This is a genomic window from Curtobacterium sp. MEB011 (assembly GCF_030209655.1).
Classification (GTDB): Bacteria; Actinomycetota; Actinomycetes; order Actinomycetales; family Microbacteriaceae; genus Curtobacterium; species Curtobacterium poinsettiae.
Window position 1 is genome coordinate 1 of sequence record NZ_JARVRN010000005.1, and the last position, 57671, is coordinate 57671.

Consider the following 57671-nt stretch of genomic DNA (forward strand, 5'->3'; position numbering starts at 1 on the left):
GTCGGCCGCTGCGGCGCCAGCCGACAGGTGGTGACCACCCGGCGGACGTGAGCGGGGTGTCGTGACCGCGCGCGGACCGCGAACCCGCAGCCCGCCGCTGCTACTGCATGGTGGCGTACGAGACGCAGGCGTCGCGGAACATGTCGAGGGTCTCGTCGGTGGTCGACGGGAACACCGACACGCGCGCGACCCCGAGCCGCGTGGTCGCGGTGACGCCGTGGTTGTGCATCGCCGCGGACAGGGCGGTCACTCGCCCCTGCGTCGGCCGGAGCACCACGATGCCGGCGCGCTCTGCCGGGTCGCGGCTGGACTCGACCTCGAGCCCGAACTCGTCGGCGATCGCGAAGACGCGCTCGACGCGGTCGGCGACTCGCTCCTGCACGGCGGCGACACCGACGGCGGTGAGGCGCTCGAGCGACACCGCGAGCCGGGCCTGCGCGACCGGGTCGATGCGGGACATCTGGAAGCCTGCGGCTGCTGGACGGACGGCGGGGACCTCGGTCGGCCAGCCGGACGTGCCGTGCGGACCGGACAGCGCCGGACGGATCCGGTTCAGGGCGCGGTCGCTGAACGCAACGAAGCCGGTGCCCCACCCGGCGTGCAACCACTTCTGCCCGCCGGTGGCGACCACGTCGGCGACCTCGTACGGGGCGTCGACGACACCGAAACCCTGGATGGCGTCGACGATGAGCAGGCGGTCGCCGATGACCTCGCGGATGGCGGCGAGGTCGGTCAGGTAGCCGGTGCGCCAGTCGACCAGCGACACCGCGACGGCGGTCACCTCGTCGGTCAGGCGCTCACGGATCAGCTCCGGTGTCACCCAGCCGGCACCCGACTCGATGACGACGGGCTGCACCCGTCCTCCGGTGGCCGACGCGGCGCTGGCCAGTGCGAGCGGCAGCGACGGGTACTCGTCGGCGGACACGAGCACACCCCCGGTCAGGCCGAAGGCGGTGTGCAGCAGGCCGGGGGTCGTGGCGGCCTGCGAGACGACCTGGTCCTCGCGGCGGCCGACCAGCCGCGCGGCGACGGCGCGGACGCGGGCGTCCTGCTCGTCGAGGGTCTCCATCGCGCCGAACCGCATGTGAGCCTGGATCGTGCCGAGCACACGCTGCTCCTCGAGCACGGCGGTCTGCACGGGGCCGAACGCAGCGTGGTCGAGGTAACCGGGGTCTTCGGAGAAGCCGGCGGCGTACTCGTCGATGTTCACAGGTGGTGCACCTTTCACAGGGTTGAACCCTGAGAGCCTACTGGGACGTGACTCCGCCGACGAACCCGGTGCGGCAGGTGGCTGGTGGCTGGTGGCTGGGCGACCAGCCGCACCCGACCGCACTCAGCCGCCGAAGCGACGCTCAGCCGCCGAAGCGACGCGAGCGGAGCCCGAAGTCGCGGACCGCACGGAGGAAGTCGACCTCGCGCAGGTCCGGGTAGAACGCCTCGACGAAGTAGAACTCGCTGTGCGCGCTCTGCCACAGCATGAAGTCGGACAGCCGCTGCTCGCCCGAGGTCCGGATCACCAGGTCGGGGTCCGGCTGGCCCTGCGTGTACAGGTGGTCGCCGATGAGCTCCGGCGTCAGCACCTCGGCCAGGGTGTCGATGGTGCCGCCACCCGCGCCGTGCGACTGCACGATGCTGCGCATGGCGTCCGCGATCTCGCGACGGCCCCCGTACCCGACGGCCAGGTTGACGTGCAGCCCCGTGCGTCCGGCGGTGCGCTGCTCGGCCCGTTCGAGCGCGGTCACCAGGTTGTCCGGCAGCCCCTCGTTCGAGCCGACGTGCTGCACGCGCCAGTCACGGTTGTCGGCCAGCACCCCGGCGAGGTCGGCGATGATCCCGACGAGTTCCTCGAGCTCTTCGCCGCCACGACCCGTCAGGTTGTCGGCGGACAGCAGGTAGAGCGTCACGACCTCGATGCCGAGGTCGTCGCACCAGGTCAGGAACTCCGGGATCTTCGCGGCGCCGGCGCGGTGGCCGTGTGCGGCGGACTCGAGCCCGAGCTGCTTCGCCCAGCGGCGGTTGCCGTCCACGATCATGGCGACGTGCTTGGGCTTCGCGGCCCCTTCGAGCTGGCGGCGGATCCGGCGCTGGTAGGCGCGGTAGAGGATCCCCCGCCCTGTCCATCCCGCCGTCCCGGTCACGCACCGAGCGTAGTGCACCACCTGGACGAGAGCCCTGGGGGTGCCCGCTCTGCGGACACGTGGCGGTCGTTCGGGATCAGGCCCTATGGTCGGGTCCATGCAGGACGAGCACGAGACCGGCACCCTCCCCCACGTCCCGTTCACGGAAGAGGCGACGGCCCCCACGTTGGAGCCCCGTCCCGCCTGGCGCGGCTGGATCCACCTCGGCGCGTTCCCGTTCGCGATCGCGATGGGGGTCGTCCTGATCACCCTCGCCGACAGCACCGCGGCGAAGGTCGGCAGTGCCGTGTTCATGGCGACGTCGCTGGCGATGTTCGGCGTCTCGGCGACCTACCACCGGTTCCCGTGGGGGCCGAAGGTGAAGGCCGTGCTGAAGCGCATCGACCACACGAACATCCTGCTGCTCATCGCCGGCACCTACACGCCCATCGCGATCTGCGCCCTGCCGCACACGCTGATGGTCGTCGTGCTGTGGGTGATGTGGTCGGGCGCAGCGCTCGGCATCGCGTTCCGCGTGCTCTGGATCAACGCGCCCCGCTGGCTGTACGTGCCGATCTACCTGGTGCTCGGGTGCGCTGCCCTGGCGCTGCTGCCGCAGTTCTTCGCCGCGAGCGTCCCGATGACCGTGCTCATCCTGTCCGGCGGCGTCGCGTACATCATCGGGGCGCTGGTCTACGGCTTCAAGCGGCCGAACCCGGTGCCGACGCAGTTCGGGTTCCACGAGGTGTTCCACGCCCTGACCGTCGTGGCCTTCGGTGCGCAGTGGGTCGGCGTGCTCATCGTGGCGCTGGACCCGGTGCGCTGACCGTCGCACGTTCCTGGTGCGCCCGCGCCCGGTTCCGGTCGGCGCGCGCACAAGGCGGACGGGAGGCCCGTGGCGATGCCGCCACGGGCCTCCAGTCCCTACCCGGCCGCGTCAGCCGCGCTCGGTGTCGTCGCCGACGTCGGCCCGGCCGTCCTCGGCCGCACGCCGCTCCGGCTCGTCCGTCGCGGTGCCGTCACCCGCGGTGCCGTTCGCCTCGGCCTCGAGCCGCTCCCGCACCTCGGCGCGGTAGCGGGTCCGGCGGATGCGCCGGGTCATGTCGACGACGAGCAGGATCGTCACGATGGCGACGAGCGCGATCGCGATGAACCCGACGACACCCGGGGTGACGTCGACGTCGGGGACGACCGAGGGGCTGGGACTGGGGGTGGCGGCGAGTGCCGCCGCGATGGTGCTCACGAGGTCGGTTCCTTGTCGGCTGGGATCCCGGCGAACAGGTCGGTCTCCGGGAGCTCGGTCGGCACGCGTGCCTCCACGAGCTGGTAGTCCTCGGTCGGCCACACCGTCGCGAGGAGGTCGTTCGGCCAGTAGAAGAAGGCGCTGTCCGGGGCGACCTGGCTGGCGTGCGCGCGGAGTGCGGCGTCGCGCTGGTCGAAGTACTCGTGCACGTCCACGTGGGTGGTGGCGAGGTCGGGCCGGTCGGCGAACCGCTCGACCCACTCGCGCAGCTGCTCGACCGCGGGGCTGTCCGGGTCGCGCTCCTGCAGGGCTTCGAAGATCGTGCTGAAGCGGCGGGGGTTCATCGTGCGCTCGTAGTAGAGCTTCGCGATCGACCAGGGTGCACCGGCGGTCGGGTACGCCGACGGGTCTGCGGCGGCGGACCACGCGGCCATCGACACCTCGTGCGTGCGGATGTGGTCGGGGTGCGGGTAGCCGCCGTTCTCGTCGTAAGTGACGAGCACGTGGGGGCGGAACCGGCGGATCACGCGGACCAGCGCCTCGGTGCTGTACTCGAGCGGGACCGTCGAGAACGTGCCCGGCCGCACCGTCTCGCCCTTCTCGGCGTCGGGCAACCCCGAGTCGTGGTACCCGAGCCACAGGTGGTCGATGCCGAGTGCCTGCTGCGCCGCGGCCATCTCGGTGCGGCGGTACCCGGCCATGTCGCGGTGCGCACGGCTCGTCGCCGGCTCGCCGAGCTGGTCGTTCAGGATGTCGCCGGCCTCGCCGCCGGTGCAGGACACGACGAGCACCTGGTGCCCGTCGGCCACGTACTTCGCGGCGGTCGCGGCACCCTTGCTCGACTCGTCGTCGGGGTGGGCGTGGACTGCCAGCAGGCGGTAGGGCACGTGGGGTTCCTCACTGCGGGTGAGCGGCGTCGGACGCGGGCAGCGCACAGCATCGCGTGAACTACCCTGGGATCAGGATATCCACCCCGGGAGCCCCGAACTGTCCGAACAGCACCAGACCGCCACGCTCGACGAGCGCTACGGCCGCACCCCGGCCCGCAAGCGCCGCAGCCGCCTCTTCGCGATCGTCGCGGCCATCGCGGTCGTCGTGGTCTTCGGGGCGTGGGTGATCTGGGCGGGGCTCGACCAGTCCGATCGTGGCCTCGACCAGGACGTCATCGGGTACGAGGTCCTGTCCGAGCACAGCACCGTCGTCCACTCGCAGGTGTCCGTCGATCCGGGCGTCGAGGCGAAGTGCGCCGTCCAGGTGCTCGACAAGAGCTACTCGATCGTGGGCTGGAAGGAGATCATCGTGCCGGCGTCCGAACAGCGCAGTCGGAGCATCTCCACGCAGGTCACCACGACGACGCGGGGCGTGACCGGGTTGATCCACGACTGCTGGATTCCCTAGACTGTCCTGATTCGCCTCTCGAGACCGACCACTCGGCCGGTCTCGTTTTTTCATGGTCGAAGGGACAGAACATGAGCAACGACACGCAGGTCACCTGGCTGACCCAGGAGGCGCACGACCGTCTCAAGGCGGAGCTCGACGAGCTGAGCGGCGAGGGCCGTGCCGAGATCGCGCGCCGCATCGAGGCCGCTCGCGAAGAGGGCGACCTCAAGGAGAACGGCGGCTACCACGCCGCCAAGGACGAGCAGGGCAAGATCGAGGCCCGCATCCGCGTCCTCACCGAGCTCCTCAAGCACGCCACCGTCAGCGAAGCCGAGTTCGACGGCACCGTCGAGCCGGGCACCGTCGTCACGGCGGTCATCGCCGGCGACGAGTCCACCTTCCTGGTCGGCAGCCGCGAGATCGTGGCCGAGGGCTCGGACCTGACGGTCTACAGCCCGGTCAGCCCCGTCGGCGCGGCCATCGTCGGCCTCAAGGCCGGCGACAAGGCCACCTACACGGCGCCGAACGGCAAGGAGATCGCCGTCGAGGTCGTCAAGATCGAGCGCTACGAGCCGTAGACCCGGCCCACTGCAGACAGGAGGCCCGTGGCGACACCGCCACGGGCCTCCTGTCTGTCCGCTGGTCGCGCCCAGGGCGCGGGGCGGACGCGGAACGACATGAACGCTGTCGCACGACAGCGACATCGTCGCGTCAGCCCGTCGCGGACTAGTGCTCCAGGAGCTCGGGGCGGAACCCGACCTCGTGCAGACGCTGGATGACCTCTTGCGCGTGCTCGGGGCCGCGGGCCTCGATCGACAGGTCGAGCGCGACCTCGTTGATGACCAGGCCCTGCCCGTGGCGGGTGTGCAGCACCTCGACCACGTTCGCGCCGGCGTCCGAGATGACCTGGGCGACGCGGGACAGCTGGCCCGGGCGGTCCGGCAGCATGATGCGGATCCCGATGTACCGGGACGCTGCCACGAGACCGCGGGTGATCACGCGCTCCATCATCAGCGGGTCGATGTTGCCGCCGCTCAGCAGCACCACGGTGCGGCCGGTGTCGCGGACGGCGCCGGACATGATCGCGGCGACGCCGACGGCCCCCGCGGCCTCGACCACGAGCTTGGCGCGCTCGAGCAGGACGAGCAGGGCGCGGGCGGTGTCGTCGTCCGAGACGGTGACGATGTCGTCGACCAGGTCGCGGATGATCGGGAAGTTCAGGTCGCCGGGCCGCGCCACCGCGATGCCGTCGGAGATGGTCGGCTTCGTGGTGATCGTGACGGGTTCACCGGCGCGGATCGACGACGGGTAGGCAGCGGCGTTCTCGGCCTGCACGCCGATCACCCGGATCGGCCGACCGAGCCGTTCGGCCATGCCCTTGACCGCGAGTGCGATGCCGGAGATGACACCGCCGCCACCGATCGGCACCACCACGGTGTCGACGTCCGGCACCTGATCGATGATCTCGAGGCCGAGCGTGCCCTGCCCCGCGATGACGGCCGGGTGGTCGAACGGCGGGATGAACACGGCACCGGTGTGGGCGGCGAAGTCCTTCGCGGCGCTCAACGCCTCTTCCACGGAGTGGCCCCGCAGCACGACGTCGGCGCCGTAGTGGCGGGTGGCCTGCAGCTTCGGCAGGGCGACCCCGACCGGCGTGAAGATCGTCGCGGGGATCCCGAGCTCGCGCGCAGCGAGCGCGACGCCCTGCGCGTGGTTGCCGGCACTGGCGGCGACGACGCCCTTGGCGCGCTGTTCGGCGGACAGGGTGGAGAGCCGGTTGTAGGCACCGCGCACCTTGTACGCACCGGTGCGCTGCAGGTTCTCGCACTTCAGGTGCACCGGGGACCCGAGCAGTTCGGCGAGGAACTGCGACGTCTCCATCGGGGTGACTCGCGCGACGCCCTTGATGGTCTCGCGCGCCGCCTCGATGTCCGCGAGGGTCGGGATCGCGGTGAGCGTGTGCGGGGATGCGCTGGTGTCGGTCACTCCCCCATCATCGTCGTTCCGAGCCGCGGCGGCGAACTCGTGTGACGCTCAGTTGGTGCTGGCGGTGCCTTCTTCGGCCGAGGGACCAGCGTCGACACCCGGGGCCGGGACGTCGTCGCCGACCTTGTGCCGGCGCCGCCGGAGCAACTGGATCTGGCCGTGCTGCCCGCGCTTCGGCGTCGCTTCGAGCACGTGGTCGGAGTCGAGCCGGCGCCAGCGGCCGCTCGCGATGGTGGTGACCATGGCGTTCAGCGTCGCGATCAGCGGCACGGCGAAGAACGCTCCGGCGATGCCGGCGAGACCCGACGCCGCGGTGACGCCGAGGACGACCGCGAGCGGGTGGACCTTGACCGCGTTGCCCATGACGAGGGGCTGCAGGATGTGCCCCTCGATCTGCTGCACGAGGAGCACGACGCCGAGGACCAGGACGGCGGCGAGGGGGCCGTTGAAGATCAGTGCGACGAACACCGCCAAGAAGCCCGTGACGATGGCGCCGACGACCGGGATAAAGGCACCGAGGAAGACGAAGGCCGCGATCGGGATCACGAGCGGCATGCCACCGAAGAAGAGCCCGACGATGAAGGACCCCAGGCCGATGCCGACCGCGTCGACGAAGGCGACGAAGATCTGCACCCGGATGAAGCTCGTCAGGGTGATCCAGCCGGCGACACCGGCGCCGTCGACCGCTGCGCGCGCCTTCTTCGGGAACAGCCGGACGGACCAGCGCCAGACGTTCTTGCCGTCGATCAGCAGGAAGATCGTGGTGAACAGGGTGATGAAGAGCGCTGCGAACGCATGGGTTGCACCCGACCCGGCACTGGCGACACCGGACAGGATCGACGCGGAGTTGTCCTGCAGCCACTTCGTGCCGTCGTCGAGCCAGCCGTTGACGTCGGTCTGGCTGATGCCGAACCCGGAGTTCAGGACGAAGTCCTTGATGTTGGCGTACTGGTCGATCGTCCGGTCACGCAGGGACGGGTACGACGCGATCACCTGGTCGACGACGAGCCAGACCAGGGCACCCAGGGCCGCGACGCCGCCGAGCAGGCTCATGACGACCGCGAGCCACTTCGGCACGTGGTGGCGCTGCAGCCAGTTCGAGATCGGCACCAGGAGCGCCGAGACGACGATCCCGACCAGGAAGGGGATGAGGATCTCGCTGAAGACCGTGACCAGCCAGATGAAGACGGCGATCACACCCACGACGACGAGCGCTCGCCACGACCACGCACCGGCGATGCGGACGCCGATCGGGACCGATTCCTCGACCACGGGGTCGGGATGAGTCTGCTTGCTTCCCCATGCCATGGCCTGATTGTACCGACGTGCTTCCGGTCAGGTGCCAGATGCGGCATACGTGCATGGATCCTCGTGTCGGCGGCCTTCGGTAGCGTCGCCGCATGCCCAGGTCGACGCTCTCCGCCGCCGAGGCCCGTCGGGTCGCACTCGCCGCACAGGGGTTCGGACGACCACCCGCCGACGCGGTGTCGACACGTGCGGTGAACGCCGCGTTCGGGCGGCTCGGGCTGCTGCAGATCGACTCCGTCAACGTGTTCGAACGCAGCCACTACCTGCCGCTCTTCGCCCGGCTCGGCACCTACGACCGGTCGACGCTCGACCGGCTGACGCTCGGGCGGTCCGGCCCGTACACCGAGTACTGGGCGCACGAGGCCGCGTTCATCCCACGCGACGACCTGCGGCTGTTCCGGTGGCGGATGGACGCCCTGCGGGAGCGCGACGCCGGACCGACCCGGATCGACGGGGTCACCCGGACCGCTGCCGTCCGCCGCGAGCTGCACGCCCTGCTGCGGGCCGAGGGGCCGATGCCCGCCAGCGCGGTGGAGCACGAGTCGAACGTGCGACGTGGCCCCTGGTGGGGGTGGAGCGACGTGAAGCTCGGGCTCGAGCAGATGTTCCGGTGGGGCGAGGCGGTCAGCGCCGGACGCGCCGGGTTCGAGCGCGTCTACGCCCTGCCCGAGCAGGTGCTGCCCGACGGCTTCCTCGAGACCGCTCCGGCACGCGCCGACGCCGTGCTCGAACTCGTGCGTCGGGCATCGCGCGCGCTCGGTGTCGGCACCCGAGCGGACATCGCGGACTACTACCGACTGCGCTCCGACGACACCGCCGCCGCGATCGCCGCACTCGCCGCCGCCGGGGAACTCGTCCCGGTGCGGGTCGAGGGCTGGGGCGAGCGGGCCTGGCTCCACGCCGATGCGCGGGTACCCCGGCAGCTGACGGCGGACGCGGTGCTGAGCCCCTTCGACCCGGTCGTCTGGTTCCGACGGCGGGCCGAGCGGATGTACGGCTTCCACTACCGGATCGAGATCTACACGCCGGCGCCGAAGCGGGTGTTCGGCTACTACGTGCTCCCGGTGCTGCAGGACGACCGGCTCGTCGGTCGGATCGACCTGAAGAGCGACCGGCAGCGGGGCGTGCTCCGGGTCCGGACCGCGTGGCAGGAACCCGGCGAGCACCTGGACCCCGAGCGACTCGCCGAGACCCTGCGGCGGACCGCGAGCTGGCAGGGCCTGGGGGCGATCGAGGTGACCGATCGTGGCACCGCAGCACCTGCCGTTGCCGGAGCGCTCGGTCTCCCCCTGGTGCCGCACGTGTCCGCGGACGACACGGATGCGGCTCAGCCGGTCGCGCGTGCCGAGCAGGACGCGGCAGTCGACGACGCTGGTGACGCTCGCTGACCCGTCAGAACCGCTCGGCGTTCGCGCGCAGACGAGCGATGCGGTCGGGCAGCGGCGGGTGCGTCGAGAACAGCCGGTCCATCACCCCGGGGCGCATCGGGTCGGCGATCCACAGGTGCGCCATCGAGGAGTTCTGCGTCTGCACCGGACGGCCGTACGCCCCGAGCTTCTCGAGCGCCCGCGCCAGGCCCTCGGGGTACCGCGTGGTCATCACGCCCGTCGCGTCCGCCAGGTACTCGCGCTGCCGGGACACCGCGGCTTGCACGCCCGCCGCGGCGATCGGGGCCACGACGACGGCGGCGATGCCGGCGATCAACAGGACCGGGTTGGCGCTGCCGCCGTTGTCCGAGTTGCGGTTCCGCCCGCCGGACAGACCGCTGAAGACCGAGATGCGGAGCAGGACGTCGGCGATGAATCCGACGGCCACGACGAGACCGAAGACCATCGTGGACACCCGGATGTCGTAGTTGCGGACGTGCCCGAGCTCGTGCGCCATCACGCCCTGCAGCTCCTGGTCGTCCATGAGCTCGAGCAGCCCGGTCGTCGCCGCGACGACCGCGTGCTCGGGGTCCCGCCCGGTGGCGAAGGCGTTCGGGGCGGGGTCGGGGATGACGAACACCCGGGGCATCGGCATGCCGGTCGAGATGGCCAGGTTCTCGACGGTGCGCCAGAGTCGCGGCTCGGCGGCCCGGTCGATCTCGATCCCACCCGCGATGGCGGTGGCCTGTCGTGCCGCCAGGAAGTACTGCAGCACGGCGTAGCCCAGTGCGACCGCCAGGACGATGAACCCGATCGAGACGTTCCCGGCGAGGTACCCGCCGAGGAACCCGAGCGCACCGATGATCAGCAGGAACACCAGGACGATGACGACGGTGTTCCGCTTGTTCCGCGCGATGGCGCTGTACACGTCGGCTCCGACGCTGGGGTCAGAACTGGACGCGCGGCGGCTCGGCGATGGCCGCCGGCTCGTTCGTCTCGAAGAACGTGGCCTCGGTGAAGCCGCGGTTCTTCGCGAACGTGGAGTTCGGGAACACCCGGATCTTCGTGTTCAGCTCGCGCACGCCACCGTTGTAGAACCGTCGAGCGGCCTGGATCTTGTCCTCGGTGTCGACGAGCTCGGACTGCAGCTGCAGGAAGTTCTGGCTCGACTGCAACTGCGGGTACCCCTCGGCCACCGCGAAGACGCTCTTCAGTGCCTTCTGCATGTGTCCCTCGGCAGCGGAGGCCGTGTCGGCGTCACCGGCCGACAGGGTCTCGGCGCGGGCCTTCGTCACGTCGTCGAAGACCGCCTTCTCGTGCGTGGCGTACCCCTTGACGGTGTCGACGATCGTGGGGATGAGGTCGGCGCGGCGCTTCAGCTGCACCGAGATGTCGCTCCAGGCTTCGTCGACCCGCACCTTGAGCGTGACGAGGGCGTTGTACGTCACCCAGAGGTAGATCCCGATGATCACCAGGACGACCACCACCACTCCGACGACGATGAGCGTCGTGACGAGTCCGGTGTCCATGCGGGCGTACTCCTTTGCGCGTCGGGATCCGCGGTGCTGCGATGGCCTGAACGGCCGTCGTGAAGTCTATCGATGCAGTCTGCATGCTCCGTTCGCTGAGCAGTGTTCACGGCCGATTCCCGAGTCACGCACACCGCGCATTCGGACTGCTGCCCGATCCGCAACCTCATCCGCGAGGTGTATTGACCAGAGGCGCTCGATCCCGTGGGATGGGTCCGGTGAACACGCGCGGGGACAACGTGGACGAAGGGGCCGTCGGGGGCGACGGCCCTCGTCGTCGACCCCGCTTCGCCCTGCTCGCAGCGGCGACGACGGTCCTCGTCGCGGCCCTCCTCGGTGCCGCGGCAGCACCGGCCGTCGCGGTCGCCGTGACTGCGGAGCCCCAGGCCGCCGCGGCTGCGGAACCCCGAGCCGCCGTGGCTCCCACCGACGCGTCCCCGCCCACGGCCGAGCCGACGGCGAGTCCCGATCCGAGCGAGATCGCGCCGCCGAGCACGGGCCGACCGGGCGCTCCGTTGCCGACCCCCACGCGTCCGGCCGTGCGGCCCACGATCGCGGATCCCGGTGACGTCACGACGGGCACCACCCGCTTCCACGGCACCGGCACGCCGGGGCACAGCGTCCGGGTGTCCGGTCCGACCGCGACCGGTTCGTCCGGGTGCACGGCCCGGGTGGGGTCCGACGGATCCTGGGCATGCCTCGGCACCGTCCGGTCCGGCCCGCAGCAGGTCTTCACGGTGCGTGACCTCGTCGCCACCGGACTCCCCGTCGCGAACGCTCCGGCCTCGGACGTCATCGTCCCGCCGACCCTGCAGGCTGCCGGCCCCACCGGCGGCACCGTGTCCGGCACCGGGTTCCCCGGATCGACGGTGACGCTGTCGGTGTCCGGGTCCACGACCGAGCAGACCGCCCCGGTCGGCCCGGACGGTCGGTGGGTCGCAGCACTCGGCACCCGAGCGGACGGCCGGTTCACCGTGACCGCCTCGCAGACGGCCAGTACCGCGCGCGGCTACCGGTCCGACCTGCGGAGCGCGGCATCGGCGCCCGTGACGGTCACGGTCGACCGCACCGCACCGGCTGCCCCGCGCATCACGACGCCGGACGACGGCCAGCGGATCGGCACCCGGTCGACGACGGTGACCGGCACCGGCGAGCCCGGCGCTCGCGTGACGGTGTACGTCGATCGTGCTCCGGTGTGCGGCGTGGTGGTGGGGACGGACGCCTCGTGGTCGTGCTCCACCGCGGGATCGACCCTGCGCGCCGGCGAGCACCGGCTCACCGCGACGCAGCACGACGCTGCGGGCAACTACTCCCGGTCCTCGGCCGCCGTGCGGGTCACGGCGGGATCCGCGACGACGGCGCCGACCGGCACACCGACCCCGGGCGCGACGGACACCCCGGGGGGCCCCGGAGGGCCGACGCCGGGCTCCGACGCGACGGCGGGCACCCCCGGCACGGCGGGCACCGGCGTCGACGGCACGCCCGGCGCTGGCACGCCCGGCACCGGCAGCGGCACCGGAACCGGAACCGGAACGAACAGCGGCAACCACGGCAACGGTGGCAACGGCCCCACGGCCGGCGGTGGCTCAGGCAGCGGCAGTGGCTCCGGCACCGGCAGTCCGGCCGGCGTCGGCAGCGCCGGAGGACACCCCGACTGGTCCGGCCCCGCCGGCGACTGGACCGCGGCGACCTCCTACGACGGCACCGTCCCGACCATCCAGGCCGCGTTCTCGTGGCGGACCGTCCTGGTCGCCACCGCCGTCGCAGCCGGGTTCCTCCTGTTGATCGCCGCGCCGCTGGCGCTGGTGGCCGCCGTCGCCCGCGGCCGTCTCCGGTCGCCGTTCGCCGGGCTCCTCGGCCGCAACCGCTCCCGGTCCGACCGTGCCCGGGGCGACGACGTCCTGCCGACCTGGGCATCCATCACCATCGCGGTGTCCATCGCGGCCCTCTGCACCCTGCTCGGCGTCGGTGTCGAGCTCGAGGCCCGGTACGCCCGTCTGGCGATCGCGGTCCTCGCCGGTACCGCGGTCCTGACCGCCGCGGTCGTGTTCGCCACACGGTGGGCAGCGGGCACCGACCACCGGACCATCGGCTTCCGGGTGTCGCCGTGGCTGGTGCTCGCGGCGCTCGTGGCCTGCGGCATCACGCGCGTGGCAGACCTCTCCCCCGCCCTCATCGTCGGCGTCGTCCTCGTCCCGTCGGGCAGGCCCGGTCTGGGCACCGGCCCGCTCCGCCTCGGTACCGGGATCGCCGCGAGCGCCCGGGGAGCGACCTGGCGGGTGCTGGCCCTGCTCGGTCTCGCGGCGGTCGGCTGGGTACTGCACAGCCTGCTCGCCGGCGGGGGCTTCTGGGTGTCGCTCGGGTCGGAGTTCGCCATCACGCTGTGCGTCGGCGGCCTCGGTGCCGTGGTCGCGACCCTGCTGCCCGTCACCGGGTCCGCCGGCAGCGCGCTGCTCGCCGCTTCGCGCGGTCGGTACGTCGCGCTCGCGGTGGTCGCCGTGGCGCTGACCACGGCCGTCTACTCGGGGACCACCGGGACGCACGCTGCCCCGGTACTGCTCGTCGGGATCGCCGCAGCGTGCGTGGCGGCCGCGATCGCGGCCCTGGTCTGGCTGCGCACCGAGCGGCGCGCGGCGCGCGTCTGAAACGAGCCGGGCCTCCCGACCGGGTCCGCTGGTCGCGTCACGACGGTGCTCGGACGGCGACGGCCTGGAGGCCCGTGGTGACGCCGCCCCACGCCTGCCGTCCGTCAGCCGGTCGCGTCCACCGCGCGCCGCGGCGCGTTGCGGGCGAAGAGGCCGGGCAGGAGCCCGCCGATCTTCGTCCCGATGCACAGGCTGACGAAGGTCGCGAGCGGAGTGGCGAGCGCCTCGGGGTCGAAGGTGGCCACCGCCACCAGCCCGACCGTCCCCGGCACGAGCAGCAGGAACGCCGGGAAGAACGACACCGTCGCCGGGATCGCCGGCACCAGCCGCTCGAGCAACCGTGTCGCGACGAAGAGCAGCGCCGCTGCGGCGCCGGTCGCGACGACACTGCCCCAGAGCGGCGTCGTCCCGCTCACCACGGCGTAGGCGGTGACCATGACCGCCACCGACACGAGCGTCAGGCGCCACCCGGACCGGAACACCAGGCCGAGTCCGACCGCGAGCACCACGACCGCCACCCACGAGACCCAGTAGACCGGCACGGCCTCCCAGCCGGCCAGGTCCGTGCCGACGCCCGCGACCTCGCCCACGAGCGCTGCGGACGACGGGTCCACGTGCAGCCCGGTCAGGGCACTGCCCGACGCGATGCCGGCGGCCATGAAGCCGAGCATGATGAGGCCCTGCACCAGTCGCGACGACCCGGTGACGATGTCCGCGGCGGTGAGTTCGAGCAGGGCATTGGTGATGAGGGCGCCGGGGACGAACACCGCCACCGGAGCGCACACGGCGAAGAGCGGGACCTGCTCGAACCCGGCACCCGCGGCGACGAGGCCGACGATGGCCGTCGACACGAACGCGGCCAGGAACGGGATGATCGCAACGGCCTCGCGGAAGCGCCGGAGGACCAGGCCGATCACCCCGACCAGCCCACCGACGACGAGCGCCAGGACGATCGCCCACCACGGGCAGCGGAACACGACGGCCAGACCGGCCGAGGTCAGGGCGTTGCCGAGGATCCACGGCAGGGCGGGCGGCGGGACGGTGCCGGCGCGGATGGCCCGGACGCGGGCGGGGATCTCGGCGAGGGCGATGGAGCCGCTCTCGAGCCCGAGCACCACGCGGTTCGCACGAGCCGCCTGGCGTGAGGACAGTTCGATGCCCTCGGCGTTGACGATGGTGGCGGCGCCGGTGGAGACCTCGCTCACCATCACCAGGGCGGGCAGGACGCCGATCGCGAGCGTCGGTCCGACCCCGGCGGCATCCCGGGCCTTCTCGAGCGCCGACCGGACGTCGGTGACGGAGCTACCGGCGTCCAGGAGCAGCGCACCGAGGGTGCCGAGGAGCATGCCGACCGGGACGCTCTCGCCGTCGACGACCTCGACGTGGGCCTCCGGTCGGCGGAGGGCGTTCTGCAGGTTGGCGAGTGCGCTTCCGAGTCCGACCACGATCGTCGATGCTACTGGTCGTGCGGGTTCCGCGGATTCCGCGGGTTCCGCGGGGTGCTCGGTCTTCGGTACCCCCGGTGGGACTCGAACCCACAACTCAGCGATTTTAAGTCGCGTGCCTCTACCGATTGGGCCACGGGGGCGGGCCGCAACAGCCTACCGATGCACGAAGGCGGTCACCCCGCACGGGGTGACCGCCTTCGTGGCGAGCGGTGCTACTTGGCGTCGGCCGGGGCCGTCACCGACTCGGGGGCGTTCGAGACGTCCTTCGCGGGCTCGCCGTAGACGGGGCCGGCGGCACCGGCGACCTTGCCCTCTTCCGGAGCGGGGGCTGCGGCGGGCGCAGCCGGGGCCTCGGCAGCGGGCTTCGGACGGGACGCGAACGCCTCGAACGCGGCACGCGGTGTCTCGCGGTCGTCGAGCGACACGATGTCGCGGCCCAGGAAGAAGCCACCGACCCAGTCGCCGATGACGCGCCACTTGCGCTCCCACGACGGCATGGCCAGGCCGTGGTAGCCGCGGTGTGCGCCCCAGGCCAGGAAGCCCTTCATGGCGAACTTGCCGGACTGGAACACACCGGTGCCCAGGCCGAGGCCCGCGACGGCACCGAGGTTCTCGTGCTTGTAGTCGGTCGTCGCCTCGCCACGGATGGTCGCGACGACGTTCTTCGCGAGCTGCTTGGCCTGGCGCACGGCGTGCTGGGCGTTCGGCACGCAGAACCCGCCGACACCGCCCCCGGTCAGGTCCGGCACGGCTGCGACGTCGCCGCAGGCCCATGCGTCGGCGATCACGCCGTTGTCGTCGACCACGCGCAGGTCGGGCTGCACGCGGATGCGACCGCGCTGCTCGAGCGGGAAGTCGGTGCCCTTGACCATCGGGTTCGCCATGACGCCGGCGGTCCAGATGATGAGGTCGGACGGGATCGTCTCGATCGCGCCGTCGCTCGTCTTGAGCTCGCAGACGCCGCCGACGGCCGAGGCCAGCTGCGTCTCGAGGTGCACGGTCGCGCCGCGCTCGGCGAGGTTCTTGAGCACCCAGTGCGAGGTCTCGAGCGAGACCTCGGGCATGATGCGGCCCATCGCCTCGACCAGGTGGAAGTGCGTGTCGTCGAAGGACAGCTGCGGGTGGCTCTTCAGCAGGTCGGTGACGAAGGAGCGGAGCTCGGCGAACACCTCGATGCCGGCGAAGCCACCACCGACGACGACGACGGTGAGCAGGCGGTCGCGCTCGGGACCGGCCGGCAGGTTCGCCGCCTTGTGGAAGTTGCTGAGGATGCGGTCACGGATGGACGCGGCTTCCTCGATGGTCTTCAGGCCGATGGCCTCGTCCGCGACGCCCGGGATCGGGAACGTGCGGGACACCGCGCCGGCGGTCATGACGATCTGGTCGTAGGACTCCTCCCACGCCTCGCCCTCGGTGGGGGTGATCGTCGCCGTCTTGGTGGCGTGGTCGACCTTGGTGACCTTCGCCGTGACGACGCGCGTCTTCTTGAGGTGACGGCGGTGCGCGACGACCGCGTGACGCGGCTCGATCGAACCGGCGGCGACCTCGGGCAGGAACGGCTGGTACGTCATGTACGGCAGCGGGTCCACCATGACGACCTCGGCTTCGCCCTGGCGAAGGTGCTTCTCGAGCTTCCATGCGGTGTAGAAACCGGCGTAACCGCCGCCGACGACGAGGATCTTGGGCACGGGGAATGATCTCCTTGGATGGGGGTGTGCGGGAGTCGGGTCAGACTTCGCCGCCACCCGCCCCGACTCCAGCGTCTGCACCGTCATCATACGCCCGGCACACGCACCGGGAGGGCGACCAGTCCGCGCGCTCCAGCGCGAGGTCGCCGATGGGGTTGACGCCGGGTCCGGCGGCGAGGGCGTGTCCGACGAGGGCGTGCAGGCACTTCACGCGGGTGGGCATGCCACCGGCGCTGATGCCGTCGATCTCGTCGACGTGTTCGATCGACTCGCGGTCGGCCAGGTAGGCCTGGTGGGCCGCGCGGTACTGCGCGGCGACTGCGGGGTCCTCGAGCAGGGCTGCCAGCTCGGGCATGACCTGGTTGGCCTCGAGGGTGCTGACCGCAGCGGTGGCCGCGGGGTGGCACAGGTAGTAGAACGTCGGGAACGGGGTGCCGTTCGACAGCCGGGGCTTCGTGGAGACGACGGTGGGGTTGCCACAGACGCAGCGTGCCGCGATCCCGATGACGTCACGTGCCGGTCGGCCGAGCTGCGCCGACACGACCTGGACGTCGCGGTCGGAGGGCGGGTCGAAGGGAGGGGTCGTCACGGGAACGTGAGCCTACCGGAGAAGCGGAACCCCGCGCACCGTCGGCCCGGACGGCTCCGCGCCTCGGACTACTTGCTGTCGCCCGTACCGGAGACGTCGGGGGCGACGAGGTCGGCAGCACGCTCGTCCGTCAGTCCGGACTGCAGCACCGACGAGAGCATCGCCTGCACCCAGTCGACCTTGGGGGTCTGCACCTTGGCGCTCACGGGGGTGCCGGATTCGGTGGTCGGGGTCTTCGCGGCCCGCTTGTCCTCGGTGCCCATCACGAGGTAGCTCTCCTCGCCCGGGTACACGTAGAGCAGCCGGTCGCGGGCCTGCGCCTCGATGTAGGCCGGGTCGTCCCAGCGCGCGACGTCCTGCTTCTTCTGCGTGACGTCGGCCTTCTGGTTGGCGACCTCCTGCTGCTGCTGGGCGATCTGCTCCTGCTGCTGGATGAGCGTCCGGAGCGACGGCGCGAGCACCACCACGAACAGCACGATGATCGCGAGCATGAGCAGGCTGAACCCGGAGAAGTGGATCGAGCGGTACCAGGGGTGCGCGGGCGTGCTGCCGTCGGGCATCGCCACGGGGACGCGGCGGACGCGGGGCTTCTGGCTGGGCACGGTCCGACGATAACCCGGGCTGGTCGGTCGGGCAGCCCGGCACGCGGCCGTTCGGCGCCCTCTCAGCGTCTCGCGTCCCACGGTGCTACCCAGCAGAAGACGCCGTCGTCTCGTCGAGACGCCTCCGGATTCGACGGCGTCTCACGGACTTCGCGGCGTCAGGCTGACACGACGGCGTGACGCCGGCGGCGGGCGGGTCCGGGTCCGATCGAGGCAGCCGGGAGGCACGGCTCCGGCCCGTCCGTCCGCCCCGCACTCGGAGTGGTCACCACACACCGCCCGACGCACGTCCGGTGGTCACGTCCTGTCGTCCGGGCCCGGGCCAGCCGACGACTCGTGACCAGTCGACGCAGCGCGCGCGGCACGTGCTGACCGCACGGCGCGTGCTGACCGCTCGGCACTCCGTGGCCGCACACACGACGAGACGCCGTCCTCGTGGAGGAGGACGGCGTCTCGGTGGTGCGGGTGCTGCTGGCCGGGCTGGTTACAGCGAAGCGGCGCGCGGGAAGGCCGAACGGCCGGCGTACACCGCGGCGTCGCCGAGCTCTTCCTCGATGCGGAGCAGCTGGTTGTACTTCGCGACGCGGTCCGAGCGGGCCGGGGCGCCGGTCTTGATCTGACCACCGTCGACCGCGACCGCGATGTCCGCGATCGTGGTGTCCTCGGTCTCGCCGGAGCGGTGCGACAGGATCGAGGTCAGGCCGTGACGGTGCGCGAGCGAGACCGCGTCGAGGGTCTCGGTGAGCGTGCCGATCTGGTTGACCTTGACGAGGATCGAGTTCGCGGCCTTCTCGTCGATGCCCCGCTGCAGACGCTTCGGGTTCGTGACGAACAGGTCGTCGCCGACGATCTGGACCTTGTCGCCGAGTTCGGCGGTCAGGTGCGACCAGCCTTCCCAGTCGTCCTCGGCCAGCGGGTCCTCGATGGTGACGAGGGGGTAGTTCGCGACGAGCTCGGCGAAGTAGGAGGTGAACTCCTGGCTCGAGAGCTGCTTGCCCTCGAACTGGTACTTGCCGTCCGAGAAGAACTCGGTGGACGCGACGTCGAGGCCGACGGCGATGTCCTTGCCGGGCGTGTAGCCGGCCTTCTCGATCGCAGTGAGCAGGAAGTCGAGCGCGGCGCGGTTCGACGCGAGCTCCGGCGCGAAGCCACCCTCGTCGCCGAGGCCGGTGGCCAGGCCCTGCTTCTTCAGCTCGCCCTTGAGGGCGTGGTAGGTCTCGACGCCCCAGCGGAGTGCCTCGGAGAAGGACTCGGCGCCGTACGGCACCAGGAAGAACTCCTGGATGTCGACGTTGGTGTCCGCGTGGGCACCGCCGTTGACGACGTTCATCAGCGGGACGGGCAGCGTGTGCGCGTTCGGGCCGCCGAGGTAGCGGAACAGCGGCAGGTCGACCGAGTCGGCTGCGGCACGGGCGACGGCGAGCGAGGCACCGAGGATCGCGTTCGCGCCGAGGCGGGACTTGTTCTCGGTGCCGTCGAGCTCGATGAGCGCGGCGTCGACGAGGCGCTGGTCGGTGGCGTCGAAGCCCTCGAGCGCCGGGCCGATCTCGTCGAGGACGGCGTCGACGGCCTTGAGCACGCCCTTGCCGCCGTAGCGCGAGGCGTCGCCGTCGCGGAGCTCGTACGCCTCGAACGCGCCGGTGGATGCACCGGACGGGACGAGCGCGCGGGAAACGACGCCGTCGTCGAGGAGGACCTCGACCTCGACCGTCGGGTTGCCTCGGGAATCGAGGACTTCGCGTGCGCCTACGGCATCGATCAGGGCCACGGGGTACTCCCTACACATTGGTTGTGGTGATTGCGGTGTCGATCCTAGCGAGCGGAGGTGAACACGACGTCGGCCGTGACGCCGACCTGTGGACGAGTCCGTGCTGGAACGGGGACTGGGTGCTCAGTCGAGCGGGCGGAACGCGACGCCCTCGAGCGACGCGGTGTCGGCCGAGACGGTCGCGAATGCCGTGAAGCCCTGCGCGGCGAGGCCGGCGAGCAGGTTCTTCGTGTTCTTCGTGCGGCGCTCGAGCCGGACGCGCCGGTGGGACGCCAGCGCCTCGGACTTCAGCGCGGCGAGCCGGACCGGGTCGACGTCCTTGTCGTACACGAGCACGACGGCGTCGGCCTCGGCGGACTCCGGCAGGGTCACCAGGTCGACGAGCCGTTCGAAGCCGAGCGAGAACCCGACGGCGGGGACGTCCTGCCCGAGGAACCGGCCGATCATGCCGTCGTACCGGCCACCGCCACCGAGGCTGTAGCCGAAGTCGGGGTGCGCGACCTCGAAGATCGTGCCCGTGTAGTAGCCCATGCCGCGCACGAGCGTCGGGTCGAACCGCAGGTCCGCCCCGGGTAGCGCCTCGCGCAGGCGGAGCAGGTCGGCGAAGGCCTCGGCGTCCAGCCACGGCGCGCCCTCGACCGACGTCCAGTCCGCGGCCTCGAGCGCGCGGATGGTGTCCTCGAGCCCGGGCAGGTCGGCGCCCACGGTGCTGCGGAGCTCTGCCGCGACGCCGTCCGCGCCGATCTTGTCGAGCTTGTCGATCGTGATGAGCGCGCGGTCGGCAGCAGCGGGCTCGGTGATCCCCCACGACGCGAGGAGTGCCAGGAGGATCCGGCGGTCGTTGATCCGGATCGTCGTGCCACTGACACCGAGGGCGTCGAGGGCCGCCGTCGTCGCGCGGATGAGCTCGATCTCGGCGAGCTGCCCGGGCTCCCCCAGGATGTCGATGTCGCACTGCACGAACTGGCGGTAGCGGCCCTTCTGCGGGCGCTCAGCGCGCCAGACCGGGGCGATCTGCACGGAACGGAAGACCGACGGCAGCTCCGCACGGTGCGAGGCGTAGAAGCGTGCGAGGGGAACGGTCAGGTCGAACCGCAGACCGAGGTCGGCGAGGTCCAGCGGGGCCTCGGCGCCCTGCAGGTCCTCGGTGGTCAGCCCGCGCTTCATCACCGCGAACGCCAGCTTCTCGTTGTCGCCACCCAGCCCGGAGTGCAGCCGCGCAGCGTCCTCCACCACCGGGGTCTCGATCTCGTCGAAACCGTGCCGCGAGTAGACGTCCCGCACGACACCGAGCACGTGCTCGCGCCGGGCCTTGTCCGCCGGGAGGAAGTCACGCATGCCACGGGGTGCCGTCACGGTCGTTGCCATGCGGCCAATTCTGGCAGACGGCCGCCCCGGCTTGCGCGCCTTCCGATCCACTGGCATACTGCATGCAGAACCTCGGTCCGGATCGTGCCTGATCCACGTTCCGGATCGTTCGCGGGGCGACGTGCTGCAGTGCGTCCCGCGGTTCGAGCGGGCTTCCCTGTCGGCCCCTCTCCCTGGTGGAGCCGACGCCCGCTCACGGGCGCCCTCTCTTTTTCGGGTTGGGAGGGCGCCCGTTCTCTCCAGCCCGGATCCTCCGAGCCCGGAGCGACCTCGCGCACCCGGGATCACTCCACAGCGCGACCGGCCTCCTCGAGCTCCGTCACCGCGGCGCGCAGACTCGCGACCGGGTCCACCCCGAGCCCCGCCGCAGCCGCGATCTCCCCGAGCACCGCTCGCCCCCACACGGGGTCGGCCGTGCCCACCCCGTCGTCCGCCGCCAGCGCGGCGGACGCACCACGGGCCTCCAGGCCGACGCCGGAACCGGCCCCGACGACGGAGGCGACGACCGCATCGGCGTCCCCACGCTCCTGCAGCCGTTCCAACAGCTTCACCGCACGCTCCAGCGGCGGCATCGCCCGCGGCACCCCGTCGAACGCACTCCGCCGGCTCGCCTTCTCGGACGCCTTGGCCGCACGCCAGACCCGCACGACGTCCTCGACGGTGTCCGCCGTCTCGTCACCGAACACGTGCGGGTGCCGCCTGGTCATCTTGTCCCGCACCCCGGCGGCGACATCCTCGAGCGTGAAGTCCCCCGCCCGGGCGGCGATCCCCGCGTGCAGGACCACCTGGTAGAGCAGGTCGCCGAGTTCCTCGCGGACGTCGGCCGGGTCGCCGTCGTCGATGGCGTCGACGAGTTCGTACGACTCCTCGACGGCGTACCGGGCGAGTGAGGCGTGGGTCTGCGCCCGGTTCCAGACGCACCCGCCGTCCTCGGCGAGCAGGCGGTCGACGACGGTCACGAGGTCCGGTACGGCGGTCATCCGGCCATGGTCCCACTCCCGTAGACTGGCGGTGGTGTGTCGGGAAGTCTGGTCGACGGACACTCACCCGACCCCTCGAGACGGAGATCCATGTCGTCCCTCGTCCGCTCCCCCCGCTTCAGCGCCATCGCGCTCCTCACCGCCGCCGTGCTCGGCCTGGTCGTGGCGAACTCCCCGATCGGCCCCGGCCTCGAACGGCTCCTCGACGCGCACCTGCCGCTCGGTGCGCTGGGCCTCGACCTGTCGATCGCGCACTGGATCAGCGACGGCCTGCTCGCGGTCTTCTTCCTGCTCGTCGCGATCGAGCTGAAGCAGGAACTCGTCGACGGTGAGCTGTCGAACCCCAAGACCGCGATCATCCCCGCCATCGCCGCGGTCGGCGGTGTGCTCGTCCCGGCCGGCATCTTCCTGCTCGTCACCGCGGGCACGCAGTACACGCACGGGTGGCCGATCCCGACGGCGACGGACATCGCGTTCGCGCTCGGGGTGCTCGCCATGTTCGGTCGCGGGCTGCCGAGCGGCATCCGGGTGTTCCTGCTCGCGCTGGCCGTCCTCGACGACCTCATCGCGATCATCATCATCGCCGTGGTGTTCGCCCACGACACCGACTTCCTGGCCCTCGCCGGTGCCGTCGTCACGCTCGCGGCATTCTGGCTGCTCGGCCGGATGCTCCGTCCGGGGCGCTCCGGACAGACGCTGCTCATCGTGGCGATGGTCGTCGTCGGGCTCCTGACCTGGTGGCTCGTCTACCACTCCGGTGTGCACGCCACCATCGCCGGCGTCGCGCTCGGGCTCGTGCTGCCCCGCCGTCCGGGCCACACCCTGCACGAGAACGTCGAGCCGTGGTCGAACGCGATCGTGCTGCCGGTGTTCGCGTTCGCGTCGGCCGCCGTCATCATCCCCGCGGTCGGCATCAGCGAGCTCTCGCCCACGTTCTGGGCGGTCGTCCTCGCCCTGCCGGTCGGCAAGGTCATCGGCATCACGCTGTTCGGCACGATCGCCACGCGGATCTTCCGCTCCCCCGGCCGCTCGTCGCTGTCGTTCTTCTCGATCATCACCGTCGGCGTGCTCGGCGGCATCGGGTTCACGGTGTCGCTGCTCATGAACGAGCTGGCGTTCGCCCGCAACGAGGAGATCCTCGACGAGGGCGTCCTCGCCGTGCTCGTCGGATCGGGCATCGCCATCGTCGCGTCGGCCGTCGTCGTCACCCTGCGTGCGCGGGCGTACCGCGCGCGCCGCGAACTGTCCGAGGCCGAGGACACCGAGTAGCGGCTTCGCGGCCCGCGGTTCGCACCCGTTCCACGACAGGCCACGCGTCGTTCGACGCGCGGATCGTCGCGAAGGGCGTGCGTGCCGTGGACGTGGCCGAGGACGGACTGGAGGCACGGTGCGGACCCGCACCGTGCCTCCAGGCCGTCTCCGCTCGCGTCTACGCGGCCGGCGCCTCCGCCGGGGTCGTCGCCCCGTACACGGCGGTGAGGATGCTCTCCACCCACTGGATGAGAGCGTCGTCCGGCAGCGCCTGGTCGTGCGGGCGCGGCACGGGGATGCTCGACGCGTTCTGCTGCGGGAACCAGCGGGCCCCCGGGAACATGCGCTTCAGGCGCACCTGCGACGAGTCGGCGAGTTCCTTGCCGGCAACCCGCAGGTTGGAACCCATCACGACGACGTCGGACAGGCCGACCTGCTGCGCCATCCGACGCAGGCGGGAGACCTCGACCAGGGTCTGCACGGCCTGCGGCGGCTGCCCGTAGCGGTCGGTGAGCTCGTCGAGCACCATGTCGATCGCGTTCGGCTGCGCCGTCGGGGCCGAGGCCGCCGACAGCTTCTGGTACGCCTCGAGCCGGAGCCGCTCGGACTCGACGTAGTCCTCGGGGATGTGCGCGTCGACGGGGATCTCGAGCCGGAGCTCGGTCTGCCCCTCGGCGACGTCGCCACGGAACTGCGACACCGCCTCGCCGATCATCCGGAGGTACAGGTCGAACCCGACACCCGCGATGTGGCCGGACTGCTCACCACCGAGCAGGTTGCCCGCCCCGCGGATCTCGAGGTCCTTCATGGCGACCTGCATGCCCGCACCGAGCTCGTTGTTCGCGGCGATGGTCTCGAGGCGGTCCTGTGCGGTCTCGGACAGCGGCTTGTCGGAGTCGTAGAGGAAGTACGCGTACCCGCGCTCGCGGCCACGGCCGACCCGACCGCGCAGCTGGTGCAGCTGCGACAGCCCGTACTTGTCGGCCTTGTCGATGATGAGCGTGTTGGCGTTCGCGATGTCGAGACCGGTCTCGATGATCGTCGTCGAGACGAGGACGTCGAAGCGACGCTCCCAGAAGTCGACCATGACCTGCTCGAGGGTGGTCTCCGACATCTGCCCGTGCGCCACGGCGATGCGGGCGTCCGGCACGATCTCGGCCAGGTGCGCGGCGACCGACTGGATGTCCTTCACCCGGTTGTGCACGTAGAACACCTGGCCCTCACGCAGGAGCTCGCGGCGGATTGCGGCCGCCACCTGCAAGTCGGACTGCGGCCCGACGAAGGTCAGGATGGGGTGCCGGTCCTCTGGCGGGGTGGCCAGGGTCGACATCTCGCGGATGCCCGTGACCGCCATCTCGAGCGAGCGCGGGATCGGGGTCGCCGACATCGCCAGCACGTCGACGTTCGTCTTGAACTTCTTGAGCTGGTCCTTGTGCTCGACGCCGAACCGCTGTTCCTCGTCGATGATGACGAGACCGACGTCCTTGAAGCTGATGCCCTGCGACAGGATCCGGTGGGTCGCGATGACGATGTCGACCGTGCCGTCAGCGAGCCCGGCGATGGTCTCCTTCGACTCCTTCTCGGTCTGGAACCGGCTCAGGGCGCGCAGGTGCACCGGGAACCCGGCGAAGCGCTCCTGGAAGGTCTCCATGTGCTGGCGGACGAGCAGGGTCGTCGGGACGAGCATGACGACCTGCTTGCCGTCCTGCACGGCCTTGAACGCGGCGCGGATCGCGACCTCGGTCTTGCCGTAGCCGACGTCGCCGGAGAGCAGGCGGTCCATCGGGATCGGCCGTTCCATGTCGCGCTTGATCTCGTCGATCGTGGTGAGCTGGTCGGCGGTCTCGGCGAACGGGAACGCCTCTTCCAGCTCGCGCTGCCACGGGGTGTCCGGACCGAACGCGTGCCCCTTCGACGCCATCCGCGCCGAGTACAGCTTGACCAGGTCGACGGCGATGTCGCGGACGGCCTTGCGCGCCTTCGACTTGGCGGCGGACCAGTCCGAGCCGCCCATCTTCGACAGGGTCGGGGACTCACCACCGACGTAGCGGGACAGCTGGTCGAGCTGGTCGGTCGGCACGAAGAGCTTGTCGCCCGGGTAGTTGCGCTTCGACGGCGCGTACTCGAGCACGAGGTACTCGCGCTGCGTCTTCACCGCGTTGCGTCCACCCGAGCTCACTTCGCGGCTGACGAGCTCGACGAACTTGCCGATGCCGTGGGTCGCGTGCACGACGACGTCGCCCGGCTTGAGCTGCAGCGGGTCGACGACGTTCTTGCGCCGGCTCGCGAGCTTCTTGACGGTGCGGGCCCCCTGCTGGACGCTGCGGCCGTAGAACTCGGCCTCGCTCAGGACCGCGATGCGGGGGTCGGGGATGGCGAAGCCGTGCTCGACGGTCGCGGTCGTCACGACGGCGAACCCCGGCTCGGGCGGCGCGTCGACCGCTGCGGCACGGGCAGCGACCCCGGCGTCGGCCAGCACCTGCACCGCACGTTCGACGAGGCCCTGCCCCTGCGCGGTCACCACGACCGCCCACCCGTCGTCGGTCAGCGACTTGACGTGCGCGATCGCCCCGTCGGCGCTGCCCGCGAAGCTCGGCACCGCCTCCGCCCGGACGCGGATGTACTCGCCGGCTTCGGCAGCGGCCTCGGCGTCGGTGAGGACGCGCTCGGTGTCCCCTTCGTCGAGGCCGGAGTCGAACGGCGACACCGTCCACCAGGTGCGCTGCCCGCGGGTGTTCTTGAGCTGCTGCACGGTCAGGAAGTTGCCCGCGTCGAGGTCGATCGGGGCCTGTGCCCCGGCGACCGCTGCGCTCCAGGCCGCCTGCAGGAACTCGGTGTTCGTCTCGGCCAGGCTGTTCGCGCGGCCGTTCACCCGCTCGGGCGAGAACACCGCGATGGTGGCGCCGTCCGGCAGGTAGGAGGTCATAGGAACGAGGTCCTGCACGAGCGCCGGAGCGAGCGACTCCATGCCCTCGACCGGGATGCCCTCGGCGATCTTCGCGAGCATCTGGGACAGGTTCGGGAACTCGTGCAGCATCTCGCGGGCCCGCTGCCGGACTTCCTCGCCGAGCAGGAGTTCGCGCGAGGCGGTCAGCTCGACCGAACCGAGGTCGTCCTCGGTGGTGCGCTGGTCGGCGACGGAGAACGCCTTGATCGCCTCGATCTCGTCGCCGAAGAAGTCGACACGCGCCGGGTGGTCGGCCGCCGGCGGGAAGACGTCGAGGATGCCACCGCGCACCGCGAACTCACCACGGCGGGTGACGAGGTCGACGCGCGAGTAGGCGAGGTCCACCAGCTGCGCCGAGATCGCCGCCAGGTCGTTGCCCCGCGAGTCGGTCCGGAGCACCACCGGCGCCAGGGACGTCAGGTTGCTCGCGATCGGCTGCAGCGCGGCTCGGACGCTCGCGACGACGACGGTCTGGCGCCGCTCGGTCGGGTCCGTCGCCTGCCACGCAGCGAGCTTGCGGAGCGTCGCGATGCGTGTGCCGACGGTCTGGGGGCTCGGGCTGAGACGCTCGTGCGGCAGGGTCTCCCACGCGGGGAACTCGAGCACCTCGGCGTCGGGGACGTAGCTGCCGAACGCTTCGCGGACCGCTTCGGCTTCACGCCCGGTCGCCGTGATGACGAGGACGCACTGCGGACCGTTGCGCTCGGCGAGCAGCGCACCGAGCAGCGGCACGCGCAGGCCGTCCACGACGGAGAAGTCGGCGTCGCGCGGTGCGGCGCGCAGCACGCGATCGAAGGCGGAGGCGCGCGAGAGCGCAGGGATGATGCCCGAGATCGTCACTCAGGAGATGGTACCGGCCACCACCGACGCCGACCGCGCCGTGCGCGACGGGCGAACAGCGCGGAACACTCAGGACGGAGCGTGCACGCGCTGCTGTGCGGCGAGCAGGCCGACCTCGGCGATCGCCTCGACCGCGTCGGCGGCGTCGGCCAGCAGGATCGGGAGCGTCTTCTTCTCGGCTGCGGAGAAGTCACGCAGCACGTAGTCAGCCGGGTCCTGCCGACCGGGCGGACGCCCGATGCCGACCCGGACGCGCATGAACTCGTTCGTCCCGGTGGCCTTGATGATGTCGCGCAGCCCGTTGTGCCCGCCATGCCCGCCACTGCCCTTCAGGCGGACGGTGTCGAACGGCAGGTCGAGCTCATCGTGCACGACGACGAGGTCGGCCGGGGTGGCGCTGTAGAACCCGAGCACCGAGGAGACCGGTCCGCCCGAGGTGTTCATGAACGACCCGGGCTTCGCCAGCACGAGTCGTGTGCCGCCGGGCACCAGGCGCCCCTCGGCGACCTGGTTCGGCGTCTTGTGCTTCTTGAACGTCGCACCCATGCGGGACGCGAGTTCGTCGAGGACCATCTGGCCGACGTTGTGGCGGTTGCCCGCGTAGTCGGGCCCGGGGTTCCCGAGCCCGACCACCACGAGGATGTTGTCCGTCACAGCGTCGACCAGATGTCTTCGAAGGGGGTGTTACTCGGAGTCCGCGGCGCCCTCGGCACCCGACTCGGCGCCGGCCTCGGCCGAGGCTTCGTCCGCAGCGTCGTCGTCAGCGGTGCCACGCGGGGTGACGATCGCGACGACGAGCGCCTCGGGGTCGGTCTCGAGCTCGGCGCCCTCGGGGAGCTCGAGCTGCGAGGCGTGGATCTGCACGCCGTCCTCGAGGCCCTCGACGTTCACGGAGACGTGCTCCGGGATGTCGGTGGCGAGCACGAGCAGCGAGATCGTGTTGAGGTCCTGCACGTGGATGGTGCCGGAGAAGGACTCGCCCTCGATGACGACGGGCACGTCGACCGTGACCTTCTCGCCGCGGCGGAGGACCACGAGGTCGATGTGCTCGATGATCTGACGCACCGGGTCACGCTGGACGTCCTTGACGAGGGCGAGCTGGGCAGCACCTTCGATGTCGAGGTCGACGACCGCGTTGGCGGTACGGACGAGCAGCATGGTCTCGTGACCGGGCAGCGAGATGTGCTTCGGCTCGGTCCCGTGGCCGTAGACGACGGCGGGGATCTTGTCGGCCGCGCGGAGCTTGCGAGCAGCGCCCTTGCCGAACTTGGTGCGGACTTCCGCTGCGAGCTTGGTGTAGTCGGCCATGGTGCCTCCTGGTGTCGGGGACGACGCCGGGGTGCCGGCATCGTGGGGGTCTGTGGTGTTGCAACTCGAACGCGTGCACGCGTGAGGAACGATCCCAGGGTCTTGCCGGGTATCCCACCGCGTCGATCACGGCCGCGCGTACGCAGCCCTCGCCGAAGTCAGGGACCGAGTCTAGCAGTACCGTCCGGGCGTGTCGCGCGGCACGGTCCGGACGCCAACCGCGACGGACAGGAGGCCCGTGGCTGTCCCGCCACGGGCCTCCTGTCCGTCGTCCCCATGCGACGGGCGCGGGGCGCTCCCCCCAGGACCGCTCCCCGCGACCGCCGCGTCAGTCGATTCCGGCCGGCGCCGCCGGCGCGAGCCGCGCGATCACCCGGTCGAGGCGGGCATCCACCTGCGGTTGCCGGGTCGACCCCTTCCGGAGCACGGCGGCGTCGGTCGCGGTGACGTGCAGGAGCCGTTCCCACTCCGCCGCGTACAGCGCGCTGCGGTAGCCGGAGGACTCCTGGCACGCGACGTCCCGTTCGGCGACGGCGACCTCGGCCTTCCCTGGGTCGTCCGAGAACAGGACGACCTGGTCGCCGTCACGGACGCTGACGTGCATCGAGGGGGTCGGCATGCCCTCCGGCCCCTCCGGCAGGTCCGGCACACCGGACGGCGCCATGCAGGTGCGCCACTCGGCCGCCGCCGTCCGGACCGTGTCGTCCTGACGTGCGTCCAGCGCAGCCAGGTACGTCAGGCGCTGGGCGAGCTCGGACGCCGCCTGCTCGGTGCCGCGCAGCGTGGTACCGAGGGTCTTCCGGGCGGCCTTCCAGCAGCGGGCGGCCACGTCGTCCGGGAGTGCCGCGAACGCCGCCTGGCGGTCGGGGTCGTCCCCCCACTTCCGCATGCCCGCCTGGTTCGCACCGGCCACGGACGACCCGTGGTAGCCGCGGGTCTCGGCGAGCGCCGCGGTGAGGGGCCGGGTGGTCGCGAGTGCGGGTGACGGGTTCGCCCGGGCGGCGGTGTCTGCCGCGTCGTCGTCGGCCTGCAGCCCGGCCGCGGTCGCCCAGGGCGCCGGATCGTCGATGCCGGCCTTCCGCAGGCAGGGCTCGGCCACGAGGTCCTCTGCGTACGTGGTCTTCGACGAGGCCGGTGCGACGAAGGCGTCGAGCGGCATCGCCCACGCGGTGCTGTCCTGTTCGACGGTGGGTGCGACCGCGACGTCGGCGCGTTCGGGCAGCCCGTGGACGACCGCGGTGGCCAGTCCGGCGAGGACGACGACGAGGGTGCCGGTCTTCGCGACGCGGTTCGTGATCTGCATGGTTCCCCCTAGGCGCGGACGAGGCCGCGTTCGTGTGCGGTGATGACGACCTGGATCCGGTTCCGGAGGCCGAGCTTCGTCAGGACGGCGCGGACGTGGGTCTTCACGGTGGCGTCGCTCAGGAAGACCGACTCGGCGATCTCGGCGTTGCTGAGCCCCTTCGCGACGAGCATGAAGACCTCGCGCTCGCGAGCCGTCAGCGAGTCGAGCACCTCGTCGCGCCGATCGGTGACGGCCGGGGTGCCCTGCGCGCGCAGCAGGTCGAGCGCCTCCGCTTCCGTCGGTGCCGGTCGGCCCGCGTGCACGTCGCGGATGGTCGCGGTGACGACGTCGGGCAGGGCGTCCTTCGTCAGGAACGCTGCGGCGCCGGCGCGGAGTGCGGCGAGCACGGCGTCGTCGCGGCGGATGGTCGTGAGCGCGACGACCCGCGGGCGGTCCTGGGTCGACGCGGCGAGCCGGGTCAGGGTCTCGATGCCGTTCATGACCGGCATCCGCAGGTCGAGCAGCAGCACGTCGGGGTGTTCGGCGGCGCAGAGCTCGAGGGCGGCGGCACCGTCGCCGGCGGTCCCGACACAGGTCATGTCGTCCTGGGCGTCCACGAGCATCTGCATCCCGGTGGCGAACAGTCGTTGGTCGTCGACGACGGCGACGCGGACGGCGCTCATCGGACGCGCTCCGGCCGGACGGCCGCGGTGTCGGTGTCGGTGTCGTGCGTCGCCGTGGTCGGCACGGCGGCGGTCGTCGGCAGCCACGCGGTGACCACCCACTCGTCCGTGGTGTCGCCCACACCGGCACGCAGCCAGCCGCCGGCCAGTCGTGCACGCTCCTGCATCCCGGCGACACCGGAACCGGCACCGTCGAGCGCCACGAGCGGTTCGCTGCCCCGTGACGTCACGACGACGCCGAGCCCCGGCCCGCGCCAGTCGAGCGCCACCCGGGCCGTCGCTGTCCGCCCCTGGTGCTTCAGCACGTTCGTCAGGCTCTCCTGGACGATCCGGTGCACCGCGCTGGCGCTGCCCGCGGGGACCTGACCGGCTGCGCCGTGCTCCTCGAACGTCGCGGTCATCCCGAGCTCCCGCATGTCCTCGACCAGGTCGGGGACATCGAGCAAGCCGTGACGGTCGGCGTCGTCGCTCGCCTGGATGCGTTCGACCAGGGCCCGGACGTCGCCCAGTGCCGAGCGGCTCACGTCAGCGATGTCCTCCAGCGCCCGGGCAGCGTGTTCGTCCCGCACGGCGATGGCTGCGGCCCCCTGGGCCTGGGACACGACGACCGCCAGTGAGTGGGCCAGCGAGTCGTGCACGTCGCGGGCGATGCGGGCACGGTCCTGCTCGGCGCGGAGCTCGGTCGTGGTCACCTCGGTGCGGCGCTGCGCCTCGACCACACGGACCCGGGCGAGGCCGATCCGCCACGCGGCACCGATGGCCACGCCGACGGCCCAGGCGACACCGCTGACCCCGACGAACGCGAACGTGATCGTGACGAGGTCCGACCGGGTCCCGCCCGCGTTCCCCACCCAGCTGCCCCAGACGTCCTGGTCGGCAGCGGTCGGGACCGCCATCGCCCAGGCGGCCGCCGCGCTCGCGAGCAGGAGCACGGGGACCGCGAGGTAGCGGAGCAGGTCGGACCGACCGGCGCCGACGACGCCGACGACGATCGCGATCGCCAGGTACTCCGGCCAGGTCGTGTCGGTCGGCCGGGTGAGCAGCCGGGCAGCCTGCAGGAGCGGGATGCCGACGACCAGTCCGAGCGCGGTCGCGGGCATCCACGCGGCGAGGCCGATGGCGACGGCGAAGGCCGACACCACGACGACGTGGTCGGCGAGTCCCGCACGTCCGGCTTCGGCGACGATCCAGAGCACGAGGTACACGGCGCCGGCGGCGGGGGCCAGCAGGTGCCGGTACCGGCGGAGGAAGGAGGTCATGACGCGAGCGTATGGGCCGCGCTGCACGGGGACCGAGCCGCGCGACCGCTTTTCATCCGAGGTGATGAGGACGCGTCGGTTCGCTCAGCGACGGACCTGCCGACGGTGCTCCTGCGCGGCGTGGAGGACGTCCCGCGCGCGGTCGCTCGCCGCCTCGGCCTCGTCGCGGGCTGCCTCGCGCCGGGTGATCTCGGCCTCGGCCTGCTCGAGGGCACGCTGGAGCTCCGCGCGCCGCTCCTCCGCCTGTTCGAGATCGGCCTCGGCGGTGTCGAGTGCTGCGTCGGCGTCGCGGGACTCCGTGCGCGCTGCGGTCTCGGCCTGGCGCGCGGCCTTCCGGTCGGCGGCCGGGTCGCGCTTCGGTTCGGGTTCGGCGTCCGGTTCCGCGGCGTCGCGCTGCGCGGGCCTGGAGGCACGGCTCGCCTTCCGCGCACCCCTCGCCTGGGAGATGGGGATGGGTGGGGCATCGCTGCCGGACCAGGCATCGGGCACCGCGTCCGGATCCGCGAGCGCCCCGTCGAGGTCGACCGCGTCGAACCCCACGCTCTCGAGCGCCGTCACGAGCAGCCCCGACCGGACGGCCGCGCCGGCGTGCGGATCCGCCATCGCCGCCTCGATCGTCGACCGGACCTGCTCGAGCACCGCCGGGGTGACGGGATGTCCGGCGTCGGACGCCAGGTCCGCACCGGCCTGCGCGAGGGCGTCGACGACCTCGGCGCGCTGCCGACGGAGGGTCCGGATCGCGTCGGGGTCGGCGTCGGCTTGGGCCTTGCGGAGCGCCGGTCCGAGGTCGACGGCGTCGTCGAGGGCACCGTCGTGGGCGAGCAGGTCGATCACCCAGGCGGCCGGTGAGGGCTTCCGGAGCTTCCCGATCGCCGTGGCGAGGGCACGGTCGTCCTTGCGCACCGCGCGCTGCCGTGCGGTGCGCTCGGCGACGAAGTCCGGCGGCGCGACGAGCAGCAGCTCCCTGGCGACGTCGGCGAACTCCATGCGACCACTGTGCCAGCAGGATGCCGGGTACTACCAGTCGTGGACGGTGCCGTCGGCCAGGCGGTTGAACGGCAGGTACGCCTGCTCGTACGGGTACTTGCCGGCCTCGTCGACGTCGAGGCTGACCCCGAGACCCGGCTCGTCACCCGGGTGCAGGTAACCGTCGGTGAACGTGAACGTCTGGTGGAACACCTGGTTGGTCTGCGGCCCGTGCTGCATGTACTCCTGGATGCCGAAGTTGTGGATCGCGAGCCCGAGGTGCATCTGTGCGGCGAGGCCCACCGGGGAGATGTCGGTCGGCCCGTGGAACCCGGACTTGACCTGGTAGAGCGCGGCGTACTCCATCGTCTTCTTGAGCGGGGTGACGCCGCCCATGTGCGTGACGGCACCGCGCACGTAGTCGATGAGCTGGTCGCGGATGATGTCCTTGAAGTCCCAGATGGTGTTGAACACCTCGCCGATCGCCAGCGGCGTCGTGGTGTGCTGCCGGACGAGCTGCAGGGCCTCCTGGTTCTCGGCGGGGGTGCAGTCCTCGAGCCAGAACAGGTCGTACGGCTCGAGCGACTTGCCGAGCTTCGCGGCCTGCAGCGGGGTCATCCGGTGGTGACCGTCGTGCAGCAGGGGCAGCTCCGGGCCGAACTCGTTGCGGACGGCCTCGAACACGGTGGGCACGTGGCGCAGGTAGGCACGGGTGTCCCAGTCCTCCATCGCCGGGTACGCACCGCGCTGGGCGGGTTCGAAGTCGTAGCGGACGCCGGCGTTGCCCTCGGTGGTCGTGTTCGACGCGATGCCGTAGATGGACTCGAGGCCGGGGACACCGGTCTGCACACGGATGGAGCGGTAGCCCTCTTCCTGGTGCTCTCGGATGGAGTCGAACAGCTCGGGCAGTTCCTTGCCCGAGGCGTGGCCGTACGCCATCAGCCCGGTGCGCGACGCCCCGCCGAGCAGCTGGTAGAGCGGCATCCCGGCGACCTTCGCCTTGATGTCCCAGAGGGCCATGTCGACGGCGGCGATCGCGGCCATCGTGACCGGTCCGCGGCGCCAGTACGACGACCGGTACAGGAACTGCCAGGCGTCCTCGATGCGGCTGGCATCACGGCCGACGAGCAGCGGGACGACGTGCTCGGACAGGTACGCGGAGACGGCGAGTTCCCGGCCGTTCAGGGTGGCGTCGCCGAGTCCGGTGACGCCGTCGGCGGTCGTGAGCTTGAGCGTCACGAAGTTCCGGTTCGGGCTGGTCACGATGACCTCGGCCCGCTCGATCAGCTGCCCGCGGTCCGCCGAGGCCCAGGTGTCCGGACGGCCGGCGGTGGTCTCGGCCGGCCCGCTGTCGGTGGCGCCGGGGACCGGGGCCGCGGGGTTCGTGGTGTTCGTGTCGGTCATGCGTGGACTCCTCCGTTGGAGCTCTGGCGGGCTGCTGCCGCGGCGGTGCGGATGCCCTCGGCCGCCGCCGTCACGGCAGCGACCACGGGGGTGGTGTCGAGTTCGGGGGCGACGACGGCCAGGACGTCGTGCACGTCCGAGTCTGGCCCGGGGGCGCCGGGGTCGCCCACCAGGTCGGGCCGCCCCGTGACGTGCAGCCACCACGCGGCGAGGGCGGTGGCCGCCCCGGCGCCGATACCGGCCGAGGGGTCGCGGCTGAGCCGGTGCCGCACGACGTCGACGATGCGGACGGGCAGCTTCTGCGAGCCGCCGGACGCGATCTGCCGCAGGGTGTGCCGGATGCGCGGGTTGGCGAACCGCTCGACCAGGGCCGCGCGGGCGTCGGTGACCTCGGCCTCGGGCAGGGGCAGCTCGAGCGCGGCTTCGTCCCAGAGCTGCTCGACGGCGGTGCGGCAGACGGGGTCGTCCATCGCCTCGGCCACGGTGTCGTGGCCGAGCTGCAGCCCCAGGTAGGCCAGGAGCGAGTGCGAGCCGTTCAGCAGCCAGAGCTTCCGCTGTTCGTACGGGGTGACGTCGTCGACGATCCGGACGCCCGCCGTCTGCCACGCCGGGCGGTCGATCCCGTCGAAGGCGTCCTCGAGCACCCACTCCGCGAACGGCTCGGTGACGACGGGGACCCGGTCGCCGGCGAGCGCACCCGGCAGTTCCGGCAGGTGCGCGACGTCGTCGTCGGTGGTGGCCGGGGTGATCCGGTCCACCATCGAACTCGGGAACGTGACGTTCGCCTCGATCCAGTCGCGCAGGGCGTCGTCGGTGACGGCGTCGAGCACGGCGTCGCGCAGGACCGCCCCGTTGTGCGTCAGGTTGTCGAGGCTGACCAGCGCGATGCGCCCGGAGCCGGCGGTGCGGCGGGCATCGAGCCCTGCGACCAACCGGGCCGGCACGTCGGAACCGGGCCGGTAGCCCTGCTCGGTGACCGTCAGCGTGACGATGGTCGTCTCCGGGGACGCGACCACGTGCCTCCAGGCGGTGTCGTCGCTGCCCGGGTGGGCGGCCGTGATCGTGTCGACCACCTCGGCGCTGTCGCCGGACGCGGCGCGGGTGACCAGCGTGTACCGGCAGCCCTGGGCAGTCAGGGCGTCGGCGACGTCGGGCGAGCGCCCGGTGAAGGCGGTGATCCCCCACGGTTCGCCGTCGGTGTGGGCGGTGTACCAGGCGAGGTGGGCGCGCGCGAACGCGCCCACCCCCACGTGGACGATGCCCGGTCGGCGATCGGTCATGCGGTCACCGGGACGAGCGAACGGAGGTAGGCGAGGTTGTCGGCGGTGCGGGCCTCGAGCGGCAGGTCGGTGGAGAAGTCCTCGATGGTGACCCAGCCGTCGTAGCCCACCTGGCGGAGCGCGTCGAGGTACTCGGACACCGACGCCTGGCCGGTGCGCAGGGGTGCCCACTCGTGCTGCCAGATCGAGCTGCCGTCGGCACGGGTGTCGCCGGTGTCGACCCAGCGGGCGTTCTTCACGTGGGCGTGTGCCAGGTACGGCCCGAGCAGTTCGAAGGCGGCGAGGTGGTCTTCGTACCCCTCGATCACGAGGTTGCCGAGGTCGTGGATGACGCCGACGTGCGCGGGGTCGAGACCGTCGATCAGCCGCAGTGCCGCGGATGCCGACGGCGTGATCGTCATGTGGTGCAGCTCGACGAGTGCTTTCACGCCGAGCTCCGACGCACGCGCCGCGACCCACTCGAGGTCGGCCCGGGTGCGGTCGAACAGCTGACCGTACGTCTCCCCCGTGCGCTCCTTCTCGGCTCGGTAGTGCGGCATCGTGACCCGCACCTGGCGGGCCCCGAGTTCGCTCGTCACGCGGAGCATCGTCTCGACGCCGTCGTGGTCCGCGGCCGGCTGGTAGCCGCCGATGCCCGAGTACTCGAGTCCGGCACCGTCGGTGATCCGGGCGATGTCGCCCACCCGGTCGCGGATGCCGGTGTACTGCCACGTCGAGTTGTTGCCCGCCCAGAACGACCGCTCGGCGGGGATGGCTTCGCCGGCGGCCGGGCGGTCGTCGACCACGCGCCACTCGATGCCGTCCCAGCCCTGCGCCGCCAGGGTCTCGGCGGCTTCGGCGGGGGTCCAGTCGGGGGTGGAGGCGGTGAACACGGAGAACTTCATCGGGTGGCTCCTTCGGTCGCGGCGGCGGTTGCGGGGGTGCCGACGACCGGCACCACGTCGGCTGGGCTGGCGCTGCCTTGCCCTCGATCAGGCCCGCCGACGACCGGCACCACGTCGTCGTACGTGCCCTCGATCACGTCGTCGATGCGCACGGGGTGTCCGAGCGTCGCACTGACGTAGAGCCCGCGGACGGTGGCGAGCGAGACCAGGGCGGCGTCGACGGTGACGCCCGGTTCGCGGCCCTGCCGGATCGCGTCGACGATGTCGGTGTACTGCCGAGCGTGCCCGGCGGCGAAGTGGTCGGGCTCGGCCGGGCCGCCGACGACGTGCTCGGGCGGGACGACGTCGTCCTTCTGGTCGACGGCTCCGGCGACCGCGCTGGCGTTCGACGTGGTCGCGGCGGACTCGAGCGTCGCGGTGTCCGGGGCGATGTGGAAGTAGGCGAGCCGGTCGTCGTCGACGATCGCGGACCCGTGCGTGCCGTACACGGCGTACCGGGCGGAGAGCCCCGGGTACGCGGCGGTCGTGCAGTGGACGACGCCGAGCGCCCCGCCGTCGAACCGGACGGTGGCGACCGCGGTGTCCTCGACCTCGATGCGGTCGTGGGCGAGGAGCCCGGTCTGGGCCGAGATCTCGACCGGACGGCCGAGCGCCCAGACGAGCAGGTCGACGGTGTGCACGCCCTGGTTCATCACCGCGCCGCCGCCGTCGAGCGCCCAGGTGCCGCGCCAGTCACCGGAGTCGTAGTACCCCTGCGACCGGTACCAGGCCACGCTCGCCAGGCCCGAGGTCACGGTGCCGAACCCGCCGTCGTGCGCCGCCCGGGCGACGGCCGCCGAGGCCGGGTCGAAACGGTGCTGGCTGATGACGCTCGTGACGAGCCCGCGGTCGCGAGCGGCTGCGGCGAGCGCCGCGATCTGCCGCGCCCGGGGCATCGTGGTGTCGAGCGGCTTCTCGATGACGACGTGCTTGCCGGCGGCCAGGGCGGCCTCGGCCAGCTGCACGTGCATGCCCGAGGGCGAGCAGATCGCGACGACGTCGATGTCGGACTGGTCGATCGCCTCTCCGATGGTGGACGTCGTGATCGGACGGGCGACGCCCATCGCCTCGATCGCGTCGGCCGCGCTCGTGGCGGCTTCGGGCACGGCGTCGACGAAGGCGACGACCTGCAGGTCGGGGTGGTGCACGGCGACGGTGGCGTGGTGACGGCCGATGACGCCGGCGCCGACGACTGCCAACTTCAGTGGGGTGGTCATCGCAGGGTGACTCCGATCTGGTCGGTGAGGGTGCGGAAGGCCCGGCCGGCACGACCGAAGGCCGCGGGGCCGGAGAACCCGCCGAGGGAGGTGAAGTCGCTGAGGTGCGGTTCGAGCGAGGCGTACCCGGAGTACCCGGCGTCGCGGAGCGCGGTGAGGGTCTGGAGCAGTTCGCCGTCGCCCTCGCCCGCCGGCACCACCGACGAGTCGTCGGCGAGGGCGTCCTTCACCTGCAGGTAGTCGACGTACGGGGCGAGCTGCTCCCAGCCGTCGGTGAAGGGCCGGACTCCGCACTGCACGTAGTTCGCGTTGTCCCAGGCCAGTCGGAGCGCGGACGAACCGACGCTCTCGACGATGTCGAGCACGCGCGCGGGGACGTCGCCGTAGATGTCCTTCTCGTTCTCGTGCAGCAGGGTCACCCCTTCGCGCTCGGCGAGGTCGGCGAGCGCCCGCATCCGGACGAGGACGTCGTCACGGACGTCGTCCGGCTGCCGACCTTCGAAGTAGAACGAGAAGATCCGGATGTTCGTGGTGCCGAGGGCGTGCGCGGCACGGATCGCGCGGGCGAGGCGTGCGACCTCGTGCTCGACGGGTTCGTCGACGGGCACCTTGCCGATCGGCGAGGCGATCGCGGACACGGTCTGCCCACGCTCGTCGAGCAGCCGGTGGAGTCCGGCGAGCTGGTCGTCGTCGAGGTCGACGACGTTGACGCCCCAGGCGCTGCGGACCTCGATGGCGCTCGCGCCGAGCGCCTGCAGGACCGCGACCTGGACGACCGGGTCGGCGTCGATCTCGTCGCCGAAACCGGAGAGTTCCCAACTGGGCTGGTCGGTCATGGTGTCCTTTCGTTCGGACGGGAGGCGCGTGGCGGGGCCGCCACGGGCCTCCAGTCCGGTTCTGGGTTGCGGCCTACTTGACGGAGCCGGCGGTCAGACCGCCGACCAGGTAGCGCTGGAAGATCAGGTACAGGGCGACGACGGGGACGGCGCACACGATCGAGGCGGCCATCATCTGGCCGTAGATCGGGACGGCACCGCCCTCTTGCGTGGTGCCGAGCACCTGCAGCACCACGGCGACCGTCCGGGTGTTCGGGGTCGTCATGATCGTGGAGAACAGGACGTCGTTCCACCCGAGCAGGAACGCGAAGATCGCGGACACGACGATGCCCGGCCACGACAGCGGGAGCACGATCTTGGTCAGGATCTTCGTCGAGCTGGCGCCGTCGATGCGCGCCGCTTCCTCGAGTTCCTTCGGCAGGCCGCGCAGGTACGTGACCATGACCCACGTCGAGAACGGCAGGGCGAACGTCAGGTAGGTGACGAACAGGCCCCACCGGGTGCCGATGATCTGCACGCCGGTGGCACTGGCGATGTTCGAGAACACCACGAAGACCGGCAGCAGCAGGAGCGTGCCGGGGATCGACTGCAGGGCGAGGAGCCCGCGGAGGATCGTCAGGCGGCCGAGGAACCGGAACCGCACCAGCACGTAGGCCGTGGACACGGCGAGCGCGGCACTCGCGACGGCGACGGCTCCGGCGGTGAGCATCGAGTTCACCAGTCCCTCGCCGAGGGCGACGGTGGACCAGATCTCGACGTAGTTCGACAGGGTGAACTCGGACGGGAAGTACTCGCCGCGGGCGACCGCGACGTCGGAGTTGACCGAGCCGAACAGGATGTAGAGCACCGGGACGGCGATGAACGCGATGATCACCGCGATGACGGTGACGAGCAGCCAGCGCGGCAGCAGCCGGGTGACGTCGGTGTCGTAGGGACGTTTGGTCCGTCGTCCGCCGCTGCCGGTCGTGATGCTCTCGGTGAGCGTCGCGGTGGGGCGGGTGCGGGTGCTGAAGGACGTGCTCGGGGTGGTCATGCGCGTGCTCCGTCGATGTCGGCGGCGGTCGGGGCGGCGGCGAGCGTGGCGCGGTCGGCGCGACGCTGCTTCCGGTTGGGGCCGGCGTCGTCGCCGGTGTCGAGCTTGACCGCCCGCAGGTAGACGAACAGCGGGATCGCGACGATCACGAGTGAGCAGATCGCCATCGCCGCGGACAGGCCGAAGCGGAACGACTGGAAGCTCGCGATGTACGTCAGGACGGGCATCACCTCGACGCTGGACGGCAGCGGGATGCCGAACAGCACGAACGGCAGCGTGAAGTTGTTGATGTTGTGCAGGATCGAGATGATCACCGCGAGGCTCAGCGGGCCGCGCAGGTACGGGAAGATGATGTACCGCAGCTTCGCCCACCAGGTCACCCCGTCGAGTGCGGCGGCCTCGTGCACCTCGTTGTCCACGGCCTGCAGCCCGGCCAGGGACAGCAGGTAGACGAAGGGCCAGCTCGTCCAGATCATCACGCCGGCGAGCGCCCAGTACGACGCCGAGCCGTTCAGCCACAGCACGTCGGTGTGCAGGATCGAGTTCACGACTCCCTGCGGCTGGAGCATCGTGCGGAAGAACGTGCCGACGACGAATGCCGGGAGCACGTACGGGATCAGGTAGATCGAGCGGACGAGCCCGCGACCGGGGAACCGGTTCTGCGTCGAGATCGCGGCGGCGACGCCGATCGGCACGGTCACCGCGGTGACGAGCACCGACAGCGACACCGAGATCCAGATCGAGTGCAGCAGCGGCGAGTTCGTGAACGCCTCGGTGAAGTTGGCGAACCCGACGAACGGGGCGCTGAACCACTGGCGGAGCGTGTACTGGTCGAGGTCGAGCATCGCGATCCAGAAGCCCACCACCAGCGGCACCACGATGACGGCGAGCATGAGGAGCCCGCCGGGCAGGAGCATCCACAGCGGGCGCTCGCGTTTGTACAGGGGCGTCTTGCCGGCCGGACGGACCGGGCGGGGCGGCGCCGAATCGGTGCGGGGCCTGGTCTGCGTGCTGGTCATCACAGACCTCCGTTCTTCTGACGGTCGAGGGTGGCCTGGGCGTCCTTCTGGGCGTCCTGCAGGCGCTTGCGGAGCTGGTCGTCGGTGACCTCGCCGGACTTCAGCGACGGGATCGACTGCACGACCACGTCGACCAGGGCGAGCTGGATGTCGGACCAGGCGCCGGTGAACGCGGTCGGCTTGGACAGGCGGCCGGCGTCGATGATCGGCTTGAGCTGCGGGTTGTCGGCGGCCAGGTCGGCGGCGGCCGATGCGTTGGTCGGCAGGTTGCCGAACAGGTCGTAGTACTCGAGCTGCGCCTTCGGGGCGCTGAGCTGCTTGACGAACGCGAACGACAGCTTCTGCTTGGTGCCGTAGTCGGCGACGACCCAGTTGTCGCCGGACAGGATGCTGGCGGCCTCGATGCCGTCGGACGGCCGCTCGGTCGCACCCGGGGGGACGGTGGGCAGCAGGGCGAACTCGTAGTCGCCGTCGACCTTGGTGCCCTTGAACGAGTTGATCGCGGTGGTGGTGGTCATCGGGAAGAACGCGGCCTTGCCCTCGGTGAACTGTGCCAGGGCCTGGGCGTTGTTCCAGCCGATCGCGGCCGGGTCGACGACACCGTCCTTCGTGACCCAGTCGAAGTAGGTGCGGTAGGCGTTCTCGACGGCCTTGCTGTCGATCTCGGCCTTCGAGCCGTCGACGATCGTGTTGCCGGCGTTCTGGGCCATCCCCCACACGAACTTCCACGGGTCGAAGCCGTCGGCGTAGGCGATCGCCATGCCGTACCGTCCGTCACCCGTGGTGGCCTTCGCGTCGGCGGTCAGCTCGTCCCAGGTGGTGGGAATGTCGGTGATCCCGGCCTTCGCGAGCAGGTCCTTGTTCACGGCCATCACGAACGGCCGGCTGGCGAACGGGATCCCGATCTGCTTCGACGCACTCGGACCGGAGATGCCGAACGACGCGGGGTCGAACTGGTCCTTGCCGCCGATCGCGTCCCACTCCTTCGTGCCCATCTCGACGAAGGCGCCGGTGGCGTAGGCGGTCGGGGTGAACGTGGTGCCGATCGCGTAGACGTCGGGGCCCTGGCCGGAGATGACGCTCGTCTGGATCGCGGTCAGTTCCTCCTGCGCGGACGAGTAGGTCTCCCACTGGATGTCCGCACCGGTGGTGCGCTTGAACTCGGCGGCGGTGTCCCGCTGCCACTGCTTGCGTTCCTTGGGGTAGGTGGTGTCCGCGCCCATCATCACGCGGAGGGTGTTCGGGTCGTCGCCGCTGCCGTTCACCACGGCGCATCCCTGCAGGGACAGTGCGGCGAGGGCGACCACGGCGACGGCACCGACGAGGGTGCGGACTTGCAGTCTTCGCGTCTTCACGGGGGTTTCCTCCTCGAGACCTCCTCCGAGCGGCGCTGCTCGGTGGCACCACTGTTCCGCCGTTGGCAACATGCGGCAACCGGTTGCCACTTGTTGCCAGACGCGAATACGTTCGGCCTCGTGAAGGACCTCTCGACGGACGGCGGCGGGCGCACGGGCGGTGCCGCTGGCGCTGCTGGTAGCGCCGCTGGCGCGGGCGACGCTGGTGCTCGCGTTGCCGGTACTCGCGCCGCTGGTGCTCGCGCTGCCGGTGCTCGCGCCGCCGGTGCCGGTGCCGGTGCCGGTGCCGGTGCCGGTGCCGGTGCCGCCGCTGGTGCCGCGCGTCGCGTCACCATCCGCGACATCGCCGACGCGACCGGGGTCGCCGCCTCCACCGTCTCCCGCGCCCTGTCCCTGCCTGACCGGGTCAACGCCGTCACCCAGGAGCGCATCCAGCAGGCGGCCCGCGAACTCGGGTACGTCGCCAACTCGCAGGCCCGGGCACTGACCTCGGGCCGCACCCGCGCCGTCGCCGTGCTCGTGTCCGACATCACGAACCCGTTCTACTTCGACGTCATCCGCGGCACGCAGCACCAGCTCGCCGGGGCCGGCTGGACCCAGTTGCTCGTCGACACCGAGGAGTCCGCAGACGCCGAGATGGCCGCGCTCACCGCCGTCGGGGCGAAGGCCGACGGGGTCGTGCTCACCGCGTCACGACTGTCCGACGCGCAGATCGCCCGGTTCGCCGAGCGGATCCCCCTGGTCGTCGTGAACCGCAGGCCCGCAGGCGTGCCCTCGGTGCTCATCGACACCCCCGGCGGCGTCGAGCAGGCGGTCCAGCACCTGGTGTCGCTGGGACACCGGGAGATCCTGTACGTCGCCGGGCCAGACAGCTCGTGGTCGAACGAGCGACGGTGGCGAGCACTCGTGCAGGTCGCCAAGCGCCTGGGCGTCCGCGTCGCCCGGATCGGCCCGCACGCGCCCTTCGTGGACTCCGGTGCCGCCGCTGCCGACGCCGCCGTGCACGCCGGGGCGACCGCGTGCATCGCCTTCAACGACCTGATCGCCATCGGGATGCTCGCCCGACTACGGGAGCGCGGGGTCCGCGTCCCCCGGGACATGAGCATCGTCGGCTGCGACGACATCTTCGGCGCCGACTTCTGCAACCCGCCGCTCACCACGATGACCTCGCCGATCGAACGGGCCGGCCGGGTCGCGATCCGGATGCTGCTCGGCCGCCTCGGTGCCCTGCCCGCCGACGAGCTGCCGGGGGAGCACATGTCCGGCGCCGTCGCCCTGCCCACCCACCTGACCGTGCGCGAGTCGACCGGGCCGGCGCCCCTGGCCGGCACCGCCTGATCCCGCACGCCCCCAGAACTCACCGCCCCGAACTCGCCGCCCCGAAGGAGTCGATGATGACCCGCACCAGCACCCCCACCCGGCTCGCGCCGCACGCCGACCGGCTGTTCCCCGCCGACCCCGGGGCCCGAGCCGTGGCACGCACCGTGTACGAGGCGGTCAAGGACGCCCCGATCATCTCGCCGCACGGGCACGTCGATGCTGCACTGATCGCCGCGGACCAGCCGTTCAGCGACCCCGCGTCGCTGCTCATCACGCCCGACCACTACGTGCTCCGCCTGCTGCACGCGAACGGGGTGGACCTGGCCGCGCTGGGACGCGCGGACCTGTCGGGGCCCCGCCCGGGCTCGCAGGCTCGCCCGGCGGCGTCGGCGCATCGCTGGCGCGATGCCGCTGAGCCGACGCCGCCAGGCCGTGCCGTCTGGCGGCAGCTGGCGGAGCACTGGGACGACTTCCTCGGGACCCCCGTGCGCTACTGGTTCGAGACGGAGCTCCACGACGTGTTCGGGCTCGACCAGGCACCGTCCGCGGCGAACGCGGACGACCAGTACGACCACATCGCCGGCCTGCTGGCATCCCCCGCCTTCCGGCCACGCGCGCTCTTCGACGCCTTCGGGATCGAGGTCCTCGCCACCACGGACGGCCCGGCGGACGACCTCGCTGCGCACGCGCAGCTCGCCGCCGACCCCGGCTTCACCGGCCGGGTCCTCCCGACGTTCCGCGCGGACGCCGTGTTCGACCCGACGCGGTCGGACTGGAGGCCCGTGGTCGCGTCGATCGGCGAGGCCGCCGGCATCGACACGGGTACCCACGCAGGGCTGTTGGCGGCGCTCCGCGCACGTCGCCACCACTTCATCGAGCACGGCGCGACCGCCACGGACACCGGGGTGCTCGACGCGGGCTCCGCCCCACTGTCGTCGAGCGAGCGGGAACGCATCCACGCGGCGGCGCTGCGGGATGCGTCCTCGGTCACCGATGCCGAGGCGACGGCGTACCGCCACGACATGCTCTACCGCTGGGCCGAGATGAGCGTCGAGGACGGCCTCGTCATGCAGCTGCACCCCGGGGTGATCCGGAACCACCACACCCCGACGCTCGAGCGCTTCGGGCCGGACACCGGCCACGACCTGCCGGCCGTCGGGTCGTTCACCGAGCCGCTCCGGCCGCTGCTCGAGTCCTTCGGCACCGCTCCCGGGTTCCACCTCGTGCTCTTCACCGTCGACGAGACCGTCTTCTCGCGCGAGATCGGGCCGCTCGCGGGCTTCTACCCCGCCGTGTACGCGGGCGCGCCGTGGTGGTTCATCGACACCCCGGCGGCCATCGGGCGCTACCGCTCGGCCGTCACCGACTCGGCGTCGTTCACCAAGACCTCCGGGTTCATCGACGACACCCGCGCGTACTGCTCGATCCCGGCGCGGCACGACATGGCTCGGCGGGCGGACGCGGCGTACCTGGCGTCACTCGTGGTCACGCACCAGATCTCGGAGGAGGACGCCGTGCACACGGCCCGGCGCATCGTGTCCGACATCCCGAAGGCGACGTTCAAGCTCTGAGCGGCGCGCTGGTGGCCGCGTGGTGCGAGGTGCGGCGCGCTGGTGGCCGCGTGGTGCGAGGTTCCGTGCCTGGTGCGAGGTTGCCGGGTCGCACGGAACACGGAACCTCGCACGGTTCGGTGATGCGCCGGTACCGTCGGGCACATGACGGAGCGGGTGACGGCGGCGTACGGCGCTCGGGCCGATGAGTACGCGGCACTGCTCGGGTCGATGAGCGCCGTCCACCCCGACGACCGAGCCCTCGTCGACGCCTGGGCAGCCGGTCGCAGCGGTCCCCTGGTCGACGCCGGGTGCGGTCCCGGGCACTGGACGGCGCACCTCGCACGGCAGGGGCACCGCGTCACCGGCATCGACGCGGTGCCGCAGTTCGTCGAGCACGCACGACGGACGCACGGCGCTGTGGACGCGGACCTCGACTTCCGGGTCGGGTCGCTCGACGCGCTGCCGCTGGCGGACGGCAGCGTCGACGGGGTCCTCGCCTGGTACTCGGTGATCCACCACGACCCATCGCAGATCGGTGGGGCACTCGCCGAGTTCTGTCGGGTGCTCGCCCCCGGTGGTGGGCTGTTGCTCGGGTTCTTCGAGGGCGCCGCGGTCGAGGCCTTCGACCACGCGGTCGTCACCGCGTACCGCTGGCCGGTCGCGTCCCTGGCGGCACTGCTGGACGAAGCGGGGTTCGACGTCGCGGACGTCCACACCCGCACGGCTCCGGAGCACCGGCCGCACGGGGCGATCAGTGCGGTGCGCCGCTGATCGCTGACCGCCGTCCGTCCGAGCGGCCGGTCAGGCGTCCGAGACCATCGCGCTCAGAGCAGCGGCGATCTCCGTCACGGCATCGAGTTCCCCTTCCGCGATCACGACGATGAAGTCGTACGCCTGATCGTTCGAGGCGTGGAGCCGGACACCGTTCACGCCGAGGAAGACCACGAGCAGCATCAGCCCGAGGCGCTTGTTGCCGTCGACCAAGGCGTGGTTCCGGATGGCGGAGTGGACGAGCGCCGCCGCTTTCTCGACCAGTGTCGGGTAGGCGTCGTTCCCGCCTACCGACGCGGCGGGTCGCGCGACCGCCGCCTCGAGCAGTCCGACGTCGCGGATCACGGAGTCAGCCCCCAGGGTCCGACGAGCGATGTGCAACGCCTCGTCGGTCGTGAGGTGGATCACTTGCCGAGTCGTTCGAGCGCCTCGGCGTAGCGCGGGAGTTCTCGGTCGAGGATGCCGTCGATCAGGTCGCTGCGGCTGTGCTGCTCGACGTACTCGCGGATGGCGGCGCGGGCGACGTCCTGCATCGAGCGCTCCTCGAGGTCAGCACGCTTGCGCAACGCCGCTGCCTCGGCATCGTCGAGTCGGAGGGTCATGGCCATGGAGTCGATGGTATCAACGTTGGTACCTGAACGGGCCCCAGTGATCGTGGTCATGGAACGACGGTACGAGCGTCCCCGTCGACGCAGACGAGACCAGGGGTCGGATGGGGATGACGACGGCCGCGCTGCGCCCTGTGGAGGAACTGCCAGGATCCGTCGCAGGTCGTCGACGTTCGTCAGTCGGTGGTGACCGCGAGCGCGGCGAGGATCTCCCGCACGGTGTCGTCGACCGATCCGTCGATCGACACCGCGACCGCCGCCTCGTCGGGCTGCGGCCGCTCGAGGGTCGCGAACTGCGAGTCGAGCAGGGTCGTCGGCATGTACTCGTGGTGACGGTGGGACTGCCGCTCGGCGATGAGGTCGCGGGACCCGTCGAGGAAGGCGATGACGAGTCCCGGTGCGGATGCGCGCAGACGGTCCCGGTAGACGCGCTTGAGCGCTGAGTTCGCCATCACGCACCGGGACCCGTCGGCCTCGACCGCGGCGATCCGCTCGGCGCAGGCGTCGAGCCACGGCCAGCGGTCCTCGTCGGTGAGCGGCGTGCCCTGCCGCATCTTCTCCTTGTTGGCGGCCGGGTGCAGGTCGTCGGCGTCGACGAAGACACAGGGTTCGCCCTGCGCGACCAGTGCGTCGGTGAGGGTCTGGCCGATGGTGGACTTGCCGGAGCCCGAGACTCCCATGACGAGGACGGGCGGGTGGACAGCGAGCTCGCTCATCCCTCCACAGTATTGATCCGGTGAACTCTGGTCCCCAGTTCCCGGAACTCCTGTGCGGTCCCAGACCACCGGTCGTAGGTTGGGCGCCAACGTCAGGACAAAGGAGACCCTCGTGGCAGACAACAACGGTCAGGCGAACATCGGAGTCGTCGGACTCGCAGTGATGGGCTCGAACCTCGCCCGCAACCTCGCATCGCGCGAAGGCAACACGGTGGCGGTCTACAACCGCACGTACGCCCGCACCGAGGAACTGCTCCAGGAGCACGGCGACGCAGGGTTCATCGCGTCCGAGGACATCGACGGGTTCGTCGCGTCGCTGTCGAAGCCCCGCACCGCGATCATCATGGTGCAGGCCGGCAAGGGCACCGACGCCGTGATCGGGCAGCTCGCCGAACGATTCGAGCCGGGCGACATCATCGTCGACGGGGGCAACGCGAACTTCCACGACACCATCCGACGTGAGCACGATCTGCGCGAGCAAGGGCTGAACTTCGTCGGCACCGGCATCTCCGGTGGTGAAGAGGGCGCGCTGAAGGGCCCGTCGATCATGCCCGGTGGCTCGAAGGAGGCCTGGGAGACGCTCGGGCCGATCCTCAAGTCGATCGCCGCGGTGGCCGAAGGTGAACCGTGCGTGACCCACATCGGCACCGACGGCGCCGGGCACTTCGTCAAGATGGTGCACAACGGCATCGAGTACGCCGACATGCAGCTCATCGCCGAGTCGTACGACCTGCTCCGTCGCGTCGGCGGGCTCTCGGTGGAGGACCTGGTGCAGGTCTTCGACGAGTGGAACAAGGGCGACCTCGAGTCCTACCTGATCGAGATCACCGGCGAGGTCCTCAAGCAGCGCGACGCCGACACCGGCAAGCCGCTCGTCGACGTCATCCGTGACGCGGCCGGCTCGAAGGGCACCGGCGTCTGGACCGTGCAGAACGCGGTGGGTCTGGGCATCCCGGTGTCGGGCATCGGCGAAGCCGTGTTCGCCCGTGCGGTGTCGTCGAAGCCGACGCAGCGTGCCGCCGTGCAGCAGTCGGTCAAGAACCGTCCGCAGATCGCCGAGGTGCCGGACACCTTCGCCGACGACGTCCGTGCGGCGCTCTACGCCTCGAAGGTCGTCGCGTACGCGCAGGGGTTCGACCTCATCATCGCCGGGGCGAAGGAGTACGGCTGGGACATCGACCTCGGCAACGTCGCGAGGATCTGGCGAGGCGGTTGCATCATCCGGGCGCAGTTCCTGAACCGCATCGTCGAGGCGTACGACGAGAACCCGAAGCTCGAGTCGCTGCTGGTCGACCCGTACTTCGCGAACGCCGTCGCCGAGGGCGAAGCAGCCTGGCGGCGCATCGTCGGGATCGCCGCCGCATCCGGTGTCCCCGCGCCGGGCTTCTCGTCCGCGCTGTCGTACTTCGACTCGCTCGCGTCCGACCGGCTGCCCGCAGCGCTGATCCAGGGCCAGCGCGACTTCTTCGGAGCGCACACCTACCAGCGCATCGACAAGGACGGCACCTTCCACACGCTGTGGTCCGACGACGACCGCCGCGAGGTCGAGCAGGAGCCGTCGACGCACTGACGAACCGCGCCCGCCGACGACCGACGTCGGTGCCTGCGCAGCACGGAGGGCCTCGCCGAACGCGGGGCCCTTCGTCGCATCAGGCGACGATGCGCTCCCGTGCCAGGTCGGCGACGAGCCGGTCCAGCCGCGGACCACGCCCGAGCAGCCGCCGCGAACCCGGTGCAGTCCGGACGAAGAAGGTCGCGACGGCCGGGGTGTCGTCCGGCCGCACGTGGTGGATCGCCACCGCACAGGCTCGGCGAGCACCGTCCGAGCCGCCAGCGCGACCCGAGCCACCCGAGCGGCGCGAGGCACCCGAGCCGTCTGTCCGTTCCGGCACGTCCTCGAGCCCGACGTGCACGACCCGACTCCACCGGATCACGAGCAGCCGGGTCGCCCGCCGTTCGTCGAGTTCCCACAGGGAGGCCTCGGTGGCGCCGAAGGCCCACGTCACGCGCGAACCGAGGTGGGTGTCCGGACGGACTTCGTCGATGACGCCGCGGAGTTCGGGCGTCGGCGCCGCCGGCACCAGCCACACCGTCGGGTCGATCCGACGGATGGCGAGCGCGAGCGCCTCGTCCGCCTGTCGCCGCCGTGCCGTCGCGGTCCGCACCACCGCGATCACGATGACCACGACACCGAGTCCGATCGCACCGAACTCGACGATGCCGTACCAGGACAGGTCGACGCCGGGTGCCGTCGAGACGACGACGATCCGGGTGATCAGGAGGGCAAGCCAGACGGCGACGATGACCCAGCGCAGGGTGGCGAGTCGACGTGCCGGCGACATCGGTGTCCGCCCGGCGCCGCGGGCACGACCGGACCGCGGGACACCATCAGGACGCTGCAGCACGGTCCGATCCTCCCACGAGGCGCGCGCCACCTGCTGGCCGGACCCGGTGAACGCGCGGGGAAGCCCGCACACAGCCCACGAGCGGCCTGACGACCTACGCTCGGGCGGTGACCACCGAGACGACGGACGAACCGATCGGCCGACCGACGGCGGATCCGTCCTCCGGGACGCGCGGGCCCGATGCACCTCCGACCCGACGTTGGACGCTGATCGCCGCGATCGTCGGCGTCGTGGCCGCCGCCGCGTTCCTCGGTGTCGCCGAGTTCGGCGCACTGCTGCTCGGCGGGGCGGGCAGCCCCCTGGTCGCCGTCGGTTCAGCGGTCATCGACCTCGCTCCCCCGGGTGCGAAGGACTTCATGGTCGCCGTGTTCGGCACGGGGGACAAGGTCGCCCTGTTCGTGCTCATGACGGTGATCGTCATCGCGATCAGTGCCGGTGCCGGAGTCGTCGAGCGCGCACGCCCGCCCTTCGGTGCGCTCGTGTTCGCCGCCGGTGGCGTGCTGGCGCTGTTGGCCGTCAGCACCCGCTCGGGCAGCGGGAGCCTGGACGGCGCCCCGACGGTCCTCGGGATCGCCGCGGCCGTGGTCGTCCTGCGCCTGCTGCTCCAGCGGCTGCGACGGTGGGAAGCAGCGGCTGCCGTGCCGTCAGCGTCCCCGCGACCCGCCTCGGCGGAGCGCCGGACGTTCTTGATCTGGGGCGTCGCGACGGCGACCCTCGCGGTCGTGGTGGGCACCGCCTCCCGGCTGGGGTCGTCCGCGATGCAGGCGGCCGCTGCTGCCCGGCGGGCCATCCGGCTGCCCGCGGCGGCGACCGACGCACCGGCGGTCCCCGCCGGTGCGTCGCTCGACGTCGACGGCATCACCCCGTACATCACGCCGAACGCTGACTTCTACCGGATCGACACGGCCCTGCGCGTGCCCATGGTCGACCCCGCCGACTGGTCGCTCCGGATCCACGGCGCGGTGGAGAACGAGATCACGCTGACGTGGGACGAGCTGCTCGCCCTGCCGCTCGAGGAGCACGTCGCCACGCTGAGCTGCGTGTCGAACGAGGTCGGCGGTGACCTCATCGGGACGGCCCGCTGGCTGGGCTACCCGATCCGCGAACTCCTCGCCCGGGCCCGTCCGACGGGCGACGCCGACATGGTGCTCTCACGGAGCATCGACGGGTTCTCCGCCGGCACCCCGCTCGACGTGCTGCAGGACGACGGCACCGCGGCGCTCCTCGCGGTCGGGATGAACGGCGAACCCCTGCCGACCGAGCACGGGTTCCCCGTGCGGATGGTCGTGCCGGGGCTGTTCGGGTACGTCTCGGCGACGAAGTGGGTCACCGAGCTCGAGGTCACCCGCTTCGCCGACGCGCAGGGCTACTGGACCCCGCGCGGCTGGTCGGAGCGTGGCCCGGTCAAGCTCGAGTCGCGCATCGACACCCCGCGGAACGGGTCGACCGTGACCGCGGGCAAGCCGGTGGCGATCGCCGGGGTCGCGTGGCAGCCGCACAAGGGCGTGAAGGCCGTCGAGGTCCGCGTCGGAGGCGGCGAATGGCAGCGCGCCGAACTCGCCGACTCGGTCTCCGCGGACACCTGGCGGCAGTGGGTGGTGCGGTGGACGCCGACCTCCGGCTCGCACCGCATCGAGGTGCGCGCGACCAGTGCGGACGGCGAGGTGCAGACGAGCGTGGACCGGCCGCCGGCGCCGAACGGGGCGACGGGCTGGCACACGGTGACGGTCGACGCGCGCTGACGCTCCAGCAGCGGAGTCGCAGGGTCGCGGGGTCGCGGGACACGCCCGCTGAGGTCCGCCGAGGGTGCAGGAAACGTCGGTTCGCGGACGCGCAGGCGACACTTCGTGCCACCCCGGCGAACCTGAGCGGCATGTCGTGACCACTGGCCGCAGGCGTGCTCCGGTCACCCGACGGCCTGGAGGACCGGTGCCGGCCCGCTCCGCCCCTCACTCCGGTCGCGTGACACGCCACATGCGTCGCGCCGGGGGTGCAGGAAGCGTCCGTTCGCGGACGCGCAGGCGACACTTCGTGCCGCCTCGGCGAACCTGAGCGGCATGTCGTGACCACTGGCCGCAGGGGCCGGGCGCCGGGCACCGAGCACCGGGCACCGGGCACCGGGCACCGGGCACCGGCGGGCAGGGTGCGGTCAGGCGGGCAGGGTCGCGACGATGCAGGTGCCGTCGACCTCGGCGTCCCGCTCGACGGCGGTGGTGAAGCCGGCGGCCGCGAACGCAGCGGCGGACGCCTCGGCCTGGGCTTCGGACACCTCGATGACGACCGCGCCACCGGGCCGGAGCCACTCCCCCGCGCTCGCGGCGATCCGACGGTGCAGGTCGAGACCGTCCGCACCACCGTCGAGGGCGATGCGGTGCTCGTGTTCCCGGGCCTCGGTCGGCATCAACGCGATCGAGGCCGTCGGCACGTACGGGGCGTTCACCGCGATGACCGTCACGGCCCCGCGGAACCGCTCGGGCAACGGCGCGAACAGATCGCCTGCGACGACGATGCCGCGGTCGCCGATGTTCTCGGCCGCGACGTCGACGGCATCCGGGTCGATGTCGGTGGCGACGAGGTCGAGCGCGCCGACGCGTCCGAACAGGGCGACCGAGATCGCACCCGCGCCGCAGCACAGGTCGACCACGCGGTCGTAGCGCTGCAGCCGACGCGCAGCCTGCTCGACGACGAGGGTGGTGCGGGCGCGCGGCACGAAGACCCCGGGGGTCACCCGGATGCGGTGCCCATCGAAGGCGGCCCAGCCGAGCACGTACTCGAGCGGCTCACCGGCCAGCCGACGCTGCACGAGGGTGCGGAGTCGCACCGGCTCACCGTCACCGGCCTCGAGCAGCAGGTCGGCTTCATCCTCGGCGAAGACGCTCCCCGCGGCCCGGAGCCGGGCCGCGAGGGCGTCACGCGCGGGATGGGTCACCACGGGCAGCGGGACACGTCACGTCGCGGAGATGGTCCTGCGCCGTGCGCTGTGCCCATGGGTCGACGGCTCGCTACGCTGCGCCGTCGAACATCGACGTCACGGAACCATCGTCGAAGACCTCGTGGATGGCACGGGCGATGAGCGGCGCGATCGGCAGCACCTCGAGGCGGTCCCAGCGCTTGTCCATCGGCAGGGGCAGGGTGTCCGTCACGACCACGCGGTCGATGAACTCGCTCTGCAGCAGCTCGGTGGCGGGGTCGGAGAACACGGCGTGGGTCGCGGCGACGACGACACCCGTGGCGCCGGCGTCCTTGAGCGCCTCGGCAGCCTTCGCGATCGTGCGGCCGGTGTCGATCAGGTCGTCGACGAGCAGGCAGACGCGACCGCTGACGTCACCGACGATCTCGTGCACCGAGACCTGGTTCGGCACGAGCGGGTCGCGACGCTTGTGGATGATGGCGAGCGGCGCGCCGAGCTTCTCGGACCAGATGTCGGCGACACGGACGCGGCCCATGTCCGGCGACACGACGGTGAGCGTCTTCGGGTCGAGGATCTGGCGGAAGCGCTCGAGCAGCACCGGCATCGCGAACAGGTGGTCGACGGGGCCGTCGAAGAAGCCCTGGATCTGCGCAGCGTGCAGGTCGACGCTCATGATGCGGTGCGCGCCGGCAGCCTTGAACAGGTCGGCGACGAGGCGGGCCGAGATCGGCTCGCGGCCGCGGCCCTTCTTGTCCTGGCGGGCGTAGGGGTAGAACGGCGCCACGACGGTGATGCGCTTCGCCGAGGCACGCTTCAGGGCATCGACCATGATGAGCTGCTCCATGAGCCACTCGTTGATCGGCGCGGTGTGCGACTGGATGACGAAGGCGTCGCAGCCACGGACCGACTCGTCGAAGCGGGCGTACAGCTCACCGTTCGCGAACGTCCGTGCATCGGTCGGCACGAGGTCGACCCCGAGCTCCTCCGCGATCTCGGCAGAGAGCGCCGGGTGTGCTCGCCCCGAGACGAGGACGAGTCGTTTCTGGCCGGTTGTCTTGATTCCGGACAAGTGCGGTGCTCACTCCCTGACCCACGAGGGGTCGATGTCGGCGACGGGTGGTCGCCAGGATCTATTCGCCGTTCGCGAGCCGAGCAGCCTCGGCCGCCGGTGTGCCGGGTCGGTGTTCCTCGACCCATCCGTCGGTGTTGCGCTGTGGGGCGTAGCTGATCGCGAGCGATCCTGCCGGAACGTCCTTGCGGACGGTGGTCCCGGCGCCGGTGTACGCACCGTCACCAATCCTAACGGGGGCGACGAACACGTTGTGCGAGCCTGTACGGACGTTCGAGCCGACCTCGGTTCGGTGCTTGTGCACGCCGTCGTAGTTCGCGGTGATGGTGTTCGCGCCGATGTTCGAGTCCTCGCCCACCTCGGCGTCGCCGATGTAGGACAGGTGCGGGACCTTGCTGCCGCGACCGATCCGGGCGTTCTTCGTCTCGACGAAGGTGCCGATCTTGCCGTCGTCGCCGAGGATCGTGCCGGGCCGCAGGTAGGCGAACGGGCCGACCGAGGCGCCGTCCCCGATCACCGCGAGGGTGGCGTCGACGCGGTTGACCGTGGCGCGGGCACCGACCTCGGTGTCGCGCAGCGTGGTGTCCGGACCGACGACGGCACCGGCGGCAATCGCGGTGGCGCCGATGAGCTGGGTGCCGGGCAGGACTTCGGCGTCGGGCTCGATGGTGACGTCGAGGTCGATCCAGGTGGTCGCCGGGTCCTGCACGGTGACACCGGCGAGCTGGTGGCCGCGGACGATGCGGGCGTTGAGCTCGCGCGCGGCGTCGGAGAGCTGCGCACGGTCGTTGATGCCGGCGACGAGCCACGGGTCGGTCAGGGTGACGACGTCGATGCGCCCGCCGCGCTCACTGATCAGCGCGGGGGCGTCGGTGATGTACTTCTCGCCCTGCGCGTTCGCCGTGGTGAGCGACGGCAGGACCGCCCGCAACCGCGCGACGTCGAACGCGTAGATGCCCGCGTTCGCCTCGGTGATGGCCAGCTGTTCGGCCGTCGCGTCCTTGTGCTCGACGACGCTGACGAAGGCGCCGGCGTCATCACGCACGATCCGTCCGAGGCCCGTCGGGTCGGGGGCGATCGCGCTGACGAAGGTCGCCCCGTTGGCGGCACCGACGTGGGCGTCGACGAGCAGGCGGAGCGACGCCGCGTCGAGCAGCGGCACGTCGCCGGAGAGCACGACGACGGCACCGTCGAAGTCGGCGGGCAGGGCGTCGACCGCCACCTCGACCGCACGGCCGGTGCCGGGGATGGCGTCCTGGTCGACGATGATCGCGTCAGGGGCGCGCTCGACGACCTCGGCCGCGACACGATCACGCTCGTGCCGCACGACCACGGCGACGTGCTCGGGGCTGAGCGACGACGCCGTGCGCAGCACGTGCCCGATGAGCGGCAGCCCGGCGAGCCGGTGCAGCACCTTGGGCGTGGACGACTTCATGCGCGTGCCCTGCCCGGCGGCGAGGACGACGACGGCGATGCGCTGGTCGGTCATGGACCCATCCTGGCGCACCCGAGCCCGTGGCGTCCGACGCGAGCACGGTCCTGTGCCCAACCGTGCGCACAACCGCAGCCTGTGGACGGACCGGCACCGTGCCTCCTGGCAGCGCTCGCGCCCAGCAGCCGAGTCCGGTGGCTCAGCCGAGTCCTGGTGGCTCAGCCGAGGTCGGCGGCGTTCCCGGTGCCGCACCGCGACACACCACTCATGCTCGACTTCGTCGTCGCCGCGCCGAACTGGATGCGCTCGACGTCCCCGCCGCTCCCGTTCACCAGGTACCGCTTTGCCCCGGAGGTCATCCGGTCCGTCGAGTACTCCACGGTGAGCCCGTCCGCAGACCACGCCGTGCCCACCGACTTCGTCACGGCCTCGGGGTCCGCGACCCCCGCGCCGGTGCGGACGACGTTGTACAGTGCGCCGGTCGAGCCGTCGGCGAGCACACAGTCCTGCGCGTACTCCTCGGACCGATCGGCGTCCCAGTCCACGCCGGAACGCTTCATCGTCGAGTCGACGTACGCCACCGCGAGCTCCCGCTGGTGCTCCGCCGTCGGTGCTGCGCTCATGCTGTTCTCCTTGTTCGGGGTTCCCGCCGCACAGCCCGCGAGCATCGTGACGAGCATCACCAGGCCGATCATCGCCGGTCGTCGGTTCACAGAGACGGTCCCATCATGTTGTCGAGCAGCATCTGGTCGTGCTCGCTCACACCAGCATCGTCCGCCGGGGTCATCCCCGTGCCGTCGGCGACGGTCGCCCTGGCGACGTTGTTCAAGGATTCGGTGCCGAGGTCGAAGTACCCGTCGCCACCGCCGTACCCGATCGGGTCGTGCATGGTGACGCCGGCGCCCTCTGACGGGTCCCCGCCGTTGGTCCCGAACGTGGTGGCCCCGAACGACGAGTCCATCGGGTTCTCCCGTCCGCTGCCGAGTCGGCCCAACCACGCCCACTGGTCGCGCGGGTTGTCGGCCGGGTCCTTCGTCGGCAGGCCGGACGATCCCTGTCCCGCGTAGACGTGGTCGGCGTCGATGCCCGCTGCACCACCGACGTCGCCCTCGATCCCCGCCGACGCGACGCTCACGAAGTTGTCGACGTGGACGCCCTTGCCGTGCAGGGTGTCTGCTGCGGTCGTCGTGCCGTACGAGTGCGCCACGACGTTGAGGGTGGGTGGATCGGATCGAGATGCCTGGAACCCGAGCAGATCATCCGCGAGGCGGTCGGCACCGACTCGCGCCGCGTCCCCGTGCAGGACGCCCAAGGTCGTCGGCCCGCTCGGCACGGGCGGCGGCTCGTAGTTGATCCACGCGACCACCGCGTGGCTGCCACCCGAATCCTCGAGGTCCTCCTGCGTCTGCCAGAGGTTCTGCGCCGCCGTGGTCCACCCCGACATGTCCTTCGTCGTCGTTCCCATGCCCGGCACCATGTAGGAGACGTTCGACGCCGTGTCGACGTCCCCCACGGCGACCGCGGCGAGCGGTGGTTCGTGTCCGGTGTCCAGGGTCAGCAGGGTGCGACCGGGCTCCTTGCTCGAAGCGAGGGTCTTCTCGATGTTGCGGTAGGCGTCCAGGTCGGCCTGCGCCGCGTCGATGGACATGTCCGCTGACTGGGACGCCGGCCACCCGAGTCCCTCCCGCCGCTCCTTCGCGTCGGCGAGGTCCTGCTCCGCCTGCGCCGTCGCGGTCACGAGGGTCATCCGGTTCGCCCGGTCCTGCGCCCAGGCGGGCAGCCCGCTGAGGTTCCCGACGACCGCGGGCAGCAGACCGATCAGGGCGTCTTGCGCTGCCGTGTGGTCTGCGCCCGTGGTGTCCTGTCCACCGCCGAGTGCTTTCCAGAGCGCCGCGACGTCCTCCGGGGACATCTCACCGAGGCGGTCGGCGAGGTTCCGGTCGAGCATCAAGAGCGCGCCGAGCTCGGTCGGCGACAACGACGCGAGGGTGCTCGCCAGGTCCGCGTCGGACAGGCCCACGCCACGACCGTCGATGCTCCCCAACCGCCCGAGGGTCTCCGGCCCCGTGATCACACGGAGCAGGGCGGCGTCCGCAGCTGCGCGGTCGAGCACGAGCTGGTCCCACTGCGCATCGAGCGCCGACGACTGGTCGGCGTTCTCCGTGACCGCCCGTTGTGCGTTCGAGAGGCTCGTGGCGTCCGCCTCGGTCGCGCCGTCCGCCTTCGCCGCTCGCTCGAGCGCCGGCATCGCGGACTGTTGGGCGGCGACCGCGATCGCCAGCGTCGCGCGCTGCAGGCGGATGGTGTCCGCGTCGTCCTTGATCCGCTGGACGTCCTTCGCGTACTGGTCGAAGGCGTCGCCCGCCGCGTCGAACAGGGCGACCAGCCCCGTGGCACTCGGGCGCATGTCGTCGAGCAGGGCCGCGAACCGCGTCTGGGCCTCCCCCTTCCACGACGGCGAGGCAGTGACGTCCGACGCCGCGCCGATCTTCGCGAGTGCGTCCTGCACCGCGTCGGCGCGGTCGTGCCAGTGCCCGGCGAGCGCGGTGATGCCGGCCGGATCGCCGACGTCGGGCTCTTCGCCGCTCACTTGCCGTCCGCCTTCGCGGCGAGTGCTGCTTCCTCTGCATCGACCTGCAGACCGAGGTCGTGGGGGAACGTCGCGGCTTGCTCGAGCGCGGAGTCGACGGCATCGATCATGCCCTGGTGTGCCAGGGAGAGACCCGCCGTCCGGCTGATGACCTCGGATACGCCCAGGCACGCGGTGCTCTGTCCGGTGAACCGGTCGGTGTCCGCACCGAGCGCGGTGCGGGCGTCGGTGAGCGCGGTCGCGACCGACGCGAGTGTCTCCGACTCGATCCTGAGTTCTGACGCCCCCATGACGGTCCCCCCATCGTTCCGGCTGTCCGACGGTGACGATAGCAGCAGCGGATGTCGCTGTCAGCCCTGCACCTGCGGCTCTCGCTTGACGAACGCCATGAGCACCAGCCCGGCGATGAGCACGACGACCACGCCGAGGATCCCGAACCGGGTGGACCCACCGACCGTCACCGCGACGCCGAACAGCGCCGGCGCGAGGAACGACGCGGCGCGGCCGGTGGTGGCGTAGAGGCCGAAGAGCTCGCCTTCGCGGCCGGGGGTCGTCAACCGCGTCAGGTGGGCACGCGACGACGACTGCACCGGGCCGACGAACACCGCGAGGGTCAGCCCGAGCACCCAGAACCACTGCGTCTCGTTGCCGGCGGCGAAGACCCCGACCCCG

Annotated in this window: 52 protein-coding genes and 1 tRNA gene (1 of these 53 running past the window's edge); 11 read left to right on the top strand and 42 right to left on the bottom strand. The window is 71.5% G+C overall.

Features of this window, described 5'->3' with window-relative positions; genetic code table 11:
- Nucleotides 1-100: 100 nt before the first annotated feature.
- Nucleotides 101-1210, bottom strand: coding sequence for an aminotransferase class V-fold PLP-dependent enzyme (locus QRN30_RS06765; RefSeq protein ID WP_042537708.1), 1110 nt, complete (start codon nt 1208-1210; stop codon nt 101-103).
- 142 nt (nt 1211-1352) lie between these two features.
- Nucleotides 1353-2138: an isoprenyl transferase gene (locus QRN30_RS06770; protein ID WP_031259495.1), complete on the bottom strand. Its 786-nt coding sequence runs from the start codon at nt 2136-2138 to the stop codon at nt 1353-1355.
- A gap of 97 nt (nt 2139-2235) precedes the next feature.
- Here QRN30_RS06770 and trhA point away from each other — a divergent pair, with 97 nt between their 5' ends.
- Nucleotides 2236-2943, top strand: coding sequence for a PAQR family membrane homeostasis protein TrhA (gene trhA, locus QRN30_RS06775; protein WP_284760703.1), 708 nt, complete (start codon nt 2236-2238; stop codon nt 2941-2943).
- Between the two features lie 111 nt (nt 2944-3054).
- Here trhA and QRN30_RS06780 read toward each other — a convergent pair whose 3' ends face one another.
- Together QRN30_RS06780 and mca are read right to left on the bottom strand one after the other, a co-directional pair.
- A complete protein-coding gene (locus QRN30_RS06780) occupies nt 3055-3360 on the bottom strand; it encodes a hypothetical protein (RefSeq protein ID WP_017886736.1) in 306 nt (101 codons plus the stop codon).
- The gene (mca, locus tag QRN30_RS06785; RefSeq protein ID WP_139179747.1) at nt 3357-4247 is read right to left on the bottom strand and encodes a mycothiol conjugate amidase Mca; all 891 of its coding nucleotides are present in this window, start codon (nt 4245-4247) and stop codon (nt 3357-3359) included. The genes QRN30_RS06780 and mca overlap by 4 nt, the downstream gene beginning before the upstream one ends.
- Before the next feature lie 19 nt (nt 4248-4266).
- Here mca and QRN30_RS06790 point away from each other — a divergent pair, with 19 nt between their 5' ends.
- Together QRN30_RS06790 and greA are read left to right on the top strand one after the other, a co-directional pair.
- Nucleotides 4267-4758: a DUF4307 domain-containing protein gene (locus tag QRN30_RS06790; protein WP_284760706.1), complete on the top strand. Its 492-nt coding sequence runs from the start codon at nt 4267-4269 to the stop codon at nt 4756-4758.
- A gap of 71 nt (nt 4759-4829) precedes the next feature.
- Nucleotides 4830-5318, top strand: coding sequence for a transcription elongation factor GreA (greA, locus tag QRN30_RS06795; RefSeq protein ID WP_017886739.1), 489 nt, complete (start codon nt 4830-4832; stop codon nt 5316-5318).
- A 148-nt stretch (nt 5319-5466) separates the two neighbouring features.
- Here the strand turns inward: greA and ilvA are convergent, their stop codons facing one another.
- Nucleotides 5467-6726 (bottom strand): threonine ammonia-lyase, encoded by a 1260-nt coding sequence (ilvA, locus tag QRN30_RS06800; protein WP_017886740.1) that lies wholly within the window; start codon nt 6724-6726, stop codon nt 5467-5469.
- A gap of 48 nt (nt 6727-6774) precedes the next feature.
- A complete protein-coding gene (locus QRN30_RS06805; RefSeq protein WP_042537710.1) occupies nt 6775-8034 on the bottom strand; it encodes an AI-2E family transporter in 1260 nt (419 codons plus the stop codon).
- A 92-nt stretch (nt 8035-8126) separates the two neighbouring features.
- Here QRN30_RS06805 and QRN30_RS06810 point away from each other — a divergent pair, with 92 nt between their 5' ends.
- Nucleotides 8127-9422 (top strand): winged helix-turn-helix domain-containing protein, encoded by a 1296-nt coding sequence (locus QRN30_RS06810; RefSeq protein WP_042537712.1) that lies wholly within the window; start codon nt 8127-8129, stop codon nt 9420-9422.
- A 4-nt stretch (nt 9423-9426) separates the two neighbouring features.
- Here QRN30_RS06810 and QRN30_RS06815 read toward each other — a convergent pair whose 3' ends face one another.
- Together QRN30_RS06815 and QRN30_RS06820 are read right to left on the bottom strand one after the other, a co-directional pair.
- Nucleotides 9427-10329, bottom strand: a complete 903-nt coding sequence (locus tag QRN30_RS06815) for a M48 family metalloprotease (protein ID WP_140448414.1) — start codon at nt 10327-10329, stop codon at nt 9427-9429.
- Between the two features lie 19 nt (nt 10330-10348).
- The gene (locus QRN30_RS06820; RefSeq protein ID WP_056072837.1) at nt 10349-10930 is read right to left on the bottom strand and encodes a LemA family protein; all 582 of its coding nucleotides are present in this window, start codon (nt 10928-10930) and stop codon (nt 10349-10351) included.
- Between the two features lie 218 nt (nt 10931-11148).
- Between QRN30_RS06820 and QRN30_RS06825 the strand changes: the two genes are divergently transcribed.
- The gene (locus QRN30_RS06825) at nt 11149-13575 is read left to right on the top strand and encodes an Ig-like domain-containing protein (protein WP_214518686.1); all 2427 of its coding nucleotides are present in this window, start codon (nt 11149-11151) and stop codon (nt 13573-13575) included.
- A 104-nt stretch (nt 13576-13679) separates the two neighbouring features.
- Here QRN30_RS06825 and QRN30_RS06830 read toward each other — a convergent pair whose 3' ends face one another.
- The 8 genes from QRN30_RS06830 to QRN30_RS06865 form a co-directional block, all read right to left on the bottom strand.
- Nucleotides 13680-15020, bottom strand: coding sequence for a threonine/serine exporter family protein (locus tag QRN30_RS06830; protein WP_017886745.1), 1341 nt, complete (start codon nt 15018-15020; stop codon nt 13680-13682).
- Between the two features lie 69 nt (nt 15021-15089).
- A tRNA-Leu gene (locus QRN30_RS06835) sits at nt 15090-15163 on the bottom strand.
- 72 nt (nt 15164-15235) lie between these two features.
- Nucleotides 15236-16711, bottom strand: a complete 1476-nt coding sequence (locus QRN30_RS06840; RefSeq protein ID WP_140448412.1) for an NAD(P)/FAD-dependent oxidoreductase — start codon at nt 16709-16711, stop codon at nt 15236-15238.
- A 40-nt stretch (nt 16712-16751) separates the two neighbouring features.
- The gene (locus tag QRN30_RS06845; protein WP_042537715.1) at nt 16752-17300 is read right to left on the bottom strand and encodes a DUF501 domain-containing protein; all 549 of its coding nucleotides are present in this window, start codon (nt 17298-17300) and stop codon (nt 16752-16754) included.
- Nucleotides 17301-17368: 68 nt separating this feature from the next.
- Nucleotides 17369-17902: an FtsB family cell division protein gene (locus tag QRN30_RS06850; protein WP_017886748.1), complete on the bottom strand. Its 534-nt coding sequence runs from the start codon at nt 17900-17902 to the stop codon at nt 17369-17371.
- A 484-nt stretch (nt 17903-18386) separates the two neighbouring features.
- A complete protein-coding gene (gene eno, locus QRN30_RS06855) occupies nt 18387-19670 on the bottom strand; it encodes a phosphopyruvate hydratase (protein WP_027464494.1) in 1284 nt (427 codons plus the stop codon).
- 123 nt (nt 19671-19793) lie between these two features.
- Nucleotides 19794-21038, bottom strand: coding sequence for a histidine--tRNA ligase (gene hisS / locus QRN30_RS06860; RefSeq protein WP_274007017.1), 1245 nt, complete (start codon nt 21036-21038; stop codon nt 19794-19796).
- A gap of 284 nt (nt 21039-21322) precedes the next feature.
- The gene (locus QRN30_RS06865) at nt 21323-22018 is read right to left on the bottom strand and encodes a MazG family protein (RefSeq protein ID WP_214532965.1); all 696 of its coding nucleotides are present in this window, start codon (nt 22016-22018) and stop codon (nt 21323-21325) included.
- Nucleotides 22019-22108: 90 nt separating this feature from the next.
- Between QRN30_RS06865 and nhaA the strand changes: the two genes are divergently transcribed.
- On the top strand, nt 22109-23287 hold the full coding sequence (gene nhaA, locus QRN30_RS06870) for a Na+/H+ antiporter NhaA (RefSeq protein ID WP_284760713.1): 1179 nt from the start codon (nt 22109-22111) through the stop codon (nt 23285-23287).
- Nucleotides 23288-23447: 160 nt separating this feature from the next.
- Here nhaA and mfd read toward each other — a convergent pair whose 3' ends face one another.
- The 15 genes from mfd to QRN30_RS06945 all read right to left on the bottom strand — a co-directional run bounded on the left by mfd (nt 23448) and on the right by QRN30_RS06945 (nt 41624).
- Nucleotides 23448-27056 (bottom strand): transcription-repair coupling factor, encoded by a 3609-nt coding sequence (mfd, locus tag QRN30_RS06875; RefSeq protein WP_284760714.1) that lies wholly within the window; start codon nt 27054-27056, stop codon nt 23448-23450.
- 69 nt (nt 27057-27125) lie between these two features.
- Nucleotides 27126-27710 carry an aminoacyl-tRNA hydrolase gene (gene pth / locus QRN30_RS06880; RefSeq protein WP_017886754.1) on the bottom strand — a complete coding sequence of 195 codons (585 nt, stop codon included), beginning with the start codon at nt 27708-27710 and terminating at the stop codon, nt 27126-27128.
- Between the two features lie 30 nt (nt 27711-27740).
- Nucleotides 27741-28364: a 50S ribosomal protein L25/general stress protein Ctc gene (locus tag QRN30_RS06885; RefSeq protein ID WP_042537722.1), complete on the bottom strand. Its 624-nt coding sequence runs from the start codon at nt 28362-28364 to the stop codon at nt 27741-27743.
- A gap of 328 nt (nt 28365-28692) precedes the next feature.
- Nucleotides 28693-29667, bottom strand: a complete 975-nt coding sequence (locus QRN30_RS06890) for a hypothetical protein (protein WP_194590268.1) — start codon at nt 29665-29667, stop codon at nt 28693-28695.
- 8 nt (nt 29668-29675) lie between these two features.
- Nucleotides 29676-30332: a response regulator transcription factor gene (locus tag QRN30_RS06895; RefSeq protein ID WP_042537855.1), complete on the bottom strand. Its 657-nt coding sequence runs from the start codon at nt 30330-30332 to the stop codon at nt 29676-29678.
- Entirely contained in the window at nt 30329-31591 is a 1263-nt protein-coding gene (locus QRN30_RS06900) for a sensor histidine kinase (protein ID WP_284760715.1), read from the bottom strand. Before QRN30_RS06900 ends, QRN30_RS06895 begins: the two co-directional genes overlap by 4 nt.
- An 84-nt stretch (nt 31592-31675) precedes the next feature.
- Complete coding sequence (locus tag QRN30_RS06905) at nt 31676-32578, bottom strand: hypothetical protein (RefSeq protein WP_194590270.1); 903 nt, start codon at nt 32576-32578, stop codon at nt 31676-31678.
- A 30-nt stretch (nt 32579-32608) separates the two neighbouring features.
- Nucleotides 32609-33961: a D-mannonate dehydratase ManD gene (gene manD, locus QRN30_RS06910; protein ID WP_017886757.1), complete on the bottom strand. Its 1353-nt coding sequence runs from the start codon at nt 33959-33961 to the stop codon at nt 32609-32611.
- Nucleotides 33958-35241: a mannitol dehydrogenase family protein gene (locus QRN30_RS06915; RefSeq protein ID WP_194590271.1), complete on the bottom strand. Its 1284-nt coding sequence runs from the start codon at nt 35239-35241 to the stop codon at nt 33958-33960. The genes manD and QRN30_RS06915 overlap by 4 nt, the downstream gene beginning before the upstream one ends.
- Nucleotides 35238-36125, bottom strand: a complete 888-nt coding sequence (locus QRN30_RS06920) for a sugar phosphate isomerase/epimerase family protein (RefSeq protein WP_056072819.1) — start codon at nt 36123-36125, stop codon at nt 35238-35240. The genes QRN30_RS06915 and QRN30_RS06920 overlap by 4 nt, the downstream gene beginning before the upstream one ends.
- Entirely contained in the window at nt 36122-37381 is a 1260-nt protein-coding gene (locus QRN30_RS06925; RefSeq protein WP_194590272.1) for a Gfo/Idh/MocA family oxidoreductase, read from the bottom strand. The genes QRN30_RS06920 and QRN30_RS06925 overlap by 4 nt, the downstream gene beginning before the upstream one ends.
- The gene (locus QRN30_RS06930; RefSeq protein WP_284760716.1) at nt 37378-38217 is read right to left on the bottom strand and encodes a sugar phosphate isomerase/epimerase family protein; all 840 of its coding nucleotides are present in this window, start codon (nt 38215-38217) and stop codon (nt 37378-37380) included. The genes QRN30_RS06925 and QRN30_RS06930 overlap by 4 nt, the downstream gene beginning before the upstream one ends.
- A 73-nt stretch (nt 38218-38290) precedes the next feature.
- A complete protein-coding gene (locus tag QRN30_RS06935; protein WP_175470752.1) occupies nt 38291-39250 on the bottom strand; it encodes a carbohydrate ABC transporter permease in 960 nt (319 codons plus the stop codon).
- Nucleotides 39247-40269, bottom strand: coding sequence for a carbohydrate ABC transporter permease (locus QRN30_RS06940; RefSeq protein ID WP_056072810.1), 1023 nt, complete (start codon nt 40267-40269; stop codon nt 39247-39249). Before QRN30_RS06940 ends, QRN30_RS06935 begins: the two co-directional genes overlap by 4 nt.
- Nucleotides 40269-41624, bottom strand: a complete 1356-nt coding sequence (locus tag QRN30_RS06945; RefSeq protein ID WP_193558914.1) for an ABC transporter substrate-binding protein — start codon at nt 41622-41624, stop codon at nt 40269-40271. The genes QRN30_RS06940 and QRN30_RS06945 overlap by 1 nt, the downstream gene beginning before the upstream one ends.
- A gap of 120 nt (nt 41625-41744) precedes the next feature.
- On the opposite strand from QRN30_RS06945, the gene QRN30_RS06950 reads away from it, so the two are divergent.
- From QRN30_RS06950 to QRN30_RS06960, 3 genes are all read left to right on the top strand, one after another.
- On the top strand, nt 41745-42962 hold the full coding sequence (locus QRN30_RS06950) for a LacI family DNA-binding transcriptional regulator (RefSeq protein WP_284760719.1): 1218 nt from the start codon (nt 41745-41747) through the stop codon (nt 42960-42962).
- 56 nt (nt 42963-43018) lie between these two features.
- Entirely contained in the window at nt 43019-44515 is a 1497-nt protein-coding gene (gene uxaC, locus QRN30_RS06955) for a glucuronate isomerase (protein ID WP_284760721.1), read from the top strand.
- A 144-nt stretch (nt 44516-44659) separates the two neighbouring features.
- Entirely contained in the window at nt 44660-45268 is a 609-nt protein-coding gene (locus tag QRN30_RS06960; RefSeq protein ID WP_056072803.1) for a class I SAM-dependent methyltransferase, read from the top strand.
- A 30-nt stretch (nt 45269-45298) separates the two neighbouring features.
- Here the strand turns inward: QRN30_RS06960 and QRN30_RS06965 are convergent, their stop codons facing one another.
- The 3 genes from QRN30_RS06965 to QRN30_RS06975 all read right to left on the bottom strand — a co-directional run bounded on the left by QRN30_RS06965 (nt 45299) and on the right by QRN30_RS06975 (nt 46592).
- Nucleotides 45299-45676, bottom strand: a complete 378-nt coding sequence (locus tag QRN30_RS06965; protein ID WP_056072800.1) for a type II toxin-antitoxin system death-on-curing family toxin — start codon at nt 45674-45676, stop codon at nt 45299-45301.
- A complete protein-coding gene (locus QRN30_RS06970) occupies nt 45673-45876 on the bottom strand; it encodes a ribbon-helix-helix protein, CopG family (RefSeq protein WP_017886769.1) in 204 nt (67 codons plus the stop codon). The genes QRN30_RS06965 and QRN30_RS06970 overlap by 4 nt, the downstream gene beginning before the upstream one ends.
- Nucleotides 45877-46052: 176 nt before the next feature.
- The gene (locus QRN30_RS06975) at nt 46053-46592 is read right to left on the bottom strand and encodes a gluconokinase (RefSeq protein WP_017886770.1); all 540 of its coding nucleotides are present in this window, start codon (nt 46590-46592) and stop codon (nt 46053-46055) included.
- A gap of 112 nt (nt 46593-46704) precedes the next feature.
- Between QRN30_RS06975 and gnd the strand changes: the two genes are divergently transcribed.
- A complete protein-coding gene (gene gnd, locus QRN30_RS06980; protein WP_214563562.1) occupies nt 46705-48162 on the top strand; it encodes an NADP-dependent phosphogluconate dehydrogenase in 1458 nt (485 codons plus the stop codon).
- A 79-nt stretch (nt 48163-48241) separates the two neighbouring features.
- Here gnd and QRN30_RS06985 read toward each other — a convergent pair whose 3' ends face one another.
- Nucleotides 48242-48997, bottom strand: coding sequence for a hypothetical protein (locus tag QRN30_RS06985; protein ID WP_214563561.1), 756 nt, complete (start codon nt 48995-48997; stop codon nt 48242-48244).
- Nucleotides 48998-49104: 107 nt separating this feature from the next.
- Between QRN30_RS06985 and QRN30_RS06990 the strand changes: the two genes are divergently transcribed.
- Nucleotides 49105-50739, top strand: a complete 1635-nt coding sequence (locus QRN30_RS06990; protein ID WP_284760723.1) for a molybdopterin-dependent oxidoreductase — start codon at nt 49105-49107, stop codon at nt 50737-50739.
- 407 nt (nt 50740-51146) lie between these two features.
- Here QRN30_RS06990 and QRN30_RS06995 read toward each other — a convergent pair whose 3' ends face one another.
- The 7 genes from QRN30_RS06995 to QRN30_RS07025 all read right to left on the bottom strand — a co-directional run.
- Nucleotides 51147-51926: a putative protein N(5)-glutamine methyltransferase gene (locus tag QRN30_RS06995; RefSeq protein ID WP_308202492.1), complete on the bottom strand. Its 780-nt coding sequence runs from the start codon at nt 51924-51926 to the stop codon at nt 51147-51149.
- A gap of 73 nt (nt 51927-51999) precedes the next feature.
- Nucleotides 52000-52977 carry a ribose-phosphate diphosphokinase gene (locus QRN30_RS07000; RefSeq protein WP_017886775.1) on the bottom strand — a complete coding sequence of 326 codons (978 nt, stop codon included), beginning with the start codon at nt 52975-52977 and terminating at the stop codon, nt 52000-52002.
- A gap of 61 nt (nt 52978-53038) precedes the next feature.
- Nucleotides 53039-54466 (bottom strand): bifunctional UDP-N-acetylglucosamine diphosphorylase/glucosamine-1-phosphate N-acetyltransferase GlmU, encoded by a 1428-nt coding sequence (glmU, locus tag QRN30_RS07005; RefSeq protein ID WP_020381109.1) that lies wholly within the window; start codon nt 54464-54466, stop codon nt 53039-53041.
- Between the two features lie 161 nt (nt 54467-54627).
- Nucleotides 54628-55032, bottom strand: coding sequence for a hypothetical protein (locus QRN30_RS07010; protein WP_139179749.1), 405 nt, complete (start codon nt 55030-55032; stop codon nt 54628-54630).
- Nucleotides 55033-55118: 86 nt separating this feature from the next.
- Complete coding sequence (locus QRN30_RS07015; RefSeq protein ID WP_284760724.1) at nt 55119-56999, bottom strand: alpha/beta hydrolase; 1881 nt, start codon at nt 56997-56999, stop codon at nt 55119-55121.
- A complete protein-coding gene (locus QRN30_RS07020) occupies nt 56996-57289 on the bottom strand; it encodes a hypothetical protein (RefSeq protein WP_052481666.1) in 294 nt (97 codons plus the stop codon). Before QRN30_RS07020 ends, QRN30_RS07015 begins: the two co-directional genes overlap by 4 nt.
- Before the next feature lie 60 nt (nt 57290-57349).
- Nucleotides 57350-57671 carry the end of an MFS transporter gene (locus QRN30_RS07025; RefSeq protein ID WP_284760726.1) on the bottom strand. It continues 1058 nt past the right edge of the window, so only the last 322 of its 1380 coding nucleotides appear in the window; its start codon lies off the right edge, out of view; it ends in the stop codon at nt 57350-57352.

What these genes read in the sequence shown, in the direction of transcription:
- QRN30_RS06925 (WP_194590272.1), bottom strand. Translation starts at nt 37,381, where the DNA reads ATGACCACCCCACTGAAGTTGGCAGTCGTCGGCGCCGGCGTCATCGGC.
- QRN30_RS06960 (WP_056072803.1), top strand. Translation starts at nt 44,660, where the DNA reads ATGACGGAGCGGGTGACGGCGGCGTACGGCGCTCGGGCCGATGAGTAC.
- QRN30_RS06935 (WP_175470752.1), bottom strand. Translation starts at nt 39,250, where the DNA reads ATGACCACCCCGAGCACGTCCTTCAGCACCCGCACCCGCCCCACCGCG.
- glmU (WP_020381109.1), bottom strand. Translation starts at nt 54,466, where the DNA reads ATGACCGACCAGCGCATCGCCGTCGTCGTCCTCGCCGCCGGGCAGGGC.
- QRN30_RS06820 (WP_056072837.1), bottom strand. Translation starts at nt 10,930, where the DNA reads ATGGACACCGGACTCGTCACGACGCTCATCGTCGTCGGAGTGGTGGTG.
- hisS (WP_274007017.1), bottom strand. Translation starts at nt 21,038, where the DNA reads ATGGCAACGACCGTGACGGCACCCCGTGGCATGCGTGACTTCCTCCCG.
- QRN30_RS06905 (WP_194590270.1), bottom strand. Translation starts at nt 32,578, where the DNA reads ATGGAGTTCGCCGACGTCGCCAGGGAGCTGCTGCTCGTCGCGCCGCCG.
- QRN30_RS06900 (WP_284760715.1), bottom strand. Translation starts at nt 31,591, where the DNA reads ATGACCTCCTTCCTCCGCCGGTACCGGCACCTGCTGGCCCCCGCCGCC.
- trhA (WP_284760703.1), top strand. Translation starts at nt 2,236, where the DNA reads ATGCAGGACGAGCACGAGACCGGCACCCTCCCCCACGTCCCGTTCACG.
- QRN30_RS06975 (WP_017886770.1), bottom strand. Translation starts at nt 46,592, where the DNA reads ATGAGCGAGCTCGCTGTCCACCCGCCCGTCCTCGTCATGGGAGTCTCG.
- uxaC (WP_284760721.1), top strand. Translation starts at nt 43,019, where the DNA reads ATGACCCGCACCAGCACCCCCACCCGGCTCGCGCCGCACGCCGACCGG.
- greA (WP_017886739.1), top strand. Translation starts at nt 4,830, where the DNA reads ATGAGCAACGACACGCAGGTCACCTGGCTGACCCAGGAGGCGCACGAC.
- manD (WP_017886757.1), bottom strand. Translation starts at nt 33,961, where the DNA reads ATGACCGACACGAACACCACGAACCCCGCGGCCCCGGTCCCCGGCGCC.
- QRN30_RS06970 (WP_017886769.1), bottom strand. Translation starts at nt 45,876, where the DNA reads ATGGCCATGACCCTCCGACTCGACGATGCCGAGGCAGCGGCGTTGCGC.
- QRN30_RS06915 (WP_194590271.1), bottom strand. Translation starts at nt 35,241, where the DNA reads ATGACCGATCGCCGACCGGGCATCGTCCACGTGGGGGTGGGCGCGTTC.
- QRN30_RS06890 (WP_194590268.1), bottom strand. Translation starts at nt 29,667, where the DNA reads ATGCAGATCACGAACCGCGTCGCGAAGACCGGCACCCTCGTCGTCGTC.
- QRN30_RS07010 (WP_139179749.1), bottom strand. Translation starts at nt 55,032, where the DNA reads ATGAGCGCAGCACCGACGGCGGAGCACCAGCGGGAGCTCGCGGTGGCG.
- QRN30_RS06940 (WP_056072810.1), bottom strand. Translation starts at nt 40,269, where the DNA reads ATGACCAGCACGCAGACCAGGCCCCGCACCGATTCGGCGCCGCCCCGC.
- QRN30_RS06920 (WP_056072819.1), bottom strand. Translation starts at nt 36,125, where the DNA reads ATGAAGTTCTCCGTGTTCACCGCCTCCACCCCCGACTGGACCCCCGCC.
- QRN30_RS06895 (WP_042537855.1), bottom strand. Translation starts at nt 30,332, where the DNA reads ATGAGCGCCGTCCGCGTCGCCGTCGTCGACGACCAACGACTGTTCGCC.
- QRN30_RS06810 (WP_042537712.1), top strand. Translation starts at nt 8,127, where the DNA reads ATGCCCAGGTCGACGCTCTCCGCCGCCGAGGCCCGTCGGGTCGCACTC.
- QRN30_RS07020 (WP_052481666.1), bottom strand. Translation starts at nt 57,289, where the DNA reads ATGGGGGCGTCAGAACTCAGGATCGAGTCGGAGACACTCGCGTCGGTC.
- QRN30_RS06805 (WP_042537710.1), bottom strand. Translation starts at nt 8,034, where the DNA reads ATGGCATGGGGAAGCAAGCAGACTCATCCCGACCCCGTGGTCGAGGAA.
- QRN30_RS06930 (WP_284760716.1), bottom strand. Translation starts at nt 38,217, where the DNA reads ATGACCGACCAGCCCAGTTGGGAACTCTCCGGTTTCGGCGACGAGATC.
- QRN30_RS06885 (WP_042537722.1), bottom strand. Translation starts at nt 28,364, where the DNA reads ATGGCCGACTACACCAAGCTCGCAGCGGAAGTCCGCACCAAGTTCGGC.
- nhaA (WP_284760713.1), top strand. Translation starts at nt 22,109, where the DNA reads ATGTCGTCCCTCGTCCGCTCCCCCCGCTTCAGCGCCATCGCGCTCCTC.
- QRN30_RS06865 (WP_214532965.1), bottom strand. Translation starts at nt 22,018, where the DNA reads ATGACCGCCGTACCGGACCTCGTGACCGTCGTCGACCGCCTGCTCGCC.